This is a genomic window from Serratia sp. DD3 (genome assembly GCF_000496755.2).
Genome location: NZ_AYKS02000016.1, coordinates 1 through 57,671 on the forward strand (window position 1 = coordinate 1; position 57,671 = coordinate 57,671).

Sequence of the window (57,671 nt, forward strand, 5' to 3'; positions counted from 1 at the left end):
TACGGCGGTACCACCCGGGCGACCGGCGGCACCGTGCTGTTGGGGGCGAGTAATGCCCTGGGGCAAACCCAGTTGTTGACGGTGGATAGCAACGCCCTGTTCGATATGGCCGGTTTTACCCAAACCGTGGGGGCGCTGGATAACCTCGGTGCCCTGACGCTCAATGGCGGCACATTAAGCAGTGACGGCCTGTTGACCAATAACGGCACCCTTAACTTGGCAGGTGGTACTCTCAATCTGCTGGCGGGTGGCACTTCCACCGCAGCCGATGGCCTGGCCGGTGCCGGCAGTTTGAATGTTCAGGGCGGCAGCTTAACCCTGAGCGCCGATAACAGCACCCTGTCTGCCATCACTACCATTGTCAGCGGTGCTGACGTCACCTTAACCAATACTGGTACCCTCGGCTCTGGTGACATCAATATCGCCGGGGCCCTGAACTTTAACCGTGACGGCAGCTTCGCCAACCGACTCCGTGGTAACGGGGTGGCAAATACCAACGCTAACGTCCAACTGACCGGCAACAGCGACTTTAGCGGTACCCAAGCTATCAATAGCGGCGGTACGCTAACAATCAACGAAGCCCGCAATCTGGGGGCCGACAGCGCCACGGTGGATTTAACCACCACTAGCTCTACCCTGGTGTTTGATGGCCTGATTGGCAGCGTCGCACAAACCCTGCAAGGTATCGTGGACTCCACCGTGAGTATTACTAATAACGCCAATATGTCACTGATTGGCGATAACAGTAACTTCAACGGGCTGTTTGCTATTGATGGCAACAGCACCTTGAGCGTCGCTGCTTTGCAAAACCTCGGGGCGAGTACGGTTGATATTGCCAGCGCCAGCCAGTTGATCTTCAACAATTTTGCCGGTGGTGCCTTAACGCAACTGAACAACAGTTTAAGCGGCGGTGGGAGCTGGGTATTGAATAACAGCCAGATTGATTTGTCTGGCAACGGCAACTTGGTCGACTTCAGTGGCCTGGTCGATATCAATACCTCTTCCAGTATCACCATCGACCAAGATACCGCCTTAAATACCGCGGCAATATTCAATGTTGCCAATGCCACCGACAGGTTGAATATTAATAGCAATGTTGATTTCACCTTGAATAATGTCCTGCGGGGCTCAGGGGCGGTGAATGTTAACGCCAGTGGTAATGCGTTTAACTTTAGTAGCAGCGTAGGGAGTGACTTTAACGGCACAGTGACACTGCAAAATACCAACTTCTTGCTCACTGGTGACAACACCGCCGCATTGACCAAGGCGACGCTGGCTCTGAACAGTGGCAGCGTGACTCAGGTTGGCGTTGCGAATACCCCAAGTACCGAAGCGATCAACGCCTTAACCATGAACGGCGGTACGCTGAATTTCTTTTCCGGCATTCCTGATGTCAGTGCGGATAGCATCATTCAGACTGAAGCCTTCACCGCAGCGGGTGGCGTGGTCAATATCACCGGGGACCTCTCCTGGACCAATAATGTGCCGACCATTCCGCCAGATTTGTCGCTGCTGGACCAAAACCGGGGTATGGCGGGGATGACCTTAATTACCGCCGATATGGCCAGTGGTGCCAATAATCTGACACTACAACTGAATGGTCAGCCTGTGGTACCCGATGCAGGCATAACCTCGGTCATTACACAAAATGGGGTCAATGTCGCGGAAGGGATTTACGACTATCACCTTTCTAACGCCAGCGTCACCGGCGCCATGGGGCTCTACCTGAATTATGAGTTGCACACGCTTAATTTGTTAACCGATGACCAAGATGCACTGGAGATCGCCACCAGCGCTGATGCGGCTTCGAATCGCACCCTCACTGCCAGGCTGACCGGGGTCGGGGATATTGTCTTCAATGCCGCAGCGGCACCATTAACCATTACCAACAGCGCCAATGATTACCGTGGTACAAGCACCATCTCTGGGGGGCTAGTGCTGCTGGGTGACAATAATTCATTGGGGCAGACCTCATTATTAACTGTCAACAACGGCGCTACTTTCAAGACTAACGGATTTAATCAAACAGTCGGTGCGTTAGATAATGCTGGCCTGATTGATCTGGATCCTAGCGTGTTAACCGCAGGTGTAATGAATAACACCGGTATCATTGATCTTGCTGGTGGTACGTTGATTCTTACCGACGGTGGCACCTCCAGTTCGGTAGGCGGTTTGACTGGTGGTGGTCTGTTAAATGTACAAGGGGGGAACCTGAGTTTAACCGCTGCCAATGACACCTTAAGTGCCAATACCCTAATTGCCTCTGGTGCAGCTATCAGCCTGAGTAATACCGGAAACCTGGGGACCAGTGCCGTAGAGGTGGTGGGTGCACTGAACTTTAATGGCAACGGCAGTTTTAACAATTTGCTCAGTGGCACTGGGGTGATTAATACCAATGCCAATGTACAACTCACCCATGCCAATACCTTCAGAGGGACACAAAGTATCAATGCCAACGGCACACTGACAGTGACTGCCGCCAATAATCTCGGGGATAGCAGTGCCAATATCAATTTAACCGATAGCACTGCCCAACTGATTTTCTCTGGTCTGCAAGATAGTGTTGCCAATAATATCCAGGGCGTGTCGAATTCGACCATTATCGTCAATAATAACGCCAATATGGCGCTATTGGCCAATAACGCTGGCTTTGATGGTCACTTCCTCCTGACGGACAACAGTGTGCTGAATGTCCCGGATTACCTGAATTTAGGCACCGGTACCATTACCATTGATTACGGCAGCAAGCTCAAACTGTTTTTCGATAACCTGGATGCGGCTACCCCAGCCAACTTGAACACCGTCGAGTCCATCAGTGGTGATGGCATCATTACCCTATTCGATAGCGCCATCAGTATTAATACCACTGACCTTACCAACTTTGTTGGGCTAATCAATATCGACGACGGATCCCGGTTGGACCTCAGTAGTGATCAGATACTGAACCCGCTGGCGACCATTAACGTGGATCAATCCATTGACACACTGAACATTAACAGTGCTGGGGCGTTCAATTTTGACAACAAGTTAATGGGTTACGGCGTTATCAATGTTAATACCAACAATACTGGCTTCAACTTTGGTGCTGATGTGGGTACCGCCTTTATCGGTACGTTGAATCTGCAAAATACTTCGTTCTTATTGGGGGGGAATAACACCCTGGCCGTCACCAATGCCCTGGTGATGATATCTCAGGGTAATATCACTACCGTCGATGATGGTGTGCAGAATATTGGCGCACTGGTGATGAACGGTGGCACCCTGGCTTATAACAATCTGGTGGAAAATAACGCAGTGGTGACGTCGGCCGGGACGATTGTGGCCAACACCATTAATACCACCGCCGGGGGTACAGTGAGGGCCAATCTGCCGACGACCCTTTCACCTAGCCTGGATGGTATCAATACGCTGGATTTAGATACCGGCGTGATGGTAGTTAATTTAGCCAAAGGCGCGGCAACCGGCAGCGGCAATGAGCTGTTGCTCACCAATACCGCTGGTGTGCCCATTGACACAACCTATTATCAGGGGATTACCAACCCCAACAGTGCCACGGTAGCGGCAATGGGCCTGTTCCGCTATGGCCTCAGTACCAGTAACCAGTTAGATGGACTCTATGTCAACTATGGTTTGAAGACGCTGGAACTGTTGACCAGAGATAATGAGGCGCTGACCCTAACCGGGACACTTGCCAATAATGGCACCCCGTCGAATAATCTGGAAGTGGAGATTATCGGTAGTGGTGACTTGGCTATCGACTCCCCTAACGACGGGACCATCGTTACCCTGAACGGCCAAAACAGCAATTACACCGGTGCCACCTTGATACGTTCCGGCATTCTGCAACTCGCCAGTAATAATGCGCTAGGCCGCACCTCTAACCTGTCATTAACCAATGGTTCCAGTGTGAATATTAATGGCTTCACACAGATCGTTGGCGCTTTAAATGGTGCGCTGGGTACCACAATCAATTTAGGCACCGGGCAATTAACCGTGGCTAATGGTGGCAACAGCAGTAGCCTGCTGACAGGAAGCGGCAATTTGATACTCAGTGCCGGTACCTTGACCCTGAACACTAATACACTGGTCTATTCCGGTACCACCACCATTAACAGCGGTGCCACGGCGCTACTGACCCAATCAGAAGCCCTGGGCCATGGCAACATTGTCTTGGCTGGCAACTTAATGGTTAATGGTGCAACAGGGAATTTAGTGAATAACCTGCAAGGCAACGGTAGCGCATCGTTTAATGAAAACGCTAAAGTGATCCTGACCGGGAATAACACGGACTTCAGTGGCACCTTTACCACTAATAGTAATGCGATGCTAATCGCCACCAACGCGCAGAATTTTGGTAGTGGTTCGGTTCTCAACAATAGCGTGCTGGCGTTGGATGTGCTCGATGATTACTGGCAGCTCAACACCGCCATCAGTGGACCAGGCACCCTCATCAAACAAGGGCATGGTACGCTGCAAATCAGCAACAGCATTGTCAGTGCCGCGACAACAGTGGTGGAATACGGCAAGTTGCTGATTGGTACCCCACCTGCTAATGCCCCGGCTATTCAATCGCTGGGCAGTAACGCGACCTTGACCAGTAATGTGATTGTACAAGATAACGGCATATTAGGGGGTGATGGGCAAATTGTCGGTAATGTCACCAACCGAGGGAATATTCTGGTTGGGCGCAGCGCCACCGGTTTGAATTACAGTGATTTTACTATCAACGGTAACTATATTGGCGAGAACGGTCATCTGTTCTTTGATACGGTGCTGGGCGATGACAGTTCGCCTACCGACCGGTTGGTGATCACCGGCAATACCTCTGGCCAGAGTTCAGTCACGGTGAATAACCTCGGCGGACAAGGTGCTCAAAATATTAACGGCATTCAGATTATTCGTGTTGGTGGGGTTTCCGCCGGGCAATTCAGCCTGAACGGGCGTGCGGTTGCCGGGGCGCTGGAATATTTCCTCTTACAAGGCACGCCAACTAATCCTGGTGATGGTAACTGGTATCTGCGTTCCAATTACGCACCAGCGCCGGAACCGGAGGTCATTTACCGTCCTGAAGCAGGCAGCTACATCGCCAATATTGCTACCGCTAACTCGCTGTTTAATACCCGTCTTGATGACATTGATACCCGTGTGGCAAACGATCTTACCGGGGAAAAAACCAGTTTGTGGTTACGCCAAGTGGGCGGTCGTAATAAGTTTAATGATGCTAGCGGGCAGATTTCCAGCGAAACCAACCGCTATGTCATTCAACTGGGTGGGGAAGTGTTTGAAACCCATCTCACTGAAAAAGACCACCTGGGTATTGGCCTGATGGCCGGTTATGGTTATGCCAGTGGCAGCAGCGAGTCTAACCAAACGCATTATAACGCCGACCAGAGCTTAAATGGCTACAGCCTTGGGGTCTATGGCACTTGGTATCAGGATGCGGCGCAACGCCACAGCCCTTATCTGCATGCCTGGCTGCGCTATGATTGGTTCGATGCCTCCGTCAATGGGCAAGAGTTAGCTAATGAAAGTTATCAAATCCATGGGTTGAGTGCTTCCGCAGAGGGTGGTTATCCGGTCCAGATCTATGATGGGGAAAGCAATAGCGGCTACATCACCCCTGAGTTACAACTGACGGTGAATGGTGCCAAGATGAACAACCAGACCGAAGCCAATGGCACGGTGGTGGAGCAGTCTGGCAACAATAACCTGCAGACTCGGGTAGGGGTCAAATTCTCTAACGACACGCGGATGGGTGGGAATAAAGAACAGGAAAACATCCTGACCACTTATCTGGATATCAACTACATCAATAACTCTCAGCTGGCAGGGGTTGCTATGGATGGCATGGAAATGAAACAAAATGGCAACCGCAATCTGGTTGAGGTTCGCCTGGGAGTAGAAGGTAAGTTGAATAAAAACTTCAGCGTCTGGGGCAATGTCAGCCAGCAGATCGGCCAGAACAGCTATGACGATAAGTCAGCGATGCTTGGGGTGAGGTATAAGTTCTAACTAGCTGCTGCACCTAGTCATGCTACAGGTGGGTATGGTGCAGGTTAGCTAACCGTCGAGCGCAGGGACGCGCGAGACGATCCCCTAGGGATAATAAGATATTTCAGCTTTATTAAGTGTTATACCCAAAATAATTCGATTTGCTGGTAGGCGGCAAATCAACGAGTCTCCAGCCATTGGCTTAATCAACATCATCCGGTCTGTTTATACTACAATACGTTAACAGTAGTGTATAAACACAGCCTCAAAAACCAGAAGTGAGATGAAAAATGATCAAACCATTGCACAAAATTTTACTGGCCTCCCTATTTGGTTTACTGCTTGCTGGGTGCGACGACAATTCAACCCCTGAAGCGACAGAGGAGAAAGCCAGCACGCTGAATGAAAAAGCTCAAAGTGAGCTCGGTACTCTTAAAGAGGCTGGCACTACCCAGGCACAAGAGTTGAAAGAAAAAGCAGACGCGTTAAAAGCGGATGCAGTTGAACACACACAAAGCCTGAAGGAAGATGCGCTGAAACATACACAAAGCCTAAAAGAAGATGCCCTGAAACATACGCAAAGCCTAAAGGAAGAGGCGCTGAAACACACCGAAACGCTGAAAGGGGATGTCAGCAACCAGGCACAATCGTGGCTTGATTCAGCCAAAGAGCAGGTCGATGCCTTCAAAAATGGGGATAGTGGCGAAGCACCACAAACTGATGGTGCAAACGATGCGCCGGAAAAATCAGAGGCTCCATAACCGGAGAGTATCCATATATACCCAAGATAATTCGATTTGCTTGTAGGCGGCAAGTGATGGAATCCCCAGGAGCATAGCTAACTATGTGACTGGGGTGATAGAGCACAGCCAACACCCAAGCAATTTGAAGAATGACGGGTATAGGCGTCCACGGCATGTCGCTGTTCCGCCTCATGCCCACCATTCCATCGGCTTAATGTAAACGGTATTAGGCGCGATTATTGAGTGAGCCGCACACAAACAAACAGGTTACCCAGCGTTGGCTGTGTAACCTGTTTTTTTAATGTGGGAATATGAAAACGTTTGAGAGTTACTTACGGCGCCAACTGGTACCTTGCGGCCCATCTTCCAGCACAATGTTCATCTCAATTAACCGATCGCGCGCGGCATCGGCCAACGCCCACTCTTTGGCAACACGAGCGTCGTTGCGTTGTTTGATCAGCCGCTCAATCTCCGCCACTTCGCTATCATCCGCTTGTGCGCCACTTTGCAGAAATTGCTCAGGTTGCTGTTGCAACAGCCCTAATACCTGACCCAGTTGGCGCAATTCTGCTGCCAAACCGTTAGCAGCGGCCAGATCTTCCCCCTTCAAGCGGTTAACTTCACGGGCCAGATCAAACAGCGCTGAATAAGCTTCCGGGGTGTTGAAGTCATCGTCCATCGCTTCACAAAAACGGGCTCTGAAGGCTTCGCCGCCTGCCGGTGTTGCCTCGGCATCAGTACCACGCAAGGCGGTATACAGACGTTCCAGTGCTGCACGTGCCTGTTTCAGGTTCTCTTCGCTGTAGTTCAACTGGCTGCGGTAGTGACCCGACATCAGGAAGTAACGCACACTTTCCGCGTCGTAATGGGCTAGCACATCACGAATGGTAAAGAAGTTGTTCAATGACTTGGACATCTTCTCTTTGTCGATCATCACCATACCAGAGTGCATCCAGTAGTTGACGTAAGGGCCATCGTGCGCGCAGCTCGACTGGGCTATCTCGTTTTCATGGTGTGGGAACATCAGGTCTGAGCCGCCGCCATGAATATCGAAATGGGTACCCAGTTGTTTGCTGTTCATCGCCGAGCACTCAATATGCCAGCCTGGGCGGCCTGCCCCCCAAGGGGATTCCCAGCTTGGTTCACCGGGCTTGGACATTTTCCACAGCACAAAATCCATCGGGTTGCGTTTTACATCGTCAATTTCTACCCGCGCTCCCGCTTGCAACTGATCCAGATCCTGGCGTGATAATTGACCATAATTCGGATCGCTGTCGATGGCGAACATCACATCGCCATTGCTGGCCACATAAGCATGATCTCTTGCCAGCAGTTGCTGGGTAATTTCGATAATCTCACTGATATGATGAGTCGCACGCGGTTCAAGGTCTGGGCGTTCAATCAGCAAGGCGTCAAAATCAGCATGCATCTCTGCCAACATGCGCGCGGTGAGTTGGTCGCAGGTTTCACCGTTTTCTGCTGCACGGCGAATAATTTTGTCATCCACATCGGTAACGTTACGCACGTAATTCAGCGAAAACCCCAGATAACGCAGATAACGCGCCACCACATCGAATGCCACAAAGGTACGCCCGTGACCAATATGGCACAGGTCATAAATGGTTACCCCACACACATACATGCCCACTTTACCGGCATGGATAGGCTTGAATTCCTCTTTTTGACGAGTCAGGGTATTAAAAATCTTTAGCATTGGGGTATTCCGTGGTGTGCGTGATTAATGAAGGTTAGTCCCAACCTATTGAAACCCGAAGGCTCCGCTATTGCAAGAGTCAGTATGACCAGAATCCGTACAAAAATGACCCCGCTCCTGCAAACTTAAGTGGCTACGGGGATAACAATTGGGGCCAGGTGCTTAATGTGCGGCCAATTGCTGGAAAAATTCAGGATTATCCCGAATGGTAGCCAACACCTTCGCTGCCAACCCGGTCGGATTACGCCGTTTGGCTTCCCAACTTTTTATAGTATCAATGCTGGTGCCCAGTGCCTTTGCCATTTCCGCCTGAGAGACACTGAGCTGCGCTCTTATGGCACGGACATCGGCAATCTCATAACGGGTAACACGGGCCGGTGCTTTAACACCCTGCTTTATCTCTACCGCCTCTTGCAGAGAGGTTTTCAGGTCATCAAACAAGCTCATTTTACGCCTCATCTTTAAGCAATTTGGTTAATTTTCTCAGTTCGGCCTTTTCCGCGTCAGTCAGATTCTCTTTGGTACTTTTCGGGTAAGCCATCACAAAATAAATAATTTCTTGAGTCGCCAGAAAATAAATCACTCTAGCACTACTACTTTTCCCCTGAAATCCGGTGACCATTCTGACTTTTCGTAACCCGCCGGTTTGCTGTATTAATTCCCCTTTATTCGGGGATTCGATCAACGCCTTCTGAAGTTCCTTAAGCTCATCGTCAGTTGCAATCTGCTTTATCTGTCGGGTAAACATCGAGGTCTCGATAAACACCATTCCATGACTCACTGGATCTACTCCCTTTCAAGTACAGTGTACACCAAAAAGGAGTACACTGTACCTTCCAAATTGTGCGTTGCCAAAAAAGAGCGTTAACATTGCGTCACAGATCGATAATCTGCCAGGAACAACCGAGACGCTCGGCTACTGACTGATTAAGCAAAATATGCTATAAAGCCGCCTTGATTGTTCACCATCCTTTCTTATGTGACATCTCACTTTATTTTGCTAGGACAAAAACTATGGTTACTTTCCACACTAATCACGGCGATATTGTTATCAATACCTTTGCCGACAAAGCGCCGGTTACCGTTGAAAACTTCCTGAACTACTGCCGTGAAGGCTTCTACAACAACACCATTTTCCATCGTGTGATCAATGGGTTTATGGTTCAGGGCGGTGGTTTTGAGCCAGGGATGCGCCAAAAAGAGACTAAAGCCACAATCAAAAACGAAGCCAACAACGGCCTGAAAAACAACCGTGGCACCCTGGCGATGGCGCGGACTAATGACCCACACTCCGCATCAGCACAGTTTTTTATCAACTTAGTGGATAACGATTTCCTTAACTTCCGTGGCGAAAATTCCCAAGGCTGGGGCTACTGCGTGTTTGCCGAAGTAGCTGAAGGTATGGACGTGGTTGATAAGATCAAAGCGGTGAAAACCGGCCGTAGCGGTATGCATCAAGATGTCCCTGTTGAAGATGTCATCATTAACAGCGTGACTGTCACTGAGTAATCAGCGCAACATGAGCACGCTGTTTATTGCTGATCTGCACCTCAGCACCCAGGAACCGGCAATCACTGCCGGTTTTCTGCGTTTTTTGCAGCGTGAAGCCATCCACGCCGACGCGCTCTATATTTTGGGCGATCTGTTCGAAGCCTGGATTGGTGATGATGATCCTGCTCCTTTGCACCAGGAAATCGCCACCGCATTGCAGGCCTTACATCAAGCTGGCGTACCTTGTTACTTTATTCACGGCAACCGCGATTTTCTGCTCGGAGAACGTTTTGCCAAGCAGAGTGGTTTAACTCTACTGCCAGAGCAACAAGTCATCGAGCTGTATGGTCGCCGCCTACTGATTATGCATGGTGATACCCTGTGTACCGATGACCAGGCGTATCAGGAATTCCGCCGTAAAGTACACCACACCTGGATTCAAAAGCTGTTTTTAGCACTGCCACTGCGCTGGCGCCTGAAAATCGCCGCCAAAATGCGCGCCCACAGCCGACAAACCAATCAGCAAAAGTCTGTCGCCATTATGGATGTCAACCCACAAGCCGTTGAGCAAGCCATAAGTCACAACAAGGTGCAGTGGCTGATCCATGGGCATACTCATCGGCCAGCAGTACATTCGTTGGTGCTGGGCAGTGGTCAAGCCAACCGCGTGGTATTAGGTGCTTGGCATACTGAAGGTTCAATGGTGAAAGTCACACCAGAAGCAGTTGAGCTGATCACCTCTCCTTTTTGACCCGTCAACAAGAAAATATTCCCCCTTTATACCCAAGTTCAATCATGATTGTAGGTAGGCGACAATCGAATGAATCCCTAGGAGCATAGCCCACTATGTGACTAGGGTGAATAAGAGCAGTCAACACCGCTGCAACTTGATTGGCGACGGGTATAGTCATGAACTTCACACACGCAACCGTTTTCCTCAGCCTATAGCCATGATATGCTTTACGCCCTTATCGAGCTACCAAGCCACCCTCAGCACCTTGACAGGAGCCATACCCCATGGGAGCCAACGCCTCTTCAGCCAATCATGCTGAAGTTAAAATCGCCATTGTAATGGGATCAAAAAGTGACTGGGCCACGATGCAAAACGCGGCCGACGTTCTTACCATGCTCAATGTTCCATTCCATGTTGAAGTCGTCTCTGCCCACCGCACGCCAGATAAACTGTTCAGCTTTGCCGAACAAGCCAGTGCCAAGGGTTTTGAGGTGATCATCGCCGGTGCCGGTGGCGCGGCACACCTACCGGGTATGTTAGCGGCCAAAACCCTGGTTCCGGTGCTGGGTGTACCAGTACAAAGCGCGGCGTTGAGCGGTGTTGATAGCCTCTATTCCATTGTACAGATGCCGCGCGGCATTCCGGTGGGCACCCTGGCCATCGGTAAAGCAGGGGCCGCCAATGCTGGGTTACTAGCAGCACAAATCCTGGCACTGCATGATAGCGCGTTGGCACAACGGTTGGCGGCTTGGCGTCAGGCTCAAACTGACGAGGTGTTGAACCATCCCGACCCACGGGAGGAAGCATGAAGCCGGTTTGCGTACTGGGTAATGGCCAGCTTGGGCGCATGTTGCGCCAAGCTGGTGAGCCGTTAGGCATTGCAGTTTATCCGGTGGGGCTAGATGCCGAACCAGAAGCCGTGCCCTATCACCATAGCGTGATCACCGCAGAAATCGAACGTTGGCCCGAGACCCCGTTGACCCGTGAGTTGGCGACCCACAGTAATTTCGTCAACCGTGATATTTTCCCGCGTTTGGCTGATCGCCTGACGCAGAAACAACTGCTCGACCAACTCCAGTTGGCGACCGCCCCTTGGCAATTACTGGCCAGCCCCAGTGAATGGCCCCAGGTGTTTGCCAACTTGGGGGAGCTGGCTATCGTTAAACGCCGCGTGGGTGGCTATGATGGGCGCGGTCAGTGGCGTTTGCGCCCAGGGCAACAAGAGGAATTACCCGCAGAGGCCTACGGGGAATGTATTGTTGAGCAGGGGATTAACTTCTCTGGCGAAGTTTCGCTGGTGGGGGCCCGTGGTCATCAGGGTCAAACGGTGTTTTATCCGCTGACCCACAACCTGCACGAGGCAGGCATTCTGCGTACCAGTGTAGCGTTACCTCGCCCCAACCCGGCCTTGCAGCAGCAAGCTGAACAGATGTTGACGGCGATTCTTAACGAGCTGAACTATGTGGGTGTGATGGCGATGGAGTGCTTTATCGTCGGTGATCGCTTGTTGATCAACGAACTGGCTCCCCGCGTGCACAACAGTGGCCACTGGACACAAAATGGCGCGTCCATTAGCCAGTTTGAACTGCACTTGCGCGCCATCCTTGACTTACCGTTGCCGAAACCGGTGGTGAATACCCCGTCAGTGATGGTGAACCTGATTGGTACCGCAGTTAATCCACAATGGTTGTCGCTGCCGTTGGTAAACCTGCACTGGTATGACAAAGAGGTGCGTGACGGGCGCAAAGTCGGTCACCTGAACCTGAATGATCCTGAGCCCCAGGCGCTGCAACAAACCTTACACGCCTTGGCCCCCCTGCTCCCCGCAGAATATCAAAGCGGTTTGGCCTGGGCGCAGGGCAAGCTGACTCAGTGAGTTTATACTCCCTGTTTCAGCTTTCTTTGTGCGGCAATTTCCCGTAGCGATAACGGGCTTTCACCACTTGTCAGCCCGGCGATAACCGCCGGGCGAACAGTTTCGTGATTTGCGTCCTGTTGTTCCAGCAATCGCAGAGCCGAGCACATCACTTCATTCGCCGAGCCGTAACGGCCACGGTCTATCAATCGATTGATCAAAGCATCAAACTGTTCATCAAGCGTAACGTTTATTGTTTTCGCCATTATGTCCCCCAGTATTAACAACCAATCAACGCAAGATCGAAATGCTTAAACTGAGGCATGGTGTTTACTAAAGATTCCAGCCCCCCTTTTGCACTATTGCTGCCCGTTAGCTTCGGCTATCGGCACAGTTCACACTGTGCCGGATTGATTATTCAGCCAACGAAAGCTCGAGGATCACTCCTCATAGCCACGGAACAGCGCCTTCCCGCGTAGTAAGCGCACACCTAACCAACCGCCACAGAGGGAGAGCAGCAACGCACTGAGTAGTGGCAATGCCCACCATAGAACCGGTGTTGGTGCCCAGGGGAAGTCAAATACCTTGGTCTGCAACAGCCACAGCGCTGCTTCCGCCCCCAGTGCGGCGGCAATACCGGCCACCAGCCCCAGTAAGGCGAACTCGCACCAGAGTGTGCCGCGAAGTAAGCGTTTGCTCGCCCCCAAGGTACGGTAGACCACCAGTTCTTGTCTGCGCTGGCGCATCCCCACCTGTACTTGTGCCATCAGCAACAGGCCACCACACACCACCACCAGCACCACCATCACTTCCAGTGCGCGGCTGACTTGCTGCAACACACCACCAATTTGGTGCAGAATGGCGCCAATATCCATCAGGCTCAAGGTGGGGAACTGGCGATTAAGTTGCGTCAGTAACTTGCCATCTCCCTGATAACGGAAGCTGGTCAGCCAGGTTTGTGGTTGCCCATCCAGCCCGCCCGGTGGGAAGATAAAGTAAAAATTCGGCTTCAGGCTTTCCCAATCCACCTGGCGCAAGCTGGTCACTTTAGCGCTAAATGTCTGGGTATCACCGCTGAAGGTTAACGTATCCCCCAGTTTGACCTTTAACCGCTCAGCCAGTCCTTGATCCATCGATACTTCACCCGGCTTTGGTGGCCAGCTACCGGCAGTAAGCGGGTTGTGGTCCGGCTGCGTGGCTTGCCAGGTGAGGTTGAGCTCGCGGTTAATGGCCTCCCAACCGGGGTCTTCCTCACGAACTCTGTCCGTTGCCAGTTGTTGGTTAATCTCGGTCAAACGCACCCGCACGATGGGGTAAAAAGCCTGCTCTGGCAGTTGGTGCTGCTGCAAGAAGGCTTTAACCTGTGGCACTTGCTCAGTGGTGATATTCATCAAGAAATAGTTGGGGCTACCCGGCGGTAATTGTTGTTGCCAACGGTCAAGCAAGTCACCCCGTAATACCAGCAACAAGGCCAATAGCATAAACGACAGCGAAAACGCCGCCAGTTGGCTGACTGTCACCCAAGGTTGATGCAACAGACGATTCACTGCCAAGCGCAGCGCCAGGCTTTTCAGCGTGATGCGCCGCAGCAGCAGTAGGCTACCCCAGCCAATCCCCCCCAAGAGCAGGGCCAACACCACGATACCAGCCAAAATAGCCCACAGTAACTGGCTAGCCCCCATCAGTAGCGTCAGCGATAACACCACCACCAGCAGCGTAATTGGCAAGAAGTAACGCAGTGGCCAAACGTTGGCTACCACATCTCGGCGCAAAACACGCAGCGGTTGCGTCGCTAACAATTGCCGGTAGGGCCGCAGGCCAACCAGTAACGAAATCATCACCAATGCGCCCAGCGCCCACAGCCATGGCCAGGCCCCGGCGGCGGGGAGTTTCCCCGGTAGCACCGGTGACAACAGGCGGATCAACAGCGTTTCAAAACCCAGGCCGATCAAGCTGCCACAGACCCCGGCCAACAGCAGCACCGCCAGCCACTGGCCAACGATCAGTTTGCTGAGTGCCTTGCGCCCTGCCCCAAGGGTTTTTAATACCGCAACCAGATCATAACGGCTGCGACAATAGTGGCTCATGGCCACCGCGACCGCTGCAACCGACAATAACAGCGTCAACAGTGCCGAAAGCAGCAAGAACTGTTGTGAGCGCTGCAACGATTTCCCCAGCGCACTGCCGGACTCTTCCAGCCCGTACCAACGCTGGGAAGGTTTCAATTGTGGTTCCAGGTACTGTTCAAAATGTTGAATATCTGCCGCTGAACCGGCAAACATATAGCGGTAAGTCAGGCGGCTACCGGGCTGCACCGCGCCGGTTTTATCCACATCCGCCAGGTTGATGATGATGGTAGGCGCGGTCCGGAAGGGGTTAAAACCGGCATCCGGCTCCTGGATGATTTCACCGGCAATGCGTAAGGTGGTATCCCCTACATCGAGATTATCGCCCACGTTCAGCCCCAACAACGCCAACAGACGCGGTGCCACCAACACGTTGCCCGGTTCCGCTTTAAGGTTATCCGGGCGGGTTTGCAGTTTGCCATACAGCGGATAGATATTATCGGTCGCTTTGACATTCGCCAGTTGCGGGGTATCACCCGCATAAGTCATGGTGGTGAAAGACAACTGGCGGCTGACCTGCAACCCCTGCTGGCGGGCAGCCTGTAACCACGCCTCTGGTGCCGGGCGCACGGTGCGCAATACCCGGTCACCGGCAAGATAATCTCGGCTTTGCTGGCTTAACCCTTTATCCATACGGTCACTGATACTGCCCAGCGCCAACACACAGGCCACCGACAGCGTCAGAGCCAACCAGACAATTAGCAGTGCCGGTGAGCGCCACTCACGCCAGAACCAACGCCAGATCATGCTTCCTCCCACAATTTGCCATCAGACAAACGTAACCGCCGTTGGCAGCGTGCCGCCAAGGTTTCATCATGGGTCACCAGAATCAGGGTGGTGGCGTAGTCACGGTTGAGGGAGAACAGCAGATCGGCAATGCGCTCACCGGTTTGGCGATCCAGGTTGCCAGTGGGTTCATCAGCAAACAGCACTTTCGGGCGGCCACTGAAGGCACGAGCCAGTGCCACGCGCTGCTGTTCGCCACCAGAAAGTTGCGCCGGCAAATGATGGAGGCGCTTACCCAGCCCTAGCTGTTGCAGCAGTTGAACTGCCTGTTCACGGCTTTGGCGGTCACTTTCACCCCGTAGCAGTGCGGGCAATTGCACGTTCTCCAAGGCATTCAGGGTGGGCACTAACATAAAAGATTGAAAAACAAAACCGACGGCTTTGGCCCTCAGCGCCGCACGCCCTTCTTCATCCAGTTGGGGGAGCGACTGGCCCAATAGCTGCACCTCCCCGGCGCTACCATCATCCAACCCGGCAAGGATCCCCAGCAAGGTTGATTTGCCGGAACCGGACTCGCCAATCAAGGCAATTGTCTGCGCGGGTTTGACAACCAGCTCGACTCCGGTAAGGATGGTAAGCTGATGCTCACCCTGACCAACGTGTTTACTAAGATGATGGACTTCAAGAACGTTTTCCGCTGGCATCTTCCCTTCCTTTTGCTGTTGGGATTGTTCAGTTTACCTGCTACTGCCGCCAATACGCTGTTGATTTTGGGCGACAGTTTAAGTGCTGGCTATAATTTACCGCTGGCCGAAATCTGGCCAACCCGGTTGGCGAATCAGTGGCAGAAACAACCTGGCCACCCGCAAGTGATCAATGCCAGTATCAGTGGTGATACCGCTGCTCAGGGGTTGGCACGCTTGCCTGCGCTGTTACAACAGCATCAGCCCCGCTGGGTGTTGATCGAACTGGGGGCCAATGATGGCCTGCGTGGCTTCCCGGCACCCGATATTCAACGGGATCTCGGCAAGATTATCACACAAGTACAACAGGCCGGGGCTAAACCCCTGTTGATGCAAATTCATATTCCGCCCAACTATGGCCGCCGCTACACCGAGTCATTCAGTGCCATCTACCCGGCGTTAGCCAAGCAGTTCAGCATTCCATTATTACCCTTTTTTATGGAACAGGTGGCGATAAAACCGCAATGGATGCAGGATGATGGATTACATCCTAATCAGGATGCCCAACCGTTTATCGCCAACTGGATGGCGCAACAGTTGGAACCACTAGTAAATCATGAGTCTCCCTAAATAGCGTTGTTAACTAGGTAAAGTTATGCAAAAAGCAGTCTTGATAACCGGTTGTTCCAGCGGGATTGGGTTGATTGCCGCACAAGATCTACATCGCCGTGGCTATCGCGTGCTGGCCGCCTGCCGCAAACCCCAGGACGTGGAAACAATGCGTGAACTTGGGCTGGAAGGCATTGAGCTTGATTTGGACGATAGCGCCAGCGTTGAGCGTGCGGCAGCACAAGTCATTGAGCTCACCCAAGGGCGGCTGTATGGCCTGTTCAACAATGCCGGGTTTGGGGTTTATGGCCCGCTGAGTTCCGTTTCACGCCAACAGTTGGAGCAGCAATTCTCGGCTAATCTGTTTGGCACTCATCAATTGACCCAATTGCTGTTGCCCGCCATGTTGCCTCACGGTGAAGGGCGTATCATTCAGACCAGTTCGGTGATGGGGTTGATCTCCAGTGCCGGCCGTGGTGCTTATGCCGCCAGCAAATTCGCCCTGGAAGCTTGGTCAGACGCGTTGCGTATGGAACTGCACGGCAGCGGCATTCAGGTGAGTCTGATTGAGCCGGGGCCACTGACTACCCACTTTACCCAGAATGTTAATCAAGTAAAAAGCGATAAACCGGTGCACAACCCGGGTATCGCCCGGTTTCTGACCTTGCCGCCCGAAGCAGTGCTACCAAAATTGCGCCATGCGTTGGAAAGCCGCCGAGCCAAGCTACGCTACCCGGTCACGTTGCTGACTTATGGCATCTCGATTTTACGCCGTCTGTTACCGGGGCGAGCGATGGATTGGGTTTTACGTAGTAATGGTTAATAGATTGATAGGGCAACGGTTGAAGCTCCGCCGTTTGCCCCCATTTAGCATAAAAATGGTACCACCAGATAAAATAGAGAGAACCTATGCTAGCTCAAGCTGTTGTCGTTGATATTAATGAAACCAATCTGCACCAAATGCTGGAGCAGTCAGTGTCCACGCCGGTGCTGTTCTATTTCTGGTCAGATCGCAGCCAGCACTGTCTGCAACTCACCCCAATACTGGATAAGCTGGCAGCGGAATATGCCGGCCAGTTTATTTTGGCTAAAGTCGACTGCGATGCAGAGCAGATGATCGCCTCGCAATTTGGGCTTCGCTCGATTCCAGCTGTCTATCTCTTCAAAGATGGGCAACCGGTGGATGGTTTTCAAGGGCCACAACCGGAAGAGGTGATTCGTGATTTCCTGCAGCCTTTCCTGCCAAAAGCGGAAGACCTCAAACTGACAGAAGCCACTCACCTGCTGGGGGAAGGTCTTGCAACAGAGGCTTTACCACTGTTGAAAGAGGCCTGGCAAATCAGTAACCAACGCAGTGATATCGGCTTGCTGTTGGCAGAAACGCAAATTGCCCTCAACAAAGTGGAAGAGGCCAATAGCGTACTGGCGACTATTCCGCTACAAGATCGCGATACCCGTTATCAAGGGTTGGTGGCCGAAATTGAGCTAATGAAGCAGGCGGCTGACACACCAGAAATCCAGCAGTTGCAGCAGCAAGTGCAACAACAGCCGGAAAATGTCGAGCTGGCCGTGCAACTGGCTTTGCAATTGCATCAGGTTGGCCGTAATGAAGAAGCGCTGGACCTGCTCATGGGGCATTTGCAGAAAGATTTAGCGGCAGCGAATGGCAATGCTCGCAAAATGCTGATGGATATTCTGGCCGCGTTGGGAACCAGCGATGCGCTGGCTAGCAAGTACCGTCGGCAACTCTATTCGTTGCTGTACTAAATATTGTTGTACTAAACATTGCTGTACTAAACATTGCTGTACTAAACATTGCTGTACTAAACAAGGAACGCTTATGCTGCAACTTCACCAGTTTGCCTTAGTCAATGGCAAAAACATCAGCCCGTTCTGCTACAAAGTCGAGCTCTATTGCCAGTTGGCTGGCATTGCTTATCAAGCAGTGCCAGATATGCCGCAAAAGGCACCACTGGGGAAGTTGCCCTTTATTATCGATCAGGGTAAAACCATCGCCGACAGTGGTGCGATCATCGATTATCTGAAAGCCACTTACGGCGACCCGTTGGATAGTTCGCTGACCGAACAGCAACGCAGCCTAGGCCATTTACTGCGCCGTACCTGTGAAGAGAGTCTTTTCTTCACACTGACTTATTCGCGCTGGGTGGATGACGTTTACTGGCCAATAGTGAAAAATCTGTTGTTCGCCAGACTCCCCCCTATTGTGCGCCATATTGTGCCCTACATGGTGCGGCGCAGTATTCGTAAAGCACTCTGGGGCCAAGGTTATGGCCGCCATAGTAAAGAAGCTATTTATGCCTTGGGGGCCGCGGATCTGGCCGCCATCGCCGCCTGTCTAACGCAAACGCAGTTTGCTGTCAGTGATACCCCAACCTCTTTTGATGCGATGTTGTACGCTTTTATCGACAATATTGTTACCAGTCGCCTCGATAGTCCGCTAAAAACTAGCGTGCTGCAGCACCCGTCACTAATGCAATATCATGCCAATATGCAGCAGTTACTGGCGACCAAGCGTGAACAACATTAATGCTGTTACCAATAACGCAAGAGGGCTGGGTTAACCCGGCCCTCTATTTTATGCAACCCATCTATCGCAATGGGTTATTTACGGCGTAATAGAGGTGCCGGCAGTCCCTATCAGCACTGACTCAATATCTTTCAAGGCACCAATATGAGCAACTTTGCCACTGCGTTGCACAAAGCGGCTGACTGCCATGATCTTTGGCCCCATGGCGCCATCCGCTACGGCGAGCGGTGCCAATTCCTGGATAGTGGCGGAACGAATCGCTTGTTGCTGTGGGCTCCCCCAATGCCGGTAGACTGCATCCGCATCGGTGAGGATCAGCAGGTGGTCTGCGGCCAGTTCTTCCGCCAACAGCGCCGAGGCCAGATCCTTATCAATCACCGCCTCGCTACCGCTCAGGCCATGCTCAGCTTCCACCATAGGAATGCCGCCGCCACCACTACAGACCACAATGTGGTTTTGGGCCAATAGCAATTTAATCGCTGCTATATCAATAATTTTTTTAGGCTCAGGTGAAGGAACCACGCGGCGCAGATATTTCCCGTCCAACTTCATGCTCCAGCCATATTGCTGCTCCAGCTCACGCTGTTGCTGAGGCTGATACACTGGCCCGATAAATTTGCTGGGCTGCTGGAATGCGGGATCCTGGCTATCCACCAATACCCGTGTCAATAATGTAGACACCGGTTGAGCAGGATGAAACGCACCTAATTGTTGTGCCAGCATATAGCCAATCATCCCCTGGCTTTCAGCCACCAGAATATCCAGGGGATAAGGGGGCACATCACGATAAGCGAGGTTTTGTAATGCCAATAGACCCACTTGCGGGCCGTTACCGTGCACAATAGCAATACGATATTTCTTTGCCAGCTTGCCAATAACATCAGCAATTAATGCAATGCTCTGGTACTGGTTCTCTGCGGATAATACCGCTCCGCGCTGTAATAGGGCATTGCCCCCTAAAGCAATGACTAATGTTTCCATGTCAACACCTATTTTTTAGTAAAATATAGCCATCGTGATTAAAACTGCGTCACGGGGTAAATTGAGTTAATTTAAAGTTAATGAAGGTAATTAATGGTCATTACCCCTAGCCAAATACCCAATAACGTATCGGCACCAGAAAAATGCCCCATGTTTAACAGATCACGGATAGATTGCGTTAATTCTCTGGGCTGAATTAAAGCCCGAGCCAATAGTTGTAACGCGGTAGAGAAAATACCTTGTTCAGCAAATTTTAAATAATGCTCGCTGACCAATGTGGTTAATTTATGCAGTGGCTGGCTAGCCGCAAAAAAAGGCGGTAAGCAGGCCACATCCACCCGGCTATCAAGATGTGCGGTCAACAACATCCCGACCAGGGTATCGTCGTTACTTGGTGTTAACCCCGGCCCTTTGCCAACAACAGCGCTCCAATCAACGGCCTGCCCTTGCAACCAGGCACAAAACTTTTGCTGCAGTTCCCGGGTTTCGGCAACCAGTGGTTGCTCAACAATCTGTTGCAAACGACCAAACAGACCGGTACTGGCTGGTTCATCAGCCAGTAGGGTCGCCAAGGGTGCCAGAGGGATTTCATCACGTAGATTCAGATAAAGATTCAGACGTTTATGATGACGATAGATGCAGATATCATCTATCTGGATCCCAGCCTGAGAAAGCTGGCAATCATCAGCCGCTAGCAGGCTATCGGATAACTCGTCGAAATCACCCGCTGCTATCTCCCACCCCATCGGGCTCAACCCGCATCCTTCACGGTGCAACGTCAATAACCGGCCATGGGGTGAAAGAAAATTGATCGCCTTGTTGAAGCGGCCGACACAACGTAGTGGACCATAATCTTGGGTGGCATGGTGGCTGACAGCTAACGCAGTGATATCCATCGACTCCCCTGTGCCCAGGTTGCCCTGGGCACCTCCATCGTTACTCACGGATGCCTAATTTTTCAGCCAGGGCTTCGATAGCTTTTTCAAAACAGCCTAGTGGTGCCCGCACGGTACCCGCGCCAATCTGCCCAACACCCGCTTCCCGGTGCGCGATGCCGGTATTAATTAACGGCGTGATACCGGTTTCTACCACCCGGCGCGCATCTAACCCCAAACAAGCCCCTTGGAAATCCCAGGTAGGTATTTGCAGCATCATGTTGCGCTCCAGATAAATCTCTGTCATTTCCTCTGAGATATCGATAGCCGCACTCATGCCGCCCGTGGCGCCAACAAAGCGGGTCACACCCGGTGCCGCAACCATGGCCGCACCGCCGATACCAAAAGTCTCAGTAATGGCGCTATCACCAATATCTGGGTTGGCATCCGCCTGGCTGTAGCCAGAGAAGAACAACCCTTCAGGCATATTGACCGGTGCAGTAAACCACTGGTCACCCATCCCACTAATTTTAACCCCAAAGTTTTTGCCATTACGCGTCATAACCGTCACGATGCTGCCCTGTTTGATTTCAGCACCCGCATCCATCGCCGCCTTGCAATAAGCCATCGCCAAGTTGAGGAAGAATTGGTCAGTAATGCTGAGGAACTGCATCACCTTGCCTAATTCGCTTTTATCACGATCCAGCAGAGTGATTTGAGGGGCCAATTGGCGCATCAACAAGGCTGACGCGGCAATATTGCGCTGGTGGAATTCGTCCCCCATGGTGATCGCCTGAGCCATCAAAGCGGTCAGGTCGATGCCGCCATCAAATTTAGCCAGAGCCTCTTTCAGCACCGGTGCCAGTGAATCACGCATCCAGCGTAAACGCTCCTGCACATCGGGCCCGTAGGCACCAAAACGCATTACCTTGCCGATCCCTTCGTTCATGTTGCAATAGGCATAGTTACCATGAACGCTATCTTTTACCACCACCATCGGCATGTGTGCCGAGGTAATCCCCCCCATTGGCCCAACAGCACTGACGTTGTGGCAGGGAATAAATTCAATCTCGCCGTTTTCGAGCAGAGACTGTGCCTGTTGCTCGTTATCTGCCCATTGTTCAAACAGGCAGGCACCAATACAAGCACCGCGCACCGGGCCACTCATTTCTTGCCAGGTCACTGGCGGCCCAGCATGCAACAGCTTTCTGCCCTGAGCCAGTTGTGGGATAAGATTTTTTGCCAAATCAACATCTTGCCAATGAGGGCGAGCTTCACGGATCCTGGCGATAACGGCAGCATTTGCTTGTTCAATAGATGCGTACATATCAATCCCTTACTTTAATTTTTTCAGTATATTAGCCAATCGTTGATTGCCACCGGCAACCGGAGCCCACTGGTAGTGGACTACTGAAATGTCATTGGTTTGCAGGTCATCAGCAAAACTGCGTAGACCTGCGTTGATCACCGCAACACCGGCCAACATGGCAGGCACCGGTTCGCTAACGCCAAGCAGTGGGGGCGCAATGAGCTGGCAAGCTAACTGCACGGCTTCCGGCAGTGAATTCATGACCGCAATACCCGCTTCACTCAGGGTGGTAATCTGCTTGGAGCGCTGTTGTGGATCCTGTTCAGTCCCGGTCACCGTGGCAATAACCGCCAAGGGATGAGCCTCGCCGCGCTTTTCACGCAGGCGTTTAACCTCGTTAACCAGCGAACCCGCAGGATCTTCCTGAGCGCCATAGCCAATCACCACATCCAGCAGTAACACACCAACCTGGGGCTGTTGAGCCAGACGAGCAATTTCCTGATTACGGGTTGAAGGGTCAATCATCGGGTGTGGCTTGCCCTGGGTGTAAAAATCATCACCCATATCGATAATGTGGTGCCCGTCGGCATTAAGCATTGAGCCCTGGTGGTGTTTACTGTCCCCCTCAAGGCCCAGTTGTTCCCCCAGCAGCATGGCGCATTCAGCCGCCAGGGTGCCGCCCGCATATAAACCGCAGATTTTACTGCCACAAACTGCCGGCTGTTCGGCAGCCATTTGTTGTACATGGGCCAGCATGGCAGCCAGACGTGCCGCCTCATCCAGCGTGGCAGCAAAGGTAATATTATCTTCTTGTTGCTTGGCTGCCCGGGTACCCAAGAATAATGCCACCACTGGCTTACCCAGTGTTTTCATCTCTGCAATCACCCGCTGGCGTACCTCTGCAGCGGGTGGCTTGGAGACAAATGCCAATACCCGGCTCTGAGGATCCGCCGCCAGCATACGCAAGGCACTGATGGCACTGATCCCCCCCACCTCGGCGGTTAAATCGCGCCCCCCTAAACCGATTGCATGGGATATCCCCTGCCCAGCCAGGGTAATTTGCGACATCAGTTCCTGAATGCCGGTACCAGAAGCACCGATGATGCCGATGGTTCCCTGCGGGGCGACGTTGGCGAAAGCCAGCGGTGCCCCTGCGATGCTGGCGGTACCACAGTCAGGGCCCATAACAATCAACCCCTTGCTACGCGCCTTGGTTTTGAGTGCCACCTCCTGTTCCACACTGACGTTGTCAGAAAACATCATCACATTGCAGCCATCCTCCAACGCTTGATCAGCCAAACCCGCTGCATATTCACCCGCAATGGAAATCAGCGCCATATTGGCCTCTGGTAACTTCTGCCTGGCCATACGCCAACTACGGGCTTTGAGCAGGCGTTCCCCCCCTTGCTGCCCTTGGGCAATCGCCTTCAATGCGGCCTCCAACGATTCACTAATCTGCGCAGTAATATGGCTATCTGCGGAATCTGCTTTAATCGCTACACAAATATCATTCGGGGTTGCTTCGCTAAATTGCGGATGCCAGAAGCCAGTGGCTTCAAGTAGTGATTTATTTGCTGGTGTCCCCATCATGACGGAGATTTCTTCAACGTCAGGTGATTCACTGAGTTTACGGGAAATTAGCATCAGGCTAACCGAATCCTGAAAGCTCCCTTTTTTTATAAAAGCATGGACCATAGTGATATCCTTAATACAGCATGTGAGCCTTACCCTCATTTGTTCATAACAGGTAAGCACTAATGTTTTTTATTCGCCTATTTACTTGCAAAAATCTTAATTTTCTTCTTTCAAGCTACAAATAAAACCCCAACATAAAGGTGAGATTCATCACAGTTTAATCATTGTTAGAAAAAATCATTAAATCTGACAACTACTTGACAATAGAATAAAAAATGACAATTAATTTATTAAAAATATTTTAATAAATTAATTTGCATTCAATGAAAATTTAAATAAATTATACAATACCAATCTAGATCACATTATTCCCCCCTCAGCTTTATACATTATGTGCCAAAGGTGGCTTAATAATAAACTGTAGTAACGAAAGGACTGTCTATGAAAGTCTCTAAACAACAATTGCATCAACTTATTCAAAATAAAATTCATGCAGCAGGGCTAAACCTGGTTCATGCCGGCATTGTCGCCGATGTTTTGGCCCATGCGGATGCTCGCGGTATCCACTCTCACGGTGCCGTCAGGGTAGAATATTATTCTGAACGCATTAGCAAAGGTGGCACCAACAATAATCCGCACTTCACTTATGAAAAAACCGGCCCTTGTAGTGCCGTTTTTGATGGCGATAATGGCGCCGGGCATGTTGCAGCTAAACTGAGCATGGATCATGCCATTGAAATGGCAAAAGATAACGGTGTCGCGGTGGTAGGCGTTCGGCGTATTGGCCACAGTGGGGCCCTGTCTTACTTTGTGCAGCAGGCAGCTCAGGCCGGCATGATAGGGATTTCACTGTGTCAGTCAGACCCGATGGTGGTCCCTTATGGTGGGGCAGAAGTCTATTACGGCACCAACCCCATTGCTTTCTCGGCACCCGCAGAAGGGAAAGACATTTTAACCTTTGATATGGCCACCACGGTTCAAGCCTGGGGCAAAGTGCTGGACGCCCGCTCCCGTAATGCACCTATCCCGGATACCTGGGCAGTTGACAGCGAAGGCAAGCACACTACCGACCCTTTCGCTGTTAGCGGGTTGCTGCCGATTGCCGGGCCAAAAGGCTATGGCCTGATGATGATGGTGGACATTCTTTCTGGTGTATTACTGGGATTGCCTTTTGGCAAGCATGTGAGCTCCATGTATCACGACCTCAGTGTAGGGCGGGAATTGGGCCAACTGCATATCGTTCTCAACCCTGGCTATTTCACTAATGAACGTGTTTTCCGTCAGCATGTCAGCCAGGTAATGAATGAACTCAATGCCATCAAACCTGCACCTGGGGTGGAAAAAGTCCTCTACCCGGGTCAAGGTAGCTACATGCGTGAGTTGGAAAGTGAGAAGAATGGGATTGATATTGTTGATGAGATTTATCAATACCTGATTTCTGACGATATTTACCAACGTTCTTACGATCATAAAGACCCGTTTGCCAGTTAAAAAATAGGTAATCAGTCCGTGTGGTGATGTTGCTCTTTTTTGAGGTGGCGACATCACCTGCGTGATTTTTATTATCTCTCACCCCAGGTAAAACAGAGCTAATGGATTATCAGTGTCAATCTAGCTAGCAAATATCCTAGGAAAGCTAAAAAAAGGCAGATAGATATGAAAAACTTCCAACAAGAAATTAGTGAAACTTCTGGCTGGTTATCAAAAATAGGTGCCGACCCCAGTGGTGGCATGACACGGTTGCTGTATACCAAAGAGTGGATTGACGCCCAACAGGCATTGAAACAGGCCTTCGAAAGCGCCGGTTTGACGGTTTCCTATGATGCAGTGGGTAATTTGTCTGGTCGTCTGCTGGGCAGTAAGTATCCTGAACAGGTGATACTGTCTGGTTCTCATATCGATACCGTGGTCAATGGTGGCAACCTTGATGGGCAATTGGGTATCGAAGCCGCTTATTTGGCCATTAAGCACCTTAAAGAGACCTATGGAACGCCACTACGGACGCTGGAAGTGATCTCTTTGGCGGAAGAGGAAGGCAGCCGTTTCCCGTTCGTTTTCTGGGGAAGCAAGAATATTGTCGGCTTAGCCCGTCCTGAAGATGTACAAAATATCTGCGATGCCAAGGGAGTCAATTTTGTTGATGCCATGCATAGCGCCGGTTTTGATTTTCCTCAGCCAAATCAATTGCCACGTAGCGATATTGCTGCCTTTGTCGAATTGCATATTGAGCAGGGCAAGGTGCTGGAAACCGAGGGTACGACCATTGGTGTCGTCACTGATATCGTTGGGCAGCGCCGCTATAATGTGACATTGCAAGGCGAGGCCAATCACGCTGGCACAACGCCGATGAGTTATCGTAAAGATGCTGTTCATGCTTTTAGCCGTATCTGCTGCGAGTCTATCGCTAAAGCACAAGCTGAAGGGGATCCGTTAGTATTAACCTTCGGTAAGGTGGAACCTAAGCCTAATGTTGTCAACGTGGTGCCTGGCTATACACAATTCACCATTGACTGTCGCCATACTGATCAGAAAACGTTGTTGCGTTTTACACAACAATTGGAGTCTGATATCAAGCGCATCTGTGCAGAGATGGATATCATTCCCACCATTGATTTGTGGATGGATGAAGCCCCTATTCCGATGAACCGGCAGTTGGTACAAAATGTGGTACATCTGTGTGAAACCGAGCGCCTCAACTACCGCCTGATGCACAGCGGGGCGGGCCATGACGCTCAAATATTCGCGCCTAAGATACCCACAGTGATGATGTTTGTTCCCAGTATTGGTGGTATCAGCCACAATCCAGCAGAAAAAACCGCGCTTAGCGATCTGTCTGAAGGCGTCAAAATTCTGACACATACCCTTTATCAATTGGCCTATCAGGAATAACGGTCATCGTTCTGCCCCTGTCACAGCGAATCGACGGGGCAGATTTATTAATCAGGAGAATTAACGTGGGTTACTTCAACAATCAAATTGGCTATCCAAAGGATATTTTGTCCTCTCGCGCGGTGATCAAGCGTGACAATTATGCGCTTCTTCCAGTGGAAGGCTTGGTACGCAATATCATTCCTGGCTTTGAAAACTGTGATGTCACTATTTTATCTACCCCCAAGTTAGGGGCCAGCTTTGTCGACTATGTGGTGACACTGCATGCTGACGGTAACAATCAGCAGGGTTTTGGTGGTGAAAATGTTGAAACCTTTGTCTATGTGATTGATGGCAAAGTTAAGGCGTCTGCCGATGCAACCGCCCATACCTTGACCAGTGGTGGTTATCTCTATTGCCCGGCCGGCGTGACCTTGCGGTTGGCTAACGATAATGCGGGTAAATCCAGCCAGTTATTCCTGTATAAGCGTACCTATAAGCGCATTGCTGGCCACGAAGCGCGTATCGTCTGCGATAATGTAAACAACCTTGAAAAGATCCACTATGAAGGGATGAGTGAAGTTATCCTGCAGGACTTACTGCCGAAAGATCTGGGCTTTGATATGAACATGCACATTCTTTCTTTCGAACCAGGTGCTAGCCATGGTTATATTGAAACGCATGTTCAAGAGCATGGTGCTTATATATTGAGTGGCAGCGGTGTTTACAACCTGGATAATGAGTGGATCCCGGTGAAAAAGGGAGATTATATTTTTATGGCCGCGTATGTACCACAAGCCGGTTACGCCGTGGGCAAAGAGTGCTTTAGCTATATCTACTCTAAAGATTGTAACCGAGACGTTGATATTTAATCATCTCTGAATTTCTTTGAGCAACTCAGCCGATGTTTATCACATCGGCTGATTTTTTATAGCGGGTTGATTGAAGCTGGTCTACACATTATTTAACTCAATGCTATTGCAAAAAACCAAACAATATAGATACCCTCATCCTAATCACAGCCTATCTTTCAATGGCACCCCACCATTATCTAAATAATTTTTTAAATTCCATTCAAGACTCATAAATAACAAGCAACAGGAAAACCATTATTATTAAAAAAAGACCCTCAGCAATAGACGCTAGTTAATTAAAACCTCAATCAACAATAAGTATCCGTACTCCAGTGCACTTTCATATTAGACAGTGACTACAGCTAAATAATTGTTCCTAATACCGCTACACTCTCCGATTTTGGTAGGCGGGAATGATCAGGAACGCCGATACGCCCTGACCATCTCCCTGGTGGCTCGTATCGCGCATCTCTTTAGGAATTCACTCATTGCCGCCTACAAGCAACTTAAGTTATTTGGGGTATAGCACAAAGATATACTCTGTATACTTCAATTAGCTTGGGGGTTGGTGACGCGCAAATACTCAGTTCAAAATCAGGCTTCACCCTAAAGGGCCAGCGCAAGCACTGTTCAAAAGGCTCTGTCTGGTATCAAGTATTTCGTTATAAGATTAAAAATCAGGAAGTGATATAGATGAGGTGTTAAATTTCTAAGTTAGTAGGTTGAGAGTTAATGCAACATATTAACTGGATTTAATTACCAAAAAATTATTGATCTCCTTCACGTAAAATGCCCAAGCATGCAAACATGCTTGGGCATAGTCGACAAGAAGATGCCTTTAAATAAAATCATGTGCGGTAAATTAGTATTTATTATGCTCTATGCTGGCTCAGTAATGTATTTTGTTTTCTTTCTTTGTAACACGACGATGACAAAAATTAGCGTCCCCGTCACCACCAAACCGGCTGAGATGATAAAACTTATCTCTTTCGAACCTGTGATATCTGAGATAAAACCAGTCAATGTTGGTGCTACGACCGCAGAACTCATACCAAAGAAATTAAACAGGCTGAATGCTCGCCCCAATTTTTTGGCGGAAGCAAGTTCGGAAACATAAGAAATTAAAATCGGGTCGACAGCCATTTTGCCCAGCAGTCCATATAACATAAGGCTAATCATCAGCATGGTGGTATTGGGTGATAACACCGTAAACGCCAACATTGACGCTGCCACAATCTCAAGTCCGATAATGATTTTAACCTTACTATCTTTATATTTATCTGATAGATAGCTAAAAAACAGTGCGCCGGGTACACCAACAAATGCAACCACAGCAGATGCAAATCCTATCTTACTCCCATCAAACCCTCTTTCTGTCTGAAGATAGGATGGCAACCAGGTAACAATCAGGTAGTAACCATAGCAGGTACAGAAGTAAAGAAAATAAATGCTGCATAAGATGCCAGAAAATAGCGGGGAATCTTTCTCTTCTGTTACGTCAACAGTTTGTTCTTTTTTCTTTTCTTCCTGTTTAACCAGGTTATCTTTTGATTTAGTTCGAATAACTAAAGTAAACACGCAAAGCATCGTAGTGAGAATAGCAGCAACAATAAACAAGACATTTTGCCATGCCAGCCCCATACTTTTCACCAATACGCTGGAACCAATTAAACCGATCCCCATACCAATGGCAGAACCACTGTTGATAATGGCGTTAGCGAGTGCTTTACGTTCTTTCGGAACATTAGCTGAAGAGAGCGAGTAGGCGGAACTAAAGAAAGAAGCACAACCGGCTCCCGCCAGTAGTGAACCACCATAGATCATCGTCATCCCAGTCGCTTTTGCAATGCATAGTGTGCCTAAAATAAAAAGCGTAAATCCGCACATTAGCATTATTTTTTGACCGAATTTATCGACCAAAATCCCACAAGGAATTTGCATGCTACAGTAGGCAAAGAAATAAAAACTCGCAATTGCACCTATTTCAGCATTACTCACATTTCCCATTGATGCTTGTATTTCAGGGTAAATAGGCGTAAGGACGGTCCGATAAATCCAAATCGCAACCCAACCTAGACTCATGACCATTACAATTTTTTTCCAGTAATCCATACTGGGTTTGTATTCTGTACTCATGACACTCTCCTTTTCATGAATTTATCATAAAATGACATTTCATAATTTTATCTTGTTAACATAATTTCTCGCACAGTCTGAGCTCAAACTTCGTTCATAAATTAAAAAATACTCGCGTGATATTTAAATTTACATATATCTAACAAATAGGTAAGTGTTCCTTTTCCATTCTTCAGAAAAAAATGTTAACATTAAATAATTAATTTAATATTTTCATTAATTAATTGTTAAACCATTCTCTATAAAAAAAGAATCATAAATAAATAGCCCAATAACCAGGTTCTACTAAACCTAAAATAATCATTTAAATAATTAATATACTCTCCAAGCTGCAGGCAAATAATAAAGACACCTGCAACTTGAGTGAGACAGCGACTACGAGTTAATCAGATACTTTATGGTTACCCATGATCTCCAAGGCTTGCACCAAAGCGGAATGGTCGAGATCTTTTGCGCCATGGGCAGCACAAAGATTAAATAGTTCCTGGCAAGTTGCGGTATTGGGCAAACTGAGTGCTAACGATTTTGCCCCGTGCAGTGCCAAATTAAGATCCTTCTGATGCAAGGAAATACGGAAACCTGGCTCGAATGTGCGCTTAATCATCCGCTCACCATGCACTTCCAGGATACGTGATGAAGCAAAGCCCCCCATTAACGCTTCTCGCACCCGCGCCGGATCGGCACCCGCTTTAGACGCAAAAATCAATGCTTCAGAAACGGCTTCAATGGTCAGCGCTACAATGATCTGGTTAGCGACTTTACAGGTCTGGCCATCCCCATTACCGCCAACCAAGGTGATGTTTTTCCCCATCAAGGCGAGCAGTGGTTTGACGCGCCCGAACACCGCTTCATCCCCCCCCACCATGATGGTTAATGAACCCTGCTTGGCACCCACTTCACCACCTGATACCGGTGCATCCAGATAATCTGCACCCAATTTATTGATTCGTTGAGCAAAACTTTTGGTATCCAGTGGTGAGATAGAACTCATGTCCACCAGGATCTTGTTTTTCAATTGTGCTTCAGCACAACCATTGGCAGCAAATAGCACCTGCTCAACCTGGGGAGTGTCTGGCACCATAATAAAAATAATATCTGCCAAGTCAGCCACTTGCTTCGGCGTTGCACAGGCAATGGCCCCTTTTTGCAGCAATGCTGCTGGCACCTGCCCCAAGGTATTGGCATATAACTGATGACCACCCTCGATCAGCTTTTCAGCCATTGGTGTTCCCATAATGCCCAAACCAATAAAGCCTAGTTTCATGATTCATCCCTCAATTTTGATATTTTTTAATCCATGACAGGCCAGCAGCGGTCGTTGTCGCCGGTTTGTATTCGCAACCTATCCAGCCGCTATAGCCCATTTGGTCCAGTGCACTGAAGATATAATCGTAATTAATTTCCCCACTTCCCGGCTCATGGCGGCCAGGATTATCAGCAACCTGGATATGCGCTATTTTATTCAATAGATTTTCCATGGTTTGGGTCAGTTCACCCTCCATACGCTGCATATGGTAAATATCGTATTGAATGAACAGATTGGGATTACCCACCCACTCCATCAGCTCTAAAGCCTGGCGAGTGGTTTGCAAATAGAATGCTGGCATATCGTATTTATTGATCGGCTCAACCAATAAGCGAATGTTTTCCTTAGCTAACTCTTTTGCTGCATAGCTCAGGTTAGCGACCACGATTTCATCAGTCTTATGCTGTGCCAGTGATTTGTCCGGGTTACCGATCAAACAGTTGATCTGTGTGCAACCTAATCCACGGGCATACTCCACTGCCATGCCCACACCGTCGCGGAACTCAGACTCTCGCCCTGGCAAACAGGCGATACCACGCTCACCAGCGGCCCAATCCCCTGCAGGGAGGTTTTGTAATACCTGTGTTAATTGGTTTTCCTCCAACGCCGTTCGTAATGCCTGCAATGGATAATCGTAAGGGAACATATACTCTATTGCCGTGAACCCTTGCTCTTTGGCACAGCGAAAGCGTTGTAGAAAGTCCACTTCGTTAAAGAGCATTGATAAATTAGCTGAAAACTTTGGCATAATTTTTTCCCTACTGGTATTTGAAGTAACTGACTGCCGTCGGCGCATCTTCTGGCGACTCGGCAACAGGTTCAAACTCTGTTACGTTATCCAGTTCGGTTCCCATCGAAATGTTAGTCACACGCTCCAGAATAATTTCCACCACCACTGGCACCTGGTGCTGGCGCATTAATTCTTCTGCTTGCTGGAATGCTGAGGCTATATTTTCAGGTTTAGTCACACGAATGCCCTTGCAGCCCAACCCTTCAACCACTTTGACGTGGTCAACGCCATACTCACCGATTTCCGGGGTATTGATATTTTCAAAAGCGAGTTGAACACAATAATCCATATCAAAACCGCGCTGAGACTGGCGAATTAACCCCAGATAGGCGTTGTTCACTAATACATGGATATAAGGCAGTTTGAATTGAGCACCGACGGCCAGTTCTTCGATCATAAACTGGAAGTCATAATCACCGGATAAGGCGACCACTTTGCGTTGCGGATCCGCAGCACAGACACCCAGCGCCGAAGGAATGGTCCAACCCAATGGGCCGGCCTGCCCAGCATTGATCCAGTGACGTGGTTTGAATACATGTAACAATTGCGCCGCAGCAATCTGCGAAAGCCCAATGGTGGTGACATAACAGGCATCACGCCCGAATGCCCGGTTCATTTCTTCATAGACGCGCTGAGGTTTGATCGGCACATTGTCGAAGTGGGTTTTGCGTAATAGCGTCCGCTTGCGTTGCAGGCAGGTTTCCACCCACTCGGTTCTGTTTGGCAATAGCCCTTGTTTTGAGCGCTCGCGAGCTCGCTCAACCAACATCTGCAAAGCCGTTTTGGCATCGGACACAATACCCAGGTCAGGGCAAATAACGCGACCAATCTGCGTCGGCTCAATATCAATATGAACGATCTTGCGGCCCGCAGTATATTTATCCACGGACCCGGTATGGCGGTTGGCCCAACGATTACCAATGCCTAATAGAAAATCTGAATCCAGCAGATTGGCATTACCATAACGATGGGAGGTTTGTAACCCAGCCATCCCTGCCATCAGCGTATGATCGTCAGGAATACAGCCCCAACCCATCAAGGTCGGGATCACTGGTGTATTGCAAATCTCCGCCAATTCCTGCAACAAATCGGCCGCATCGGCATTGAGGATACCCCCACCAGCAATAATCAATGGCTTGTGAGCAGCACACAACATGTCCAACGCTTTGTCGATCTGCGCTTGAGTGGCTGCGGGTTTATAGGCTCCCAGTGAGGAGTAGGTTTCCGGATCAAATTCGATCTCGGCCATTTGAACGTCATAAGGTAAATCCACCAGCACTGGACCAGGACGGCCAGAACGCATCAGATGGAACGCTTGTTGCAATACCCGGGGAACCAAAGCCGGTTCCAACACCGTCACGGCCATTTTAGTGACAGGCTTGGCGATTGATTCAATATCGACCGCTTGAAAATCTTCTTTATGCAAGCGTGCCCGTGGTGCTTGCCCAGTAATGCAAAGAATAGGAATAGAATCTGCCGAAGCTGAATAAAGCGCGGTAATCATATCCGTGCCTGCCGGCCCAGAAGTCCCCAGACACACGCCAATATTCCCCGGTTTAGCACGGGTATAACCTTCTGCCATATGAGAGGCACCTTCCACATGGCGCGCCAGGTAATGTTTGATTCCACCGTGCTTGCGCATCGCGTTATAAAAGGGGTTGATCGCCGCACCAGGTACGCCGAATGCCGTATTGACCCCCTCTTTTTCCAGCACATACATTGCCGCATCTACCGCTCGCATTATTGCCATCTCATCTTCTCCTGCTTTTTTGGAAAAATTTTCCAAATTGAAATTAAATTCAAAAAAAACCGTTTATTCAACAAACGGGAAGGCTAGTTCAGCCTGCAGCGGCTTGATTCAGCGGCTACAGGTGTTGTCATAGATGACTCAATGGTGACTGCGTGATTCTCCTAATGTCGTACTGATGTCATTAGCAACATCTCGCACCAGCTCCCCCAGTTCCTTAAAACGCTCACGACTCACACGCTCACTGGGCCCGGAAATAGAGATGGCCGCCACCACATTGTTGCTACGATCGAAAATCGCTGATGCCAGGCAATTGAGCCCTGCAGCATGCTCTTCAGCATCAATGGCGTACCCCCGGGCCAGCGATTGCGATAAATCTTTGCGCAATAAATTCACACTCGTCAGCGTATTCGGGGTAAAGGCGTGCAACCCTGTACGCACAATCAGATCCAGCATTTCCTCTTCTATCAGGGGATAGAGGAGCGCTTTCCCTGCCCCGGAAGCGTGTAACGGTAAGCGGCTACCCAGCGGAGCACACATTCGCACCATGGCCTGGCACTCACATTGGCGGATCAAGACCGCATCAAAGTTATTCCTGATGGCCAAGTTAGCTGTTTCACCTGATAACAGCATCAAACGACGCATAGGGGGACCTGCTACTGAAACCACGTCCCGGTCATTCATGTAAGCCGCCCCGACAGTGAACGCCTGGATCCCAATATGCCACCAACCTAATTGTGGATCCTGAAAAACAAATTCAGATTTTTCTAATACTTTCAATAATCTGAATGTCGTTGACAGCGGTAACCCTAACTTTTCGGATAACACGGAAACGGACGAGCTTCCTCCTGCATTGGCCAGAAACTGCAGGATCTCCAACCCTCGGTCCAATGCCTGGGCACCTTTCGTTGCTCCTGCATCTGTCGTTGGTCTTCCTTTTCTGCGTAGTTCGTTCATTCGGGCTTTCCTTTCTTAATTCAACTTAAGGTTTACCCGATATAGTATACCCATCCCCTTTCCAGTGGCAGCAATGTTGACTGATGTACGGTTTATGGTTATTTATACCCTTTCATCTCGCATTATTTGAATTACCTGAATGAACCCGGTGAAATAAATAATCTACTATCTAATGACTACTGGCTAATTACCACGCGATAAGGCTCAGGTAATTGACTGACGACACAGTTATCAGCACCACCACGATCTACTGTGAAAAAGTCAGTTACTTTACCGAAAGCAAATAAAGGATGATGCCAGACATTACGATGATAATTCACCCCTTGCCGACCATTAGTAATAAATGCACGTAAGGTATTAACTAATATTTCACCCTGTTCCCCCGCTTGCGCAACAATGACCACAAAGCGTTCCCCCTTCATCGGCATAAAGGCTTGGGATGACAGCGGGTGTTTCTCCAGTAGTGAGAACGTCATCGGCATATCACAAGGTTCCGAGCGATTGATACTCACCAGTACCCGGTGCCCATCAGTGACCTCTACTTTTGCAATATCATGATAGCGCTCCGTTTTCCCATCATTGATATGGTAAAAGGGGGTATCATCAGTCTGTAATACATCACCATAAGGTGCAAAGGCTCCAGGTGTGAGTTCAACAGCAATTAAATCCATCTATCTCTTCTCCAAACCATCTTAAAAAGGAACACCACCGAATGAGATCACTCTAAACAGGTCATGATTAATTTAAAAGTTAATATTGGAAAATTATTCCACAATATGACCAGCAGCACATTAATTTGCCACTATTTAAATTAGTCTATTAATAATAGAAATATTATCAAAGAATTTTAATCACCCAGCGCACATTAATAATTGAGTTGTTTTGTGCTGTATCTATCATAATAAACTGATAAATAGTGCTGAAAATCACGGAATCATGTGTAATGGCTAACCTAAGGAAGATAAGATAAGTAAATTCTCTTTCAATGAATGGAAACCATCGCTGCCGCGTTAAGGAAATAACATGCTGGATCACGAAACTATTCGATCATTTATTAAAGTGGCAGAGTGCCAGAGCTTTTCTCGCGCTGCAGAGTTACTCCACAAGACCACCGCTACCATCAGTTATCGCATCAAAACACTGGAAGAAAGTATCGGTACCCAACTCTTCATTCGCACCACCCGAAGCGTCAATCTGACTCCGGCCGGTGAATACCTGTTGGAACGTTGCAGCCAATGGCACAATTGGCTTGATTCTATGCCCAATGAACTGCGCCAAATTAATGATGGGATAGAACATCAGGTCAATATTGTTATCAATAATCTGCTCTATAATCCTGCCACGGTGGCCCAATTACTGGCCTACCTGCAACAACGCTACCCCTTTACCCAGTTCCATATCTCGCGCCAGGTTTATATGGGGGTATGGGATGCATTGTTGAACGAAGATTGTCACCTGGCCATTGGGGCGGCAGGCAATGAGTCGCTGGAAAATAGTATCAATGTACTGCCACTGGGCAAGATAGAGTGGGTATTTGCCATTGCACCACACCATCCGCTAGTGGGTGCCGTTGAGCCAATACCCGAGGATCAATTACGGCTTTACCCGGCAATCAATGTTGAAGATACTGCCCGCCATCTGGACAAGCGCATTGCCTGGTTACTCTCCGGTCAGCGTGAAATAAAAGTGCCGGATCTCCATACCAAACTGGAATGTCATTTACGCGGTGTCGGTATCGGTTTTTTACCCCGAACCTTATGCCAACCATACCTTGACAGAGAGGAACTGGTGCAGAAAAAACCGCTGCGCACACGCCAGCAATCCACATTATCATTGGCGTGGTCAAATCACCGAGGGGGGGAAGTCGTCAAAAGCATTATTGCGCTATTTCAATCCCATGACCCTCTTATCAAAGGGTTTACTTTACCTCTGGATTAATCGGGCGATTAGCCTGGAGAGATTAGGCTTTCTGTCTCCACTAGCGTAATATTAATTTAACTATCTAACCGGAGGTTGTTCCATGTTCGATTTTACCTTTTCCATCATCCCAATTTTGATTGTTATAGCGTTAATTGTCGCCTTTACCAGTGTAAAGATTGTGCCACAAGGCTATCAATGGACCGTGGAGCGTTTTGGTCGCTATACCAAAACACTGATGCCAGGTTTGAACCTGATGGTACCTTTTATTGATCGTGTTGGCCGTAAAATCAATATGATGGAGCAAGTGTTAGATATCCCTTCTCAAGAAATTATTTCACGTGATAATGCCAACGTGGCCATCGATGCGGTCTGTTTTATTCAGGTTGTTGATCCCGCACGTGCCGCCTATGAGGTCAGTAACCTCGAACTGGCGATCGTTAACTTAACCATGACCAACTTCCGTACTGTGCTCGGTTCAATGGAACTGGATGAAATGCTGTCACAGCGCGATAGCATCAACAGTCGTCTGTTGCATATCGTCGATGAGGCCACCAACCCTTGGGGGGTCAAAATCACCCGGATTGAAATCCGCGATGTTCGCCCACCCGCTGAATTGATTGCCTCGATGAACGCCCAGATGAAAGCCGAACGTACCAAACGTGCCGATATTCTGGAAGCGGAAGGGGTACGTCAGGCGGCCATTCTACGTGCCGAAGGTGAAAAGCAGTCACAAATTCTGAAAGCGGAAGGGGAACGTCAATCTGCGTTCCTGCAGGCTGAAGCCCGTGAGCGTGCCGCCGAAGCAGAAGCAAAAGCAACCCAACTGGTTTCTGACGCCATTGCCAGCGGTAATATTCAGGCAGTTAACTACTTTGTGGCCCAGAAATATACCGATGCACTGCAGAAGATCGGTTCAGCTGATAACAGCAAAGTCATTATGATGCCGTTGGATGCTAGCAGCTTGCTGGGTTCCATTGGTGGCATTGCCGAATTGCTAAAAGAGAGTAAAGGCAACTAATCATGCTTGAACAGATCACAGCGAACCCACAATGGTTCTGGATCACTCTCGGTGGCTTATTGCTGGCAGCAGAAATGCTGGGCGCTGCCGGTTATCTGCTGTGGAGTGGTGTGTCTGCGGTGGTGGTTGGCATCATTGTCTGGCTATTACCGCAGTTAGGCTGGGAGTGGCAAGGTGTTCTCTTCGCCGTGATGACCCTTATCGTTGCCTACCTGTGGTGGTACTGGCTACGCAGACGGCCAAAGTTCGCGGGCAGTTCACAGGTGCTAAACCAACGTAATCGCCAATTGATTGGCACCCGTGGGACCCTTACTGAAGCGATGCAGAATGGCTTTGGGCGCATCAATATCGGCGACAGCAGTTGGCGTGCTCAAGCCAATGAAGACCTCCCTGCAGGCACTGAAGTAGAAGTCATTGCCGTCGAAGGGGCGACGCTGGTGATTCGCGCTGTAACTCGTTAATGATTGTGACAGCAGCCTGCCAGATTATTAATAATCGGGCAGTCTGCGCCCTCGTTGCCCGGGCATTGTTCCGCTAGCGCCAATAATCGTTGGCGCATCTCCTCCAGTTCAGTGATATGCCGCTCAATATCTGCCACTTTCTGCAGCGTGCGTGCTTTTACATCCGCGCTATGGCGGGCGGGATCATTGAATAAAGTGACCAGTTCACGGCATTCATCAAGAGTGAACCCCACCAGACGTGCCTGGCGCAGCAGCGTTAGCTCTTCAACATGTTTGGTACTGTAACTGCGATAACCGTTATCGGTACGGATCGGTGCCGTTACCAAGCCTTTTTCTTCATAAAAACGAATGGCCTTGCTGGTCAAACCGGTTTTTTTGGCAACATCACTGATATTCATTTTTCCTCCTTGACCTTACCCTTGCGGGAAGGTTTAAGCTTCTCTTCAATGATACACCTAAGTTGACCGACTCGCCCTATTCACCGTATGACGAGTCTATCCCTATACCGTTATCTTGTTATCAGGAACCAGTCTATGTCACAGATTACCGTACTGGCGTTACAGGGCCTTTCCTGTATGCATTGTGCGCAACGGGTGAAAACAGCCCTGGAAAGCCGCACTGATGTCGAACAAGCAGAAGTGAATGTTCACTATGCCAAAGTAACGGGGAGCGCCCCGGCAACAGCATTAATCGACAGTGTTGTTGATGCTGGTTATCAGGCTAAAGTGGCCACGCAAGCAGATACCGAACTACAACTCTCCGGTCTCTCCTGTATGCACTGTGTGGGTAGCGCTCGTAAAGCACTGGAAGCACTGCCGGGTGTGATCGCCGCTGAGGTCACTCTTGAAGCGGCTAAAATCTACGGAGATACACCCGCAGAACAACTCATCGCGGCCATTGAACAGGCTGGGTATCACGCCACTCTGGTGGGGGAAAAGCTGGCAGGGGAAAACATTTCAGGAGAAAACATTGCAGGAGAAAAACATCACCCAAAAACTGAGCCGCTGACTGAATCTACCCCAACATTGCCGGAATCCCAGGCAGCGGCTCCCTCTTCCCCTCCGGTAACGGATACTGATGATGACAGTATTCAGTTGTTACTCAGCGGTATGACCTGCGCCAGTTGTGTCAACAAAGTCCAGCAGGCGTTGCAGAATGTCCCCGGGGTGACAACCGCACGGGTCAATTTAGCCGAACGCAGTGCACTGATTAGCGGCCATGCTGAGCCCAATGCCTTGGTGGCGGCAGTAGAAAAAGCCGGCTATGGTGCAGAACTGATTGCAGATGAAACTGAGCGTCGAGAGCGCCAGCAGCAGACGGCACAAGCCAGTATGAAGCGCTTCAGATGGCAGGCCGCCTTGGCGCTGGCACTCGGCGTTCCACTTATGGCTTGGGGCGTATTCGGTGGCAGTATGTCGCTAACACCAGAAACCCAGCGCCCGTGGATGATAGTCGGCATAATTACCTTGGTTGTGATGGTGTTGGCGGGTGGCCATTTTTATCGTAATGCCTGGCGCGCACTGATAAATGGCAGCGCCACCATGGATACACTGGTCGCCTTAGGCACCGGTGCAGCCTGGCTGTATTCCATTAGCGTTAATATTTGGCCGGAGTTCTTCCCCATGGAGGCCCGCCACCTTTATTACGAAGCCAGTGCAATGATTATCGGCTTGATTAATCTGGGCCACGCCATGGAACAACGGGCTCGGCAGCGATCTTCCCAAGCACTGGAACGCTTGTTGGATCTCACCCCCCCTAGCGCCCGAGTGGTCACTGAACAGGGGGAGAAAAGCATCCCGCTGGCAGAGGTGCAGTTGGGGATGACATTGCGGCTAACCACCGGTGACCGCATTCCTGTGGATGGTAAAATCATTCAGGGGGAGCTGTGGGTGGATGAAGCGATGTTGACCGGAGAGGCGATTCCACAGCAAAAAGGTGTGGGCGATACGGTACATGCCGGTACCGTGGTGGATGATGGTAGTGTGCTGTTCCACGCCGAGGCAGTCGGCAGCAAAACCACGCTAGCACGGATTATTAAACTGGTGCGTCAGGCGCAAAGTAGCAAGCCAGCCATCGGTCAGTTGGCTGACAAAATTTCGGCGGTGTTTGTGCCAACGGTGGTGGTGATCGCCTTGTTCAGTGCCGCTATCTGGTACTTTTTTGGCCCGCAACCTCAAGTGGTCTATACCCTGGTGATTGCCACCACCGTGCTGATTATTGCCTGCCCTTGTGCCTTGGGGTTGGCTACCCCCATGTCGATCATCGCTGGTGTGGGCCGTGCCGCAGAGTTCGGTGTGCTGGTGCGTGACGCTGATGCGCTGCAACAAGCCAGCAATCTCGATACGCTGGTGTTCGATAAAACCGGTACGCTGACGGAAGGCCAACCACGAGTGATGGAGATCATTACCTTTAACCAAGTGGACCAACAGCAAGCATTGAGTTGGGCCGCCGCGTTAGAGCAGGGAGCAAACCATCCGTTGGCCCGCGCGATTACGGAGCAGGCTAAAGGGCTGAGTTTACCGGTTGTCGAACAGTTCCGTACCTTGCGTGGAGCCGGTGTTAGCGGTGAGGTGGCTGGCGTGACATTGCTGTTGGGCAACACCCGGCTATTGCAGGAAAACCAGATCAATACGTCCCCCTTTGAGCAACAGATACAACAACAAGCAGAGCGTGGCATCACCCCTGTATTGCTAGCAGCCAATGGCAAACCGGCGGCCTTGTTTGCTATCCGCGACCCGTTGCGCAGTGACAGCGTTAGCGCCTTGCAGCGTCTGCATCAGCAAGGTTATCAGTTGGTGATGTTAACCGGTGATAACCCCCTCACTGCCAATGCGATTGCCAAAGAAGCAGGCATTGACCGCGTGATTGCCGGTGTCATGCCAGAAGGCAAAGCAGACGCTATCAAGCAACTGCAAGCTCAAGGCCACCGGGTAGCCATGGTGGGGGATGGTATCAACGATGCCCCGGCACTGGCGCAAGCTGACGTGGGGATCGCCATGGGTGGCGGCAGTGATATCGCCATTGAAACCGCCGCCATTACGTTAATGCGCCATAGTTTGCACGGTGTTGCTGACGCTCTGGCGTTATCAAAAGCCACACTGCGTAATATGAAGCAGAATCTGCTGGGGGCATTTATCTACAATACGCTCGGTATTCCCATTGCCGCCGGTATCCTGTACCCCATGACAGGTACATTGCTCAGCCCAGTGATTGCTGGGGCGGCAATGGCGCTCTCTTCGATTACTGTGGTCAGTAACGCCAACCGGTTATTGCGCTTTAAACCGAGGTCATAGACTGAAAAAGTGTCTGCGATACGTGCCCTTGGCTTTCTTGTTCGGTCGTTATACCCGTCAGCATTCAAGCTACAGCGGTGTTGGCTACATGTGTTCACCCTAGTCACATAGTTATCTATGCTCCTAGGGATTCACACGCTTGCCGCCTACCTGTAACTTGAATGAACTAAGGTAAAGCGTTTAGCATAAGAAAAGTCTTCCCCCTGCCCGGTTTTCGGGCAGGGAAAATCAGGAGCACTACGGCATGGGGCAATGGCTGCACCGCATCAAAAACTTTCTTGGTCTGCTCCCACCTCGGGCCTACACCTATCCGGCGGTGGATATGACGTTATCCGGCGGCAGGCAACTGCATCTGGTTGGTAGCATTCATATGGGGACCAGCAATATGTCACCGTTACCCCCCTACCTAATGACCCAGTTGCGTCAGGCTGATGCGTTGATCGTTGAAGCCGATATCAGCAGCCATACCCCATCCCCTTTTGGTGGTGGTGAAGTATGCCAACCGCTAGAACAGCGCCTTTCCCAGCAAGAATTCCATTGTTTACAGGCGTTATGTCAAGAGATCGGCGCCGATGCCACTACCTTTGCTACGCTGCCTGCCTGGCAGGTGGCGTTGATGATGCAGGCGCAACAAGCACAATTATTAGGATTACGTGCCGAGTACGGTATTGATTACCAGCTATTGCAAAGCGCCAAAGCACAGCAGATAACGGTGATTGAGCTTGAAGGTGCCGCAGAGCAACTGGCCATGCTGGAACAATTACCCCAAGGTGGGCTAGGATTATTGCAAGACACGCTGGAGCATTGGCGTACTAATGCCCGTTTGCTACAAACCATGGTGAGTTGGTGGCTGGATAGTAAGCCGAATGCCTTACCGGAAGCACTACCTTCTACTTTTAGTGCCGAGTTATATGACCTATTGATGCATTGCCGTAATCGTCATTGGCAACAAAAGTTGCAAGCCTTACCAGCGGGTAACTATGTGGTGGCAGTAGGTGCACTGCATCTATACGGTGATGGGAATTTGCCCGCACTGTTACAGGAAGGCTTGGCATAACTGGCATTGATATTCTGTACCCAAGTTCAATGAAATTGCAGGTAGGCGGCAACTGAGCGAAGCCCCAGGAGCTTACACAAGTAAGTGACTGGGGTGAGTGACAAATCCGCCTGGAGCGGATTTGAACGCTGCTTGCAGCGGCCCCGATAGGGGCGAGGTCCACGGACGGACCTCGTAACGCGGCCAACACCGCTGCAGCTTCATTGGTGACGGGATATTTCTCTTTATTTTGGGGCATAAGATTATGACACCGGCAGTGGTTCTGCTTGAAAAACAAAAAATCCCGTTCACGCTACATAGCTATCATCACGATAGTGAAGAAACCAATTTTGGTGACGAGGTAGTAAAGAAACTGGGGCTAAATGCCCAACAGGTCTATAAAACACTGCTCGTCTCCCTGAATGGTGACAGCAAAAATCTGGCGGTAGCCGTCACACCGGTAGCCACTCAATTGGATCTGAAAAAGGTCGCCAAAGCCTTAGGGGCCAAAAAAGCCGAAATGGCTGACCCGCTACTGGCTCAACGGGTGACGGGATATCTGGTGGGGGGGATCAGCCCGTTAGGGCAAAAGAAGCGCTTACCTACGGTGATTGACGCACCGGCGCAGCAATTTGCTACGATCTTTGTTTCTGGGGGCAAGCGTGGGCTGGATATTGAATTGGCGGCCAATGACCTCTGCCGTTTGTTATCGGGCTCTTTTGCCGAGATCGCCAAGCGGGACTAAGACGTATAAGGGCGGCGATTGCAGCGCAAAGTGACGCTCAATCTTTTGAATAGGTTAGGTTATCCTAGATTACCGCATCTAACGACATTACACGTTGAGGGTAATGCAACTGGGCATGATACGGAACGCCGACACGCCGTAAACCCCTCCCTGGGGGCTCGTATCGCGCATCCGTGCGCTCCACGGTCGGCTAACCTGCATCATGCCCATTCGAAGCAAAAACGCCTTACATTCAATTTAGTTATAAACTATTTCACCCTTGGGCTCATAAGCGGCCGCATCCAGCGGTGAGTGAGTCTCAATATACTGTTTCAAGACTTCCGCATCGATAAAACCGGTATTGACGTAACTTGGCAGGGTATCAACCTTCGGATAACCATCACCACCCAATGCGTTAAAACTCAGGGTTGCCATGCGATAGGTTTTATCTGCCTGTAGGGGTTCTCCCTTGATTTTTACCTTGCTGACCCCTTTACCGTCTGCCACCAAACTCACATTGGCAAACTGCGCATAGGCACCGGAGTCGACCTTCATATTGGCGACCACCGCCAAGTACTGCTCAACTTCACGGCCTTTCATATCCACATAGACCAGCGTATTACCGAAGGGCTGCACCTTAAGCACGTTTTTATAGGTAATATCACCAGCCTCAATGGAATCACGCACACCACCGCCGCTCATTACGGCAAAATCGGCATTGGCCCTTGCCATTTGTGCCGCCAATAACACCCGGGAAAGGTTGGTCTGTACAAAACGAACTTTACTGCGGTCTCCTTCCAACCGGCCATTAACGCTGCCAATCTTCACTTCCAGTTGGGTCTGGCCTTTATCCTGGAAAGGCGTTAATAACTTGACCATGGCAGGATCTTTGGTAATTTCCTGCGTGTAATAGACGCGCTCGCTGCTGCCGTCGGCTTTTTCGACCTTTTTCTTCAAGTTAACCGGGATCAACTGATAGTGCTTCAGTGTCAGTTCGCCATTGCGAAACTGGAAATCAGCACGGCCAACGTACTTACCCCATTCATGAGCCTGTACGATCCAGGTCCCATTTTGGCGATCCGGCGCGCAAGGCGTTCCGGGCACGTAATCCACCTGTTTATGATTTTCACTCGCCATACAGAGCGGGTCCTGCGAATGTCCGCCGACAATCAAGTCCAGGTAACCTGCGGGCAGGCTACGGGCCATTTCCACATCCCCCGGGGCATTGGAGCCATGATTGCCATTATCATAGTGCCCCATATGGGTTGCGGCGATAATCACATCCGGTTTTTCATCCTGACGTAACTGCTCTACCACCTGTTTGGCTTCCAGCGCAGGCACACGGAATTCAATATCGGTAAAATACTCTGGGTTGCCGATTTTTGCGGTGTCATCAGTGGTCAGGCCAATAACGGCAATCTTCACCCCTTGTTTGTCGAATAGCGCATAAGGTGCGAACAACCGCTGCTGAGTACTTTTCTGATAAATATTGGCGGATAACAACGGGAAGGAAGCCCACTTTTGCTGCTGGCGCAACACACTGAGTGGGTTATCAAATTCATGGTTGCCAATCGCCATCGCGTCATAACCAATCAGCGTCATACCACGAAAATCAGGTTCAGCATCCTGTAAATCAGACTCCGGTACACCGGTATTGATATCGCCACCGGATAATAACAGAACACTCCCCCCTTTAGCGGCCACTTCCTGGCGAATGCTATCCACCAGCGTTTTCTGTGCGGCCAAACCATATTCGTCATAGTCGTTCTGCCAGAAATGGCCATGATGATCGTTGGTATGCAAGATAGTGATATCGTAAGTTCTGTCTTTTTCCCAGGCATTGGCCGTTGCACAAAACAGCGCTAGGGAAACCAGCAGCCCATAAGTCGTGGTTTGAAGTGAAAAACGCATGGCAATTCTCCATTGTAAAAAATGGCGACCTCGGTGAGGTCAAAATTGTAACGTAAATTGACCATATAGGTTTCAAAATTTTGCTACTTACGTCAAATTGTGTCGCTGTAATCTCACTTACTGGAGATAATTGATACGATTACTGTTGGTCATTTACACTAAAGGTAACATTGACAACGTTGTCGAAAGAAAGATCAACGGGTTAAACTGTCCACCTCACAATTAATTACCAGGCTAAATTATAATATGACTGATCGTTCTGAAGCGGCCATGCCACCGGTAAAAAACAAAGCGGGAACCGGGACTGCTTTCTCTATTCTTGGTGCTATCAGTGTTTCTCACCTGCTCAACGATATGCTCCAATCGCTTATTATGGCGATTTATCCGATCCTGCAAGCAGACTTCAACCTCAGTTTCACGCAAATTGGTATCATTACCTTAACCTATCAATTCAGCGCATCGCTGCTGCAGCCATTAGTGGGTCATTACACCGATAAGCATCCTCAGCCCTTTTCGCTCCCCATCGGCATGGGGTTCACCCTCTCTGGTTTGCTACTGCTGGCAAACGCCAATACTTTCCCACTCGTCTTGTTGGCTGCCGCTTTGGTGGGCACCGGATCATCGATATTCCATCCTGAATCATCCCGTGTTGCGCGCATGGCCTCGGGTGGGCGCTATGGTCTGGCTCAGTCACTGTTCCAGGTAGGGGGGAATTTTGGCAGTTCACTTGGCCCGCTGTTGGCGGCGCTGGTGATAGCCCCCTATGGCAAAGGGAATGTTGGCTGGTTTTCTCTGGCGGCATTGCTGGCGATTGTCGTACTGCTGCAAGTAAGCAAATGGTATCAACATCAGCACCGGATGGCGAAAAGCAAACCTAAATCGGCTTCCTTGGTCACCGCGCTACCACGACGTACTATCGTCGTTTCTCTATCCATCCTGTTGCTGCTGGTTTTTTCCAAATCTTTCTATTTGGCCAGCATCACCAGCTATTACACCTTTTATTTGATACAGAAGTTTGATGTTTCGGTGCAAAATGCTCAGTTACATTTGTTTGCCTTCCTATTTGCCGTCGCGGTGGGCACTCTGATTGGCGGGCCTTTAGGGGATAAGATCGGGCGTAAATATGTTATTTGGGGGTCGATCCTCGGTGTGGCACCCTTTACCCTCGCTTTACCCTACGCTTCTCTTTATTGGACGGGAATTTTAACCGTTATTATTGGCCTGATTTTGGCCTCTGCTTTCTCGGCCATTCTGGTTTATGCGCAAGAATTAGTTCCAGCTAAAGTGGGGATGATCTCGGGCTTATTCTTCGGTTTTTCTTTTGGTATTGGTGGCTTAGGCGCTGCGGTGCTTGGTTTCGTCGCGGATGTTACCAGCATCGAGTTGGTTTTCATAATCTGCTCATTTCTACCCCTTATTGGGATTGTCACAGCATTACTACCAAATGTTGAACACAAGCACTAAACCCCCCTAAAAACCCGGTTTAGACAGCCATTCAAACCGGGTCATTCACTAAAAAAATCAATTTTTTATCCGAGATAACCATAAAAAATCACAACCAAGGGATTAAAATAGCATAAAATCCTTATTTATCTAACCAACCTGAAATTAACTAAGTAATTTCAATGAAAACACACTATAATAAGTTACCCATCACCATTCAAACGATAGAGGGCCCCATGTACACCGCCCCTCTCGCTTAAATGGCGATAGTTTCATTTTTTTCATACACTTTCTTTATCTATTTTGGCGTAATACAACCGAAAGGAGTCTGGATGCATCATCATACCCCCTTGATCTCCACCATTGTTGGAGGATTAGTACTTGCCTTCCTCTTTGGTATGCTGGCTAACCGTCTGCGCATCTCCCCCCTGGTGGGTTACCTTGCCGCAGGGGTGCTCGCGGGGCCTTTTACCCCCGGTTTTGTCGCTGATACCTCTCTGGCACCAGAACTGGCGGAAATAGGCGTGATCCTGCTGATGTTCGGTGTTGGCCTCCATTTCTCTCTTAAAGATCTTCTGGCGGTAAAATCCATCGCCATTCCCGGTGCCATCGTACAAATTGCTGTGGCCACTGTGCTGGGGATCGGGTTATCCAAACTGATGGGCTGGGATCTGATTGCCGGCCTGGTCTTTGGCTTGTGTCTATCCACCGCCAGTACCGTGGTACTGCTACGGGCATTAGAAGAACGGCAACTGATTGACAGCCAACGAGGGCAAATTGCCATTGGCTGGTTAATTGTAGAAGATTTAGCCATGGTGTTGGCGCTAGTGCTGTTACCGGCATTCAGTAATATGCTTAAGAGCGATACCGCCAGCACCACACAATTACTCAGCGAGTTGGCGATCACCATTGGCAAAGTGGTTGCTTTTATCGCTTTGATGATTATTGTCGGCCGCCGACTGGTCCCCTGGATCCTGGCTAGAACCGCCAGTACCGGTTCTCGTGAACTCTTTACCTTGGCTGTTCTGGCCCTGGCATTGGGTATTGCTTACGGCGCGGTCGGTTTTTTCGATGTTTCATTCGCACTCGGTGCCTTTTTTGCCGGTATGGTGTTGAATGAATCTGAGCTGAGCCATCGAGCCGCCCATGATACTTTGCCATTGCGCGATGCTTTTGCCGTGCTGTTCTTCGTCTCTGTCGGTATGCTGTTTGATCCGATGATCCTGATTCAGGAGCCGTTGGCGGTGCTGGCAACGCTGACCATTATCCTGTTTGGCAAATCGATAGCGGCCTTTGCGCTGGTGAGAATATTTGGTCACTCCAAGCGCACTGCACTGACGATTTCTGTCAGCTTGGCACAAATCGGGGAGTTTGCCTTTATCCTTGCCGGGTTGGGGATTTCACTCGGCATGCTGGACCCACATGGCCGCAATCTGGTTCTTGCCGGTGCAATTCTGTCGATTATGCTTAACCCGCTGATGTTTAGTTTATTAGAACGTTATCTGGCTAAAACCGAGACCATCGAAGATCAGAGCCTCGAAGAAGCAGTAGAAGAAGAGAAGCAGATCCCGGTAGATATGTGTAGCCATGCGTTGATCGTCGGTTGTGATCGCGTTGGGCACTTGCTCGCCAACAAACTGACTAAAGAAGGGATTCCTCTGGTGGTGGTTGAAAATAGCCGCAGTAAAGTGGAGGCCCTGCGTGAGCAAGGGTTCAAAGCGGTACTCGGTAATGCCGCCAATCCGGAAATCATGGAACTGGCCAGGCTCGATTGTGCCCGTTGGTTATTGCTGACCATCCCCAATAGCTATGAAGCCGGTGAGATAGTGGCTGCCGCGCGACTTAAACAACCGGATATCGAAATTATTGTACGTGCGCATTATGATGATGAACTCGATTATCTGGCTGAACAGGGTGCCAATCAGATAGTCATGGGGGAATTCGAGATTGCCAGCAGCATGTTAAATAGCTTCCAATTTGCGATACCGATAACTGCTGAGGCCGCCAAGGCGTAAGCCAGTTGCCGTTATACCCCGGCTTAAGGATGAGCCGGGGCACGCACCCACTTGCAACCAATCACAGCCCTTTGGCGACTAACTCCTGCAGCAGATCAATATGCGCCGCATCATCATTAAGCGCTGGAATATATTCAAATTTCTCCCCGCCTGCTGCCAGGAATATCTCCCGGTTCTGCTCTTTGATCTCCTCTAAGGTTTCCAGACAATCCACAGAAAAGCCAGGGCAAATCACTTGGATATGTTTCACCCCTTGAGCTGGCAGACTTTTCAGTGTTTCATCCGTATAAGGCGTCAGCCAAGGCTCGCGACCAAAACGCGACTGATAAGTCATCATCATGCGGTCCGTGCCCAGAGAGAGCCGTGCCGCTAGTGCACGGTAGGTATCCTCACAACGTTGCGGGTAATCATCCCCCAAGTGTGCATAACGTTTCGGGATGCCATGAAATGACACCACAAGTCTATCAGGCTGCCCATGCTGGACAAACGCCTGAGCGACACTCTGTTGCAGGGCACGGATATAAGCCGGGTGCTCAGCATAGTCACGGATAAACGTCAGCGAAGGCAGACGGCGGTAATTTTTCAGTACCCGCGCCACGCCATCCCAAACCGCTGCACTGGTAGAACAGGAGTATTGCGGATACAACGGTAATACCACCAAATTGGTGACCCCTTGTGCCAGTAGGTTATCGATTGCTGATGCCAGGCTCGGTGAACCATAACACATGCCCAATTCCACTGGCGTATTGGGCATACGCGCCGCCAGTTGCTGCTGTTGGCGGCGGCTATACACTAACAATGGTGACCCCTCATCCATCCAGATGGATTGGTACAACTTTGCTACACGCGCCGAACGGAGTGGTAAAATTACCCCATTGAGCAGTGGCCACCAGAGCAGCGGTGAGGTATCAACAACACGCCGGTCACTGAGAAACTCTTTCAGGTAGCGCTTTACCGCTTTAGGCGTTGGTGCTTCTGCTGTCCCCAGATTCACCAGTAATACCCCATGTTTCTCTTGTTTCATCACAGTTTCCCTTTCCGGCTAATATCTTGTTAATTAGGCCTATTGTAGTAGAAAAGCACTTGATGGGGCTTAGGTATATCGCAATATGCCATCACTTGAGGTTTTTGAGAAAAGCTTTAGTGGAGGGAAAAGGCGTACAGTGCTTGCTATGGCAGATCACACACGCCTGATCAAACGGGTCATGATTGCGTCAGGCAATCATGACCAACAAAGAAACCGATAAAGATTAATTAGCCCAGAATGGTCGCTAATTCACTGCTCACTTCGGTGACTTTGCGCGTACCATCAATTTTGTGATAAGCGGTGTTGCCAGCATCAGCCTCTTGGTGATAGTAAGAGACCAGCGGTGCCGTCATCTGGTGATATTCAACCAGACGCTTACGGACCGTTTCTTCTTGGTCATCTTTGCGCGTGGTGAGTTCTTCGCCAGTCACATCGTCTTTTCCTTCCACCTTCGGTGGATTGAATTTGGTGTGATAAACACGACCTGATGGCGCATGTACACGGCGACCCACGATACGATCAATGATCAGTTCGTCCGGTACATCAAACTCCAGCACATAATCCACCTTAATGCCGGCCTCTTTCATCGCGTCAGCCTGCGGAATAGTGCGCGGGAAACCGTCCAACAGAAAACCATTACGGCAATCCTGTTGAGTGATACGCTCTTTGACCAGCGCGATCACCAGTTCATCGGTTACCAGCTTACCGGCATCCATAATTTCTTTCGCCTGCTTGCCCAGTTCCGAGCCGGCCTTCACGGCTGCACGCAACATATCACCGGTGGAAATTTGCGGGATACCGTACTTTTCCATGATAAATTGAGCCTGAGTACCTTTACCTGCGCCCGGAGCGCCCAGCAGAATGATACGCATTGCGTAAATCCCCTCACTATGTATTTTCCCTTGACCTTGCAAGCGTTAACTTGAAGTTTATCGGGCTTGAGTTTTTATAAAATTGCGGAAACGCTCAACCTTATCATTTCTGGTGGGGGTGGCTCAAGGAGATGGTAGGAATTCGGACGGGTAAATATCCCGCCGCTATTCAGATTACCATATTTCACTGAAAGAGCGGCGGGAACCATTACCAAGCAGACAAATATCAGGCAGACAAGAGTTTATTCATCAAGCGGATAAACTGGTTTGGATCTTCCAGTGTGCCACGCTCTGCTAACAGTGCCTGATCCAGCAGCAAGTCTATCCACTCAGCAAACAGTGCGTTATCGCCGATATCCGCTGCGCGTTTGACCAAGGCATGATCCGGGTTCAATTCGAAGATATACTTCACCTCCGGTGCAGGTTGACCAGCCGCAGCAAACAGTTTCGCCATCTGGGTGCTCATTTCATCGGCATCGGTGGTGACGATCGCTGGCGTATCGGTCAAGCGATGTGTCAAACGCACCTCTTTCACCCGCTCACCCAACAAGGTCTTGACCCGCTCGATAAACGGCTCCAGTTGTTTCTCGGCTTCTTTCTGCTCTTCGGTTTCATCCGCCAGTTTATCCAGCGCTTCATCCGCTTTGCTGACAGACTGGAACTGTTTACCGTCGAACTCGGTCAGATAGCTCATCATCCATTCGTCAATGCGATCAGAAAGCAGCAGGACTTCAATGCCTTTCTTACGCAGCAGTTCCAGGTGTGGGCTGCTCTTGGCGGCGGCATAGCTGTCGGCGGTGATGTAGTAAATCTTCTCTTGGCCTTCAATCATGCGGCCAATATACTCTTCCAGCGACACGGTTTGCGCCGAGCTGTCGTTATGCGTAGAAGCAAAGCGCAACAGTTTAGCGATAGCTTCCTTGTTGTTGCTATCTTCCCCTGGCCCCTCTTTCATCACCAAGCCAAACTGTTGCCAGAATGTCTGATAGGCTTCGGCGTCATCTTTTGCCAATTTTTCCAGCATCTGCAGTACACGTTTGGTCAACGCAGCACGCAAGCTCTGGGTAACACGGTTATCCTGCAAAATCTCACGGGAAATGTTCAATGGCAGGTCATTGGAGTCTATCAGCCCACGGACAAAACGCAGGTAGTTAGGCATAAACTGCTCGGCATCATCCATAATAAACACACGCTGAACATACAGTTTCAGACCGTGCTTATGATCCCGATTCCACATATCCCAAGGTGCACGAGCCGGGATATACAGCAGGCTGGTATATTCCTGCTTACCTTCTACCCGGTTGTGGCTCCAGACCAGCGGATCAGTGAAGTCATGAGCAATGTGCTTATAGAATTCTTTGTACTCTTCATCCGTCACATCGGATTTGCTGCAGGTCCACAACGCTTGCGCCTTGTTGATCTTCTCCCAGGTGACCGTATCGTCTTCTTCATTCTTGGTTTCGATTTCAACCGGCAACGCAATGTGATCGGAATATTTGCCGATCACAGAACGCAAACGCCAGCCATCAAGGTATTCCTCTTCACCAGGACGCAGATGTAGAGTAATTTCAGTACCACGTTCCGCTTTGTCGATATCGGCAATGGTGTAATCACCTTCCCCTGCAGACTCCCAGAACACCCCTTTATCCGAACGATCCCCGGCAGCGCGAGTACGGACAGTGACTTTATCTGCCACGATAAATGACGAATAAAAACCGACACCAAACTGGCCGATCAGTTGACTGTCTTTCGCCTGTTCGGAACCGATCGACTCCAGAAAAGCTTTAGTCCCTGACTTGGCAATGGTTCCCAGGTTCTCAATCACCTCGTCACGGGTCATACCAATGCCGTTATCAGCAATGGTCAGGGTATGCTTATCTTTGTCAAAAGAGACGCGCACGCGCAGTTCACCATCACCTTCATACAGTTCTGGCTGAGAAAGCGCCCGGAAACGCAGCTTGTCAGCCGCATCGGATGCGTTAGAAATCAGCTCACGCAGGAAGATTTCTTTATTGGAGTAGAGCGAATGAATCATCAAATGAAGCAGTTGTTTAACTTCAGACTGGAATCCGCGGGTTTCTTGACCTTTCATACTCATTGATTACCTCAATAGCCAATAGTGTTATACCCGATACCTTTCAATTGGTTCATGGCCGTTGTTGATGCTTAGATCCACCCAAGATTGAAGTGAACTGAAGCAGTTAACGCCATCACCGCTTGAAAGACGCAGGGAATATGACCAAATCGAACAATGAGGATTAAGTGGGGTTAACCATGAGGTTTTTCAAGCGACTGTGCGGTTTTTTTTGTGGGTTATCTCGAAGCCGGGCTATACCCGTCGCCATTCAAGTTGCAGCGGTGTTGGCTGCCCTTACTCACCCGAATCACTTACTCTAGTAAGCTCATCGGGATTCGCTCAGTTGCCGCCTACCTGCAACTTGAATGAACTTGAGTATATATACTGCTCGGCTGAAAATATCAAAACTTGATCACATGCCGCCCAGCCAGAGAGTGGGACAGCGTGGTACCGTCGACCATTTCAAGTTCTCCGCCAACCGGAACGCCATGAGCAATACGGCTAGCAACCACGCCATATTGGCTACACATCTCGGCAATATAGTTGGCCGTGGCGTCCCCTTCCACCGTCGGGTTGGTGGCCAGGATCACTTCACTGATGGTCTCTTTCTCTAACCGCTGCTCCAGCCGGTCAAGGCCAATATCACCAGGGCCAATACCATCCAGCGGTGACAGATGCCCCATCAGCACAAAGTAGCGCCCGGCAAATTGCCCGGTCTGCTCAATGGCATAAATATCCGCTGGGCTCTCTACCACGCAAATCTGGCCGTTTTGCTGACGGCGCGAGTTATTGCAGATGGTGCAGGTATCCTGTTCGGTAAAGGTGCGGCAGTCAGCGCAGTGCCCCACCTCAGACATTGCGCGGGTCAAAGCCTGAGCCAAGCGCATGCCACCACTGCGATCACGCTGCAACAGTTGAAATGCCATGCGCTGCGCCGACTTAGGACCCACACCGGGTAGGCAACGCAACGCCTCCATCAAGGATTCAAGGAGCGGGCTGGTTTGCATCAGAACGGCATCTTAAAGCCTGGTGGCAACTGCATACCGTTAGAAACCGACGCCATCTTCTCTTTTTGCGTTTCTTCTACACGGCGTGCTGCATCATTGAATGCGGCGGCAATCAAATCTTCCAGCATCTCTTTGTCGTCTTCTTCCAGCAGGCTGGGGTCGATCTCAACACGGCGGCAGTTATGCGCACCATTAATGGTCACTTTCACCATGCCAGCACCTGATTCACCCGTAACTTCCAACCGGGCAACTTCTTCCTGCATCTGCTGCATTTTTTCCTGCATCTGCTGGGCTTGCTTCATCAGATTACCCAAACCACCTTTACCAAACATAGTCGTCTCTCATTGCATGGGCGCACACTCGGCGCCGTGTTAAATGGGGCGAATACTCTCTTCATCCAGATCAGCGTCAAAAAAACGACACAGTGTCTGAATATGGGTATCCGCAATTATAGACTGACGAGCCTGCGCCAGTTTTTCTTCATAAATGGCTTGCCGCCACTCCAACGGAGTCCGTTCTGCTGGATTATCGTCTTCCACTACAGTGAGTTCAACCGTGCTACCGTGCAATTCACTGAGTGCATCCGCCAACGTTCTTTGCGCCGTAGAAGAGTTCAAATGGCGTTGGGTAGAACGTAAGTGAAGACAAATACTACCCGGAGCCAACTGTTGTTTAAAGGAGTTCAATGCCAGTTGCTGCACCAGTTTAGGTATCTTCAGTTGTTCAATTTCTGCCGCCCAAGGATCACGCTTGAGCGACTCAACCACCAGTTTAGCTGACAACTCGGGGGTCTTTTCATGTTCCAGGGCGGTACGCAGGGCTTTTGGTGTCGCCAACGGCTCCTGGGGAGCCTCCGGTTCAGTTTGTGCGCGCCAGCGATAGGCTTCTGGCTTCGCAGGTTTTTCTGCTACCCGCTTTTCCGCCTGGCGCTGCTGACTACGCTCAGTCACTGCAGCCAACCGCTCCAGTGCTGAGTTCGCCGGCCGCCCATTTATTGGTGCAGCCGGCTCACTCTTTTTTGCGGTGGATGCCCCCTGTTGCCGCAGCAACTGGGTGCGCGCTTTCAATAATTGCGCGGTGGCATCCGGTAAATTTGTCTGTTGTTGGCTCTGTGCTGGTCGCGTCTGCCCTAACGGCGGAGGCGTATCCCCTCCCTCGGCGTACTGCTCAGGCCTACTATGATTTTCAGTAGGTACTGACGATGCTGGCGCTGGAACAGTCGGCGCTCTGCTCACAGGATCAGGGATTACCGCCTTGGGGTGAAAGGCCAACGCACGTAACAGGGTCATTTCAACCCCCATACGGCGATCAGGTGCTAAAGGCAGCTCTTTGCGGCCAATCAGCAACGTTTGGTAATAAAGCTGTACTTCTGTGGGGGGTAGCAGGCGCGCCAATTCACGCAACCGCTGTTCAACAACCGCATAGTGGTTGTCCAACACCGATGGCAGCAATTGCAGCATGGCGATACGATGCAGCAACGCCAAGGTTTCCACCAGCAGACTTTCCCAATCCACACCTCGCGAAGCAGCCTGTGCCACCTGGGCCATCACTTTTTCACCGTCAGCATGAACCAAGGCTTCCAGAATGGCCAAGGGTTGTTCATCATCCAACGTTCCTAGCATCTGGCTGACGGTATCACTACTCACCTGCCCTTGCCCCATGGCAATGGCCTGATCAGTCAGGCTGAGGGCATCACGCATACTGCCGTCAGCAGCACGAGCCAGCAGTTGCAGCGCTCGAGTGTCACTGGTGATGTGCTCTGCCTGCAGGATGGTTTCCAATTGAGTCCGGATCTGATCAACGTCCATCGCTTTCAAATGGAATTGCAAGCAACGAGACAAGATAGTCACTGGCAGTTTCTGCGGATCCGTGGTGGCCAGTAAAAATTTAACATGTGCCGGTGGCTCTTCCAGCGTTTTCAACAAAGCGTTGAAGCTATGACGCGAAAGCATGTGGACTTCGTCAATCAGGTAAACCTTAAAACGACCGCGCGCCGGGGCATATTGTACGTTATCCAGCAAGTCGCGGGTGTCTTCCACTTTAGTTCTGGAGGCGGCGTCAATCTCGATCAAATCGACAAAGCGGCCCTGCTCAATCTCACGGCAATTATCACATTGACCACAAGGTGTTGCCGTGATGCCCGTTTCGCAATTCAGGCACTTGGCCAATATGCGGGCAATAGTGGTTTTACCGACACCACGGGTACCAGAGAACAGATAAGCATGGTGGAGCCTCCCAAGCTTGAGGCCATTAGTCAGCGCCGTCAGGACATGTTCTTGTCCAACGACATCGGCAAATGTTTGAGGGCGCCACTTACGGGCAAGAACCTGATAGCTCATTAACACCGGAGAAGTCGAGTAATATGAGGGGTTATGCTAACACAGGGCCACACTGATAGGCGAGGGTGTTTATACCTGCGCCAGGACTATGCGGTCATGTTCTCTTTGAGCAAATCTGAAATGTCACCCATTGTCCTATCGGGAGAATATTTGATGGCAAAAGTGATAATTCACATGAGCCACAAAAAACGTGCTCCCCCAGAGCATGTGGGAATCGGTCAGCCGTCATAGACATTACGCAAATTGATGGTCAAAGAAGGACAATGGCGCGAACATTGTCGCAAAATGACCCGAATTTATCGTGCGTTCTCCGTTACTTGACTGCATGAGAGGGGTTACACCTGATACCATTAAAGCTATCGGGCTGGCGATTTTGAATGCGGTTATTTCTTCCTCGCTCAGTCCTAAATAGGAACAATAAACAGAAAAGGTCCGCATTTCTGCGAACCTTTTCTGTATAACTCTATCGATCGTCCTCGGGGGGAAGCATGGCTACTAACTAAGCTGCCAACTAACAAGTCCCGGGGCTAGTGATGCCAGTGTAAGGATCTTTGACGATGCCGTCAAACTACATAAAGAATAGTCTCTCTGTTGCTAGAATCGAGGCTTATGAAGCCTTTGTCGGTGGCTCGCCAGGCTTAATGCAGACTGAGAAAGCGCTGAACCTCTATATGTGGAATGCTCTGTTTTGCATTGATAGGGAATACAGAGCCATTACCCATCAAGCTGCAGGGTTAGATGTCTGCAACTTGACGGGTGTCGGAGATCAATCAGTGACCAGCGAAATCAACCAGGCAGTAACAATCGATTCCCAGATTGTTAAGGCGCGCTTCACCGCCAAGATCCGGTAAGTTGATAATAAATGCTGCATCTTCCACGATACCACCGAGGCGACGAATCAAGGTGGCCGTGGCTTCAATGGTACCGCCGGTCGCCAACAGATCATCAATCACCAGCACCTTATCGCCAGCCGTAATGGCATCGGTGTGGATTTCCAGTTTATCGGTACCATACTCGAGCTCATAACTTTCACTTATTGTAGCTCGTGGCAATTTACCCGGTTTACGCACGGGCACAAAACCGACACCCAGAGCCAATGCTACCGGTGCACCAAACAGGAAACCACGCGCTTCAGTCCCCACCACTTTGGTTACCCCCTTATCAAGGTAACGCTCAACCAACAGCTCAATACTGGACGCATAGGCCAGCGGGTTTTCCAATAAACTGGTCACATCGCGGAACAGAATACCCGGCTTCGGATAGTCAGGTATGGTTTTGATACTCTCTTTAATAAACTGAAGCTGCTGCGCAGTCTTGTCCATAGTTATTGCCTGATAATACATGCTGATATACCCGTTCTGCTGAAATACTGAAGCAACTGGCATGACAACGGGTATACTTCCACACAGGCTCTCAACTGCCTTGCCATCAACTCAAAATGGCGGCAGGAAACCTGCACACGAAAACGCCCAAATCTATGCAAAATACGCGATAAATGCAACTGAGAGCGTACAATCAGCACGTTTTTTGTTGCGATAGGTCAATAAGCATCAGGATAATCACCATCATGGCGCAACAAGCCGTGTTTATAGGCTTTTTTTGCAACTGGCACTTGGGTATAAGGAGCCACCGTGAGTACACAACGCTTATTACAAACGCTTGAACAGCAGATAACCGCTTTAGCCAACAACATTCAGCCACAAGGCGATATGCCGATTCCACAGGCGCGATTTGATATTGCCCTTTTCTCCAATCGCGGTACCCGGCTGCGTGATTATTTAGCCGAAATACAGAAGAACTTTGCCCAATTACAAATGGCAGTAAAAGATAACCGTACCGCCCAAGTGGCTT

The 57,671-nt window shown here is 50.1% G+C and carries 47 protein-coding genes and 1 other annotated feature (1 of these 48 running past the window's edge); of the genes, 22 read left to right on the top strand and 25 right to left on the bottom strand.

Annotation, left to right across the window (positions count from 1 at the left end):
- Together IO95_RS24635 and IO95_RS01895 are read left to right on the top strand one after the other, a co-directional pair.
- The coding region (locus IO95_RS24635; RefSeq protein ID WP_152554880.1) for an autotransporter outer membrane beta-barrel domain-containing protein at nt 1-6,012 on the top strand (6,012 nt) is incomplete at its 5' end.
- A gap of 269 nt (nt 6,013-6,281) precedes the next feature.
- Entirely contained in the window at nt 6,282-6,752 is a 471-nt protein-coding gene (locus tag IO95_RS01895) for a hypothetical protein (RefSeq protein ID WP_023492358.1), read from the top strand.
- 310 nt (nt 6,753-7,062) lie between these two features.
- On the opposite strand, the gene cysS is transcribed toward IO95_RS01895, so the two are convergent.
- The 3 genes from cysS to IO95_RS01910 form a co-directional block, all read right to left on the bottom strand.
- Nucleotides 7,063-8,448 (bottom strand): cysteine--tRNA ligase, encoded by a 1,386-nt coding sequence (gene cysS / locus IO95_RS01900; protein ID WP_023492360.1) that lies wholly within the window; start codon nt 8,446-8,448, stop codon nt 7,063-7,065.
- A gap of 162 nt (nt 8,449-8,610) precedes the next feature.
- Nucleotides 8,611-8,895 carry a NadS family protein gene (nadS, locus tag IO95_RS01905; RefSeq protein WP_023492362.1) on the bottom strand — a complete coding sequence of 95 codons (285 nt, stop codon included), beginning with the start codon at nt 8,893-8,895 and terminating at the stop codon, nt 8,611-8,613.
- A gap of 1 nt (nt 8,896) precedes the next feature.
- Nucleotides 8,897-9,229 carry a type II toxin-antitoxin system RelE/ParE family toxin gene (locus IO95_RS01910; protein WP_037383603.1) on the bottom strand — a complete coding sequence of 111 codons (333 nt, stop codon included), beginning with the start codon at nt 9,227-9,229 and terminating at the stop codon, nt 8,897-8,899.
- 233 nt (nt 9,230-9,462) lie between these two features.
- Between IO95_RS01910 and ppiB the strand changes: the two genes are divergently transcribed.
- The 4 genes from ppiB to purK all read left to right on the top strand — a co-directional run bounded on the left by ppiB (nt 9,463) and on the right by purK (nt 12,548).
- Nucleotides 9,463-9,957 carry a peptidylprolyl isomerase B gene (ppiB, locus tag IO95_RS01915; RefSeq protein ID WP_023492365.1) on the top strand — a complete coding sequence of 165 codons (495 nt, stop codon included), beginning with the start codon at nt 9,463-9,465 and terminating at the stop codon, nt 9,955-9,957.
- A gap of 10 nt (nt 9,958-9,967) precedes the next feature.
- Nucleotides 9,968-10,690 carry a UDP-2,3-diacylglucosamine diphosphatase gene (locus tag IO95_RS01920; protein WP_023492367.1) on the top strand — a complete coding sequence of 241 codons (723 nt, stop codon included), beginning with the start codon at nt 9,968-9,970 and terminating at the stop codon, nt 10,688-10,690.
- A 266-nt stretch (nt 10,691-10,956) separates the two neighbouring features.
- Complete coding sequence (gene purE / locus IO95_RS01925; protein WP_023492369.1) at nt 10,957-11,481, top strand: 5-(carboxyamino)imidazole ribonucleotide mutase; 525 nt, start codon at nt 10,957-10,959, stop codon at nt 11,479-11,481.
- Nucleotides 11,478-12,548 carry a 5-(carboxyamino)imidazole ribonucleotide synthase gene (gene purK / locus IO95_RS01930; protein WP_023492370.1) on the top strand — a complete coding sequence of 357 codons (1,071 nt, stop codon included), beginning with the start codon at nt 11,478-11,480 and terminating at the stop codon, nt 12,546-12,548. Before purE ends, purK begins: the two co-directional genes overlap by 4 nt.
- A gap of 2 nt (nt 12,549-12,550) precedes the next feature.
- Here purK and IO95_RS01935 read toward each other — a convergent pair whose 3' ends face one another.
- The 3 genes from IO95_RS01935 to ybbA all read right to left on the bottom strand — a co-directional run bounded on the left by IO95_RS01935 (nt 12,551) and on the right by ybbA (nt 16,083).
- Nucleotides 12,551-12,793: a type II toxin-antitoxin system ParD family antitoxin gene (locus tag IO95_RS01935; protein ID WP_023492371.1), complete on the bottom strand. Its 243-nt coding sequence runs from the start codon at nt 12,791-12,793 to the stop codon at nt 12,551-12,553.
- Between the two features lie 174 nt (nt 12,794-12,967).
- On the bottom strand, nt 12,968-15,400 hold the full coding sequence (gene ybbP, locus IO95_RS01940; RefSeq protein WP_023492372.1) for a putative ABC transporter permease subunit YbbP: 2,433 nt from the start codon (nt 15,398-15,400) through the stop codon (nt 12,968-12,970).
- Entirely contained in the window at nt 15,397-16,083 is a 687-nt protein-coding gene (gene ybbA, locus IO95_RS01945) for a putative ABC transporter ATP-binding protein YbbA (protein WP_023492373.1), read from the bottom strand. Before ybbA ends, ybbP begins: the two co-directional genes overlap by 4 nt.
- Here ybbA and tesA point away from each other — a divergent pair.
- The 4 genes from tesA (at nt 16,054) to IO95_RS01965 (ending at nt 19,219) form a co-directional block, all read left to right on the top strand.
- Nucleotides 16,054-16,692: a multifunctional acyl-CoA thioesterase I/protease I/lysophospholipase L1 gene (gene tesA / locus IO95_RS01950; protein WP_200874146.1), complete on the top strand. Its 639-nt coding sequence runs from the start codon at nt 16,054-16,056 to the stop codon at nt 16,690-16,692. The two genes, ybbA and tesA, sit on opposite strands and share 30 nt — an antisense overlap.
- Nucleotides 16,693-16,717: 25 nt before the next feature.
- Complete coding sequence (locus tag IO95_RS01955) at nt 16,718-17,494, top strand: SDR family oxidoreductase (RefSeq protein WP_023492376.1); 777 nt, start codon at nt 16,718-16,720, stop codon at nt 17,492-17,494.
- Between the two features lie 86 nt (nt 17,495-17,580).
- Nucleotides 17,581-18,438 (top strand): co-chaperone YbbN, encoded by an 858-nt coding sequence (locus IO95_RS01960; RefSeq protein WP_023492377.1) that lies wholly within the window; start codon nt 17,581-17,583, stop codon nt 18,436-18,438.
- A gap of 73 nt (nt 18,439-18,511) precedes the next feature.
- The gene (locus IO95_RS01965) at nt 18,512-19,219 is read left to right on the top strand and encodes a glutathione S-transferase family protein (protein WP_023492379.1); all 708 of its coding nucleotides are present in this window, start codon (nt 18,512-18,514) and stop codon (nt 19,217-19,219) included.
- Nucleotides 19,220-19,297: 78 nt separating this feature from the next.
- Here the strand turns inward: IO95_RS01965 and IO95_RS01970 are convergent, their stop codons facing one another.
- The 4 genes from IO95_RS01970 to IO95_RS01985 form a co-directional block, all read right to left on the bottom strand.
- A complete protein-coding gene (locus IO95_RS01970; protein WP_023492381.1) occupies nt 19,298-20,200 on the bottom strand; it encodes a carbamate kinase in 903 nt (300 codons plus the stop codon).
- Between the two features lie 77 nt (nt 20,201-20,277).
- Nucleotides 20,278-21,144, bottom strand: a complete 867-nt coding sequence (locus tag IO95_RS01975; protein WP_023492382.1) for a DUF2877 domain-containing protein — start codon at nt 21,142-21,144, stop codon at nt 20,278-20,280.
- Entirely contained in the window at nt 21,137-22,402 is a 1,266-nt protein-coding gene (locus tag IO95_RS01980; RefSeq protein ID WP_023492383.1) for a DUF1116 domain-containing protein, read from the bottom strand. The genes IO95_RS01975 and IO95_RS01980 overlap by 8 nt, the downstream gene beginning before the upstream one ends.
- Before the next feature lie 9 nt (nt 22,403-22,411).
- Nucleotides 22,412-24,079 (bottom strand): acyl-CoA synthetase FdrA, encoded by a 1,668-nt coding sequence (locus tag IO95_RS01985; protein WP_023492385.1) that lies wholly within the window; start codon nt 24,077-24,079, stop codon nt 22,412-22,414.
- A 381-nt stretch (nt 24,080-24,460) separates the two neighbouring features.
- Here IO95_RS01985 and allD point away from each other — a divergent pair, with 381 nt between their 5' ends.
- From allD to allE, 3 genes are all read left to right on the top strand, one after another.
- Entirely contained in the window at nt 24,461-25,510 is a 1,050-nt protein-coding gene (gene allD, locus IO95_RS01990; protein ID WP_023492387.1) for an ureidoglycolate dehydrogenase, read from the top strand.
- Between the two features lie 165 nt (nt 25,511-25,675).
- On the top strand, nt 25,676-26,908 hold the full coding sequence (gene allC / locus IO95_RS01995; RefSeq protein ID WP_023492388.1) for an allantoate deiminase: 1,233 nt from the start codon (nt 25,676-25,678) through the stop codon (nt 26,906-26,908).
- Nucleotides 26,909-26,973: 65 nt separating this feature from the next.
- Nucleotides 26,974-27,759 carry a (S)-ureidoglycine aminohydrolase gene (allE, locus tag IO95_RS02000; RefSeq protein ID WP_023492390.1) on the top strand — a complete coding sequence of 262 codons (786 nt, stop codon included), beginning with the start codon at nt 26,974-26,976 and terminating at the stop codon, nt 27,757-27,759.
- 861 nt (nt 27,760-28,620) lie between these two features.
- Here the strand turns inward: allE and IO95_RS02005 are convergent.
- From IO95_RS02005 to IO95_RS02030, 6 genes are all read right to left on the bottom strand, one after another.
- Nucleotides 28,621-29,877 carry an MFS transporter gene (locus IO95_RS02005; protein ID WP_023492430.1) on the bottom strand — a complete coding sequence of 419 codons (1,257 nt, stop codon included), beginning with the start codon at nt 29,875-29,877 and terminating at the stop codon, nt 28,621-28,623.
- A gap of 382 nt (nt 29,878-30,259) precedes the next feature.
- Complete coding sequence (gene glxR, locus IO95_RS02010; RefSeq protein ID WP_023492431.1) at nt 30,260-31,141, bottom strand: 2-hydroxy-3-oxopropionate reductase; 882 nt, start codon at nt 31,139-31,141, stop codon at nt 30,260-30,262.
- A gap of 10 nt (nt 31,142-31,151) precedes the next feature.
- Nucleotides 31,152-31,931: a hydroxypyruvate isomerase gene (gene hyi / locus IO95_RS02015; protein ID WP_023492432.1), complete on the bottom strand. Its 780-nt coding sequence runs from the start codon at nt 31,929-31,931 to the stop codon at nt 31,152-31,154.
- Nucleotides 31,932-31,941: 10 nt separating this feature from the next.
- Nucleotides 31,942-33,723, bottom strand: a complete 1,782-nt coding sequence (gene gcl, locus IO95_RS02020) for a glyoxylate carboligase (RefSeq protein ID WP_023492434.1) — start codon at nt 33,721-33,723, stop codon at nt 31,942-31,944.
- 138 nt (nt 33,724-33,861) lie between these two features.
- The gene (locus IO95_RS02025; protein ID WP_023492436.1) at nt 33,862-34,677 is read right to left on the bottom strand and encodes an IclR family transcriptional regulator C-terminal domain-containing protein; all 816 of its coding nucleotides are present in this window, start codon (nt 34,675-34,677) and stop codon (nt 33,862-33,864) included.
- Nucleotides 34,678-34,853: 176 nt separating this feature from the next.
- Nucleotides 34,854-35,348, bottom strand: coding sequence for an ureidoglycolate lyase (locus tag IO95_RS02030; protein WP_037383612.1), 495 nt, complete (start codon nt 35,346-35,348; stop codon nt 34,854-34,856).
- A 352-nt stretch (nt 35,349-35,700) separates the two neighbouring features.
- On the opposite strand from IO95_RS02030, the gene allS reads away from it, so the two are divergent.
- The 3 genes from allS (at nt 35,701) to IO95_RS02045 (ending at nt 38,076) form a co-directional block, all read left to right on the top strand.
- Nucleotides 35,701-36,615, top strand: coding sequence for an HTH-type transcriptional activator AllS (gene allS / locus IO95_RS02035; RefSeq protein WP_023491006.1), 915 nt, complete (start codon nt 35,701-35,703; stop codon nt 36,613-36,615).
- Nucleotides 36,616-36,697: 82 nt separating this feature from the next.
- The gene (locus tag IO95_RS02040; protein ID WP_023491007.1) at nt 36,698-37,615 is read left to right on the top strand and encodes an SPFH domain-containing protein; all 918 of its coding nucleotides are present in this window, start codon (nt 36,698-36,700) and stop codon (nt 37,613-37,615) included.
- Between the two features lie 2 nt (nt 37,616-37,617).
- Complete coding sequence (locus IO95_RS02045; RefSeq protein WP_023491008.1) at nt 37,618-38,076, top strand: NfeD family protein; 459 nt, start codon at nt 37,618-37,620, stop codon at nt 38,074-38,076.
- Here IO95_RS02045 and cueR read toward each other — a convergent pair.
- Complete coding sequence (gene cueR, locus IO95_RS02050) at nt 38,073-38,474, bottom strand: Cu(I)-responsive transcriptional regulator (RefSeq protein WP_023491009.1); 402 nt, start codon at nt 38,472-38,474, stop codon at nt 38,073-38,075. The genes IO95_RS02045 and cueR overlap by 4 nt on opposite strands.
- 135 nt (nt 38,475-38,609) lie before the next feature.
- Between cueR and copA the strand changes: the two genes are divergently transcribed.
- The 3 genes from copA to ybaK all read left to right on the top strand — a co-directional run bounded on the left by copA (nt 38,610) and on the right by ybaK (nt 43,150).
- Complete coding sequence (copA, locus tag IO95_RS02055) at nt 38,610-41,369, top strand: copper-exporting P-type ATPase CopA (protein ID WP_023491010.1); 2,760 nt, start codon at nt 38,610-38,612, stop codon at nt 41,367-41,369.
- A 244-nt stretch (nt 41,370-41,613) separates the two neighbouring features.
- Nucleotides 41,614-42,426 carry a TraB/GumN family protein gene (locus tag IO95_RS02060; protein ID WP_023491011.1) on the top strand — a complete coding sequence of 271 codons (813 nt, stop codon included), beginning with the start codon at nt 41,614-41,616 and terminating at the stop codon, nt 42,424-42,426.
- Nucleotides 42,427-42,670: 244 nt separating this feature from the next.
- Complete coding sequence (ybaK, locus tag IO95_RS02065) at nt 42,671-43,150, top strand: Cys-tRNA(Pro)/Cys-tRNA(Cys) deacylase YbaK (protein ID WP_023491013.1); 480 nt, start codon at nt 42,671-42,673, stop codon at nt 43,148-43,150.
- A 237-nt stretch (nt 43,151-43,387) separates the two neighbouring features.
- Here ybaK and ushA read toward each other — a convergent pair whose 3' ends face one another.
- A complete protein-coding gene (gene ushA / locus IO95_RS02070; protein ID WP_023491015.1) occupies nt 43,388-45,040 on the bottom strand; it encodes a bifunctional UDP-sugar hydrolase/5'-nucleotidase UshA in 1,653 nt (550 codons plus the stop codon).
- A gap of 246 nt (nt 45,041-45,286) precedes the next feature.
- Between ushA and IO95_RS02075 the strand changes: the two genes are divergently transcribed.
- Entirely contained in the window at nt 45,287-46,504 is a 1,218-nt protein-coding gene (locus IO95_RS02075; protein WP_023491016.1) for an MFS transporter, read from the top strand.
- Nucleotides 46,505-46,815: 311 nt separating this feature from the next.
- Nucleotides 46,816-48,498 (top strand): YbaL family putative K(+) efflux transporter, encoded by a 1,683-nt coding sequence (gene ybaL / locus IO95_RS02080; protein WP_023491017.1) that lies wholly within the window; start codon nt 46,816-46,818, stop codon nt 48,496-48,498.
- Nucleotides 48,499-48,559: 61 nt separating this feature from the next.
- Here the strand turns inward: ybaL and hemH are convergent, their stop codons facing one another.
- From hemH to apt, 7 genes are all read right to left on the bottom strand, one after another.
- Nucleotides 48,560-49,522, bottom strand: a complete 963-nt coding sequence (gene hemH / locus IO95_RS02085) for a ferrochelatase (RefSeq protein WP_023491018.1) — start codon at nt 49,520-49,522, stop codon at nt 48,560-48,562.
- Between the two features lie 230 nt (nt 49,523-49,752).
- Nucleotides 49,753-50,397 (bottom strand): adenylate kinase, encoded by a 645-nt coding sequence (gene adk, locus IO95_RS02090; RefSeq protein ID WP_023491019.1) that lies wholly within the window; start codon nt 50,395-50,397, stop codon nt 49,753-49,755.
- Nucleotides 50,398-50,623: 226 nt separating this feature from the next.
- Nucleotides 50,624-52,489 (bottom strand): molecular chaperone HtpG, encoded by a 1,866-nt coding sequence (htpG, locus tag IO95_RS02095; RefSeq protein WP_037383679.1) that lies wholly within the window; start codon nt 52,487-52,489, stop codon nt 50,624-50,626.
- Between the two features lie 386 nt (nt 52,490-52,875).
- Nucleotides 52,876-53,481, bottom strand: coding sequence for a recombination mediator RecR (recR, locus tag IO95_RS02100; protein ID WP_023491022.1), 606 nt, complete (start codon nt 53,479-53,481; stop codon nt 52,876-52,878).
- The gene (locus IO95_RS02105) at nt 53,481-53,813 is read right to left on the bottom strand and encodes a YbaB/EbfC family nucleoid-associated protein (protein ID WP_023491023.1); all 333 of its coding nucleotides are present in this window, start codon (nt 53,811-53,813) and stop codon (nt 53,481-53,483) included. The genes recR and IO95_RS02105 overlap by 1 nt, the downstream gene beginning before the upstream one ends.
- 39 nt (nt 53,814-53,852) lie before the next feature.
- The gene (gene dnaX / locus IO95_RS02110; RefSeq protein WP_023491024.1) at nt 53,853-55,820 is read right to left on the bottom strand and encodes a DNA polymerase III subunit gamma/tau; all 1,968 of its coding nucleotides are present in this window, start codon (nt 55,818-55,820) and stop codon (nt 53,853-53,855) included.
- Nucleotides 54,456-54,520: a sequence feature (DnaX frameshifting element), on the bottom strand. (Overlaps the previous gene by 65 nt.)
- Nucleotides 55,821-56,590: 770 nt before the next feature.
- Complete coding sequence (gene apt, locus IO95_RS02115; RefSeq protein ID WP_023491028.1) at nt 56,591-57,142, bottom strand: adenine phosphoribosyltransferase; 552 nt, start codon at nt 57,140-57,142, stop codon at nt 56,591-56,593.
- 309 nt (nt 57,143-57,451) lie between these two features.
- Between apt and priC the strand changes: the two genes are divergently transcribed.
- Nucleotides 57,452-57,671: the start of a primosomal replication protein PriC gene (priC, locus tag IO95_RS02120; RefSeq protein WP_023491030.1), read on the top strand. It continues 317 nt past the right edge of the window; the window shows 220 of its 537 coding nt (coding positions 1-220); the start codon lies at nt 57,452-57,454; the stop codon falls past the right edge of the window.

Bases quoted from the DNA above. Each gene is read 5' to 3' on its own strand.
- IO95_RS01895 (WP_023492358.1), top strand. From the start codon at position 6,282: ATGATCAAACCATTGCACAAAATTTTACTGGCCTCCCTATTTGGTTTA.
- cysS (WP_023492360.1), bottom strand. From the start codon at position 8,448: ATGCTAAAGATTTTTAATACCCTGACTCGTCAAAAAGAGGAATTCAAG.
- nadS (WP_023492362.1), bottom strand. From the start codon at position 8,895: ATGAGCTTGTTTGATGACCTGAAAACCTCTCTGCAAGAGGCGGTAGAG.
- ppiB (WP_023492365.1), top strand. From the start codon at position 9,463: ATGGTTACTTTCCACACTAATCACGGCGATATTGTTATCAATACCTTT.
- IO95_RS01920 (WP_023492367.1), top strand. From the start codon at position 9,968: ATGAGCACGCTGTTTATTGCTGATCTGCACCTCAGCACCCAGGAACCG.
- purE (WP_023492369.1), top strand. From the start codon at position 10,957: ATGGGAGCCAACGCCTCTTCAGCCAATCATGCTGAAGTTAAAATCGCC.
- purK (WP_023492370.1), top strand. From the start codon at position 11,478: ATGAAGCCGGTTTGCGTACTGGGTAATGGCCAGCTTGGGCGCATGTTG.
- IO95_RS01935 (WP_023492371.1), bottom strand. From the start codon at position 12,793: ATGGCGAAAACAATAAACGTTACGCTTGATGAACAGTTTGATGCTTTG.
- ybbP (WP_023492372.1), bottom strand. From the start codon at position 15,400: ATGATCTGGCGTTGGTTCTGGCGTGAGTGGCGCTCACCGGCACTGCTA.
- tesA (WP_200874146.1), top strand. From the start codon at position 16,054: ATGGACTTCAAGAACGTTTTCCGCTGGCATCTTCCCTTCCTTTTGCTG.
- ybbA (WP_023492373.1), bottom strand. From the start codon at position 16,083: ATGCCAGCGGAAAACGTTCTTGAAGTCCATCATCTTAGTAAACACGTT.
- IO95_RS01955 (WP_023492376.1), top strand. From the start codon at position 16,718: ATGCAAAAAGCAGTCTTGATAACCGGTTGTTCCAGCGGGATTGGGTTG.
- IO95_RS01960 (WP_023492377.1), top strand. From the start codon at position 17,581: ATGCTAGCTCAAGCTGTTGTCGTTGATATTAATGAAACCAATCTGCAC.
- IO95_RS01965 (WP_023492379.1), top strand. From the start codon at position 18,512: ATGCTGCAACTTCACCAGTTTGCCTTAGTCAATGGCAAAAACATCAGC.
- IO95_RS01970 (WP_023492381.1), bottom strand. From the start codon at position 20,200: ATGGAAACATTAGTCATTGCTTTAGGGGGCAATGCCCTATTACAGCGC.
- IO95_RS01980 (WP_023492383.1), bottom strand. From the start codon at position 22,402: ATGTACGCATCTATTGAACAAGCAAATGCTGCCGTTATCGCCAGGATC.
- IO95_RS01985 (WP_023492385.1), bottom strand. From the start codon at position 24,079: ATGGTCCATGCTTTTATAAAAAAAGGGAGCTTTCAGGATTCGGTTAGC.
- allD (WP_023492387.1), top strand. From the start codon at position 24,461: ATGAAAGTCTCTAAACAACAATTGCATCAACTTATTCAAAATAAAATT.
- allC (WP_023492388.1), top strand. From the start codon at position 25,676: ATGAAAAACTTCCAACAAGAAATTAGTGAAACTTCTGGCTGGTTATCA.
- IO95_RS02005 (WP_023492430.1), bottom strand. From the start codon at position 29,877: ATGAGTACAGAATACAAACCCAGTATGGATTACTGGAAAAAAATTGTA.
- glxR (WP_023492431.1), bottom strand. From the start codon at position 31,141: ATGAAACTAGGCTTTATTGGTTTGGGCATTATGGGAACACCAATGGCT.
- hyi (WP_023492432.1), bottom strand. From the start codon at position 31,931: ATGCCAAAGTTTTCAGCTAATTTATCAATGCTCTTTAACGAAGTGGAC.
- gcl (WP_023492434.1), bottom strand. From the start codon at position 33,723: ATGGCAATAATGCGAGCGGTAGATGCGGCAATGTATGTGCTGGAAAAA.
- IO95_RS02025 (WP_023492436.1), bottom strand. From the start codon at position 34,677: ATGAACGAACTACGCAGAAAAGGAAGACCAACGACAGATGCAGGAGCA.
- IO95_RS02030 (WP_037383612.1), bottom strand. From the start codon at position 35,348: ATGGATTTAATTGCTGTTGAACTCACACCTGGAGCCTTTGCACCTTAT.
- allS (WP_023491006.1), top strand. From the start codon at position 35,701: ATGCTGGATCACGAAACTATTCGATCATTTATTAAAGTGGCAGAGTGC.
- IO95_RS02040 (WP_023491007.1), top strand. From the start codon at position 36,698: ATGTTCGATTTTACCTTTTCCATCATCCCAATTTTGATTGTTATAGCG.
- IO95_RS02045 (WP_023491008.1), top strand. From the start codon at position 37,618: ATGCTTGAACAGATCACAGCGAACCCACAATGGTTCTGGATCACTCTC.
- cueR (WP_023491009.1), bottom strand. From the start codon at position 38,474: ATGAATATCAGTGATGTTGCCAAAAAAACCGGTTTGACCAGCAAGGCC.
- copA (WP_023491010.1), top strand. From the start codon at position 38,610: ATGTCACAGATTACCGTACTGGCGTTACAGGGCCTTTCCTGTATGCAT.
- IO95_RS02060 (WP_023491011.1), top strand. From the start codon at position 41,614: ATGGGGCAATGGCTGCACCGCATCAAAAACTTTCTTGGTCTGCTCCCA.
- ybaK (WP_023491013.1), top strand. From the start codon at position 42,671: ATGACACCGGCAGTGGTTCTGCTTGAAAAACAAAAAATCCCGTTCACG.
- ushA (WP_023491015.1), bottom strand. From the start codon at position 45,040: ATGCGTTTTTCACTTCAAACCACGACTTATGGGCTGCTGGTTTCCCTA.
- IO95_RS02075 (WP_023491016.1), top strand. From the start codon at position 45,287: ATGACTGATCGTTCTGAAGCGGCCATGCCACCGGTAAAAAACAAAGCG.
- ybaL (WP_023491017.1), top strand. From the start codon at position 46,816: ATGCATCATCATACCCCCTTGATCTCCACCATTGTTGGAGGATTAGTA.
- hemH (WP_023491018.1), bottom strand. From the start codon at position 49,522: ATGAAACAAGAGAAACATGGGGTATTACTGGTGAATCTGGGGACAGCA.
- adk (WP_023491019.1), bottom strand. From the start codon at position 50,397: ATGCGTATCATTCTGCTGGGCGCTCCGGGCGCAGGTAAAGGTACTCAG.
- htpG (WP_037383679.1), bottom strand. From the start codon at position 52,489: ATGAAAGGTCAAGAAACCCGCGGATTCCAGTCTGAAGTTAAACAACTG.
- recR (WP_023491022.1), bottom strand. From the start codon at position 53,481: ATGCAAACCAGCCCGCTCCTTGAATCCTTGATGGAGGCGTTGCGTTGC.
- IO95_RS02105 (WP_023491023.1), bottom strand. From the start codon at position 53,813: ATGTTTGGTAAAGGTGGTTTGGGTAATCTGATGAAGCAAGCCCAGCAG.
- dnaX (WP_023491024.1), bottom strand. From the start codon at position 55,820: ATGAGCTATCAGGTTCTTGCCCGTAAGTGGCGCCCTCAAACATTTGCC.
- apt (WP_023491028.1), bottom strand. From the start codon at position 57,142: ATGGACAAGACTGCGCAGCAGCTTCAGTTTATTAAAGAGAGTATCAAA.